We start from the raw sequence: 54,083 nt of genomic DNA, 5'->3' as shown, positions 1-54,083 counted from the left end.
AGTGTCGGTACCGCCGGATGCACGCTGTCTGTCTCCTGCCTCCGAACCGACCGGACACACCTCAGTCCGGAACCCTCTTTTGCCAGACGCCCGGAGTACGGCTATGGAGTGGAAACTGTTCGCACACCTCCGGGACGCAGCCGACGGCCAGTCGGTCAGCGTCGATATCGAGGCGGACGCCACGGTCGGCACAGCGCTCGATGCGCTGCTCGCGGCCCGACCGGCGCTCGCCGAGGAGGTGCTCGACGAAAACGAGGAGCTGGCCGACCACATCCGGGTGCTCGTCGACGGCGAAGACCCCTTCGCTACCGGCGATGGGCTGGCGACGGCAGTCGACGAGGAGACGGAACTTGCGTTGTTTCCGCCGGTCAGTGGCGGCTGATACGGATCGGCAGCGGGCTCAGTTTTCCAGCGGCCCCGGCGCCGTCACGTTCGAGATGACGACGCGAACGCCGTCCTGATACTCAGTGTCGAGTGTCACGTCCCACCCGTGGGTCCGGGCAAGCATCCGCAAGTTCGGGAGTGTCATCCCGGCTGCGGCGTCCGGTATCGCGCCGCCGTACTCGAAAAAGGCGTCCGACGCTGTCTCGCCAGCCGGGGTCCCGTCGTCGGTGATGACGATCTCGTCGGCCTCCCGGGAAACGGTGACCGTGGACGCGTCGTTGTGTGCCGCGAACGTGAACCCGCTCTCGAAGAGGTCTCGCAGGCGTGTCGGGTCGGCGATGACCTGTCCCTCTACGTCGGCCGCCATCGTGAGGCCGTTGGTGTCAGCACGTTCCCAAGCCCCGTCGACGATTGGCCTGAGGTCGACAGCCGTCGTCTCGTCGATTGTCTGTCCATGTCGAGCCAGCGTCGCGAGTCCGTTGACGATTTCGGACATCCGTTCGGCCGTCTCGGATGTCGACCGGAGGGAGTCTCTTGCCAGGTCCACCTCGCCGCGGTCCAGAGCGTTGCCGGCGACGGAGACACGACCGGTGATTATCTGGAGCGTGTTCAGAAGCTCGTGTCTGATTGCAGTGGCGAACCCCTCCAGTTGTTCGTTCTGTCTGTCAAGCTCGCGGCGACGCCGTTCGCTTTCGGTCACGTCGGTGAACACGAGCATCCGACCGATATTGACCTGTCCCAGCGAAAACGAGGTGTCGCTGACGAGGTAGTACTCTGCTCCGCCACCACGGTTTCGTTCGAGAATCTGCTCGTCCGTTTGCAGTATTTCGGTGACGGCCGGCAGCACCGTCTCAAGGTTCTGTCCGCGGCTCCCGGACAGGGCCGGAAAAAGCCGCTGTGCCTTGCCGTTTGCTTCCTTGATATAGCCGTCATCATCAAGATACACGACCGCTTCGTCGACGCCATCGGTCAACTGGACGGCGAGAAACGCCTCGTCGTACACGTAGAGGACACCGAGCGCGAACAGTGCCACACCGAGCGGTTCGTGGTTGATATCGAGGAGGAGGTCGCTGACGTACCCGACGATATCGAGGATGACCGGCAGCGCTGTAATCCCGACAAGAACCCCGAGCGGACGGGTGTCGTAGTCCGCTTCGAGGAACAGTTCGAACAGCATGAAGAAGCCGACAGTGACGAGCGCGTAGGAGAGCCCTGTCACCACCCAGTGAAACACGCCGTGTGTAATTGCCAGGTGCGGGAACGGGTCGGAAGCGAACTGCGTGGCGAAATAGAGCCCGTGAAACGGATTGGTTAGCTTTACCGCAACGACAGCGAGATACACGCTGACAGCGACCGCACGGTACAGTCGATTCCGGTGGAATGCCCGCCCGGTGTACGCCGAGCAAAAGTATAGCCACGCGCCGACCGTCGCGAGCCCGACGACGAGGCTGCCGAGGTAGAACGCGTATCCGAGCGTCCCGGGCGTGATCAGGAAGCCGAGTTGCAGCGCCGCCCAGCCGCCGCTACAGAGGAGGAGTCCGACCATCCCGCGGCGAGTATCCGGGTCTTCCATGCGAGCTGCTCTGTAGAGCCCGACACCGCATCCGGCTGCCGCGAGGGCGTATGCCGCGACGTACGCGAGAAATGCCGGAGAGCTCCCGATCAGATTCATCTACCTATGGTATGGAGAGTCTTTCAATGAGTGTTGTGTCCGCGTTATCGCCTATGATAACTCTCAGAGGTCGCGGATTTCGAACACGTAGTCCGGACACTCGCTGATGTCTCCGCCGGCGTACGCAGCCTGGGCCACGTGTCGCGGTGTCTCGGGGATGAGGACTCGTGTCCCGTCGACGCCGAGCCTCGCTGCATCGGCAGCGATCGCATCGAATAGGGCCCGTGCAGCGTCGACGTTGCTCCATACCCCGACTGCGTACTCTGCGAGCCGTTCGCCGTCAGCGTCGGTCGTCCGGGCGCGACACGCCATCCCCTGTGGCTTCTCGCCGACGGTCAGGACCGCCCGTTCAGTCGCTAGCCGGTCGAGCGTCTCCCGCGTCAGCGTCGAGAGCGCCCAGCTCTCTCCACTGTCGAGCGCGAGCCCTGACAGGATATCCCGACCGTCGCTCCCCTGCCAGTAGCGCCACGCTGTCGTGGGGTCGTTCCCGACAGACATCTCGGGCGTCACGTCGGCCGGCTCGGGGTGTGCCCAGCGGAACGACGTGACCGCTTCGAAGCCAGCAGCCAGCGATTGGCCGAGTCCAGCCTCGTTCCAAGAAAACACCATGCTTCGACCGACTGACGCGCCGGCAGCGGCCGCCCATTCGAGGAGGTGGTCGGTCAGCAGCGACCCGAACCCCTTCCCCCGGTGATCCGAGTCGATGCGCATGCCCTGAAACCACGCCTCAGTCTCGGTGAGTCTGACGGCCTGCGCGATGCCAACGGCGTGGCCGTCAACGTCGACGACGAGGGTTTTCCGGTCCGGGCCGTCGTCGTCGACCCAGTCGTGGAACACGTCCGGGATGTAATCAGCCATCGCGCGGTCGGCCCAGACATCGCTGGTCAGGTCGACAATAGCCTCGTAGTCGTCGTGACAAGCCGTCCGAACAGTCGGCGACATACCGTTGGACTCGCCCGCGACGATAAAAAAGAGACGCTCCGCGGAGCCACACCGTGACTACTGCGCCGGTCCCAGCGCTACAACCAGGGTGTCGAGCGCTGCTGAATCTCGCCGGCAAGGGGCTCTTGCATCGTATCGGCCACGTCGTCGCTGTTGGCCAGCGCCCACATGAGCTTGACCTTCGCTGTACCGGGGAGCATATCTTCGCCCTCAGTGACGCCGGCGTCAAGCAGGTCCCGTCCGGTATCGTAGACGCGGTCACAGACCCGGCCTTCGAGGCACTGGCTGGTCATGACGACCGGGATGTCCAGTTCCTCGATGGTCCCGATCCAGTCGGTGTTGACGTGGCCAAGCCCCGTGCCCTCGATGACAACACCCTCACTGTCCTCTGCGGCGGCTTCGAGCAGCGACGGGTCCATCCCCGGCGAGAACTTCAGGAGTTCCACGTCGGTCTCGATGTCGTCGTGCAGCGCCAGGTCGGCGGCGTCCCGTTCGGTGTACTCACGGTGGAACGTAACCGTGCTCTCGCCGTCGATGTCGTAGTCGACCTCGCCAAGCGGCTTCGCGCCGACTGTCTCGAAGGCGTCCCGGCGCGAGGTGTGGTTCTTCCGGACGCGGGTGCCGCGGTGGAGCGCACAGCGGTCGTCGGACTCGTCTGCGTGCATACAGACCAGCACCTCCGCACAGTCGCTCGTCGCAGCCTCGACCGCCGAAACAGCGTTCATCACGTTGTCCGAGGACGGGCGGTCCGCCGACCGCTGGCTGCCAGTAAACACGATTGGAACCGACGTGTCGAGCATGAACGACAGCGCCGACGCGGAGTACTGCATCGTGTCGGTGCCGTGCATGACGACGATGCCGTCTGCGCCGGCCTCGATTTCCTCGTGGACCGCCTGCGCGAGGTCCTGCCAGACGGCCGGGGTCATGTTCTCCGAGAGAATATTCGCGACGACGCGGCCGCGGTAGTTCGCCATCCCGGCGAGGTCCGGGACCGCTCGCAGTACGTCCTCTGCGTCGAACTGGGCCGTCACTGCACCGGTACGGTAGTCGACGGTCGAGGCGATGGTCCCGCCGGTGGAGATGAGCGACACCGTCGGGAGGTCGTCGTCGAATTCGATTGCCGACTGACTCTGTTCGTCCTGCGCGCTTTCGACGTCGTACACGTCCGACTCCAGCACGTCGACGGATGCGCCCTCGCGGTCGATACCGACGTTGTACCCGCCGTCGAGTTTGACGACGAGGTGCTCGGGCGTACTCGATGGAAGCAACACGCCCTCGTATGTCTGGGCCGCGCGCTCGACGCGGACCCGGTCGCCTGCGTTCATGCGCGGCACTTTCCGCCGGTGGGACTTGAACCCACTCGTTTCGCCGAGCCTTTTCAGCTATACGCCGGACCTGACGACGACCCGCGGCTCCGGTGTGTGGGGCAGTTCGCAGTCGGACTCTCAACACACACGATACCAAACCACAATGTTATCTCACTCGACATGCTCCTAACACGTATGGCAGACAACAAGAACGGGCGCGAAGCGCAGGCTCGAAACGAGGAGCGCCGCCAGCGCGAGCGCGCTATCGCCGAGGAGCTCGAGCGCGCGGACGAGCCCGAGCCGCCAGTCGACTCGACGGAACTCGCGTCCTTCGAGACTGAACTCGACACGCTCGAATTCCCGGCATCAGCGGCTACGGTGGTCGATGCGGTTGGCGATTACGAGATCAAGTCGGCCGAGGGAACGCACACCGTTGCGGATCTCTTGCCCGATGCAGCGGTCGAGTCGTTCGACTCGCCGGCCGAGGTCCGGACCCGAGTCCAGCGGCCGACCGTAGCGGGGGCGATGAAACGGATTGTAAAGGCTGCCGACAGGTATCAAAGCGCGTCGTTCGGTGCCTCACAGCGCGACGGGTACGAGCGGACGTTCCGGGCGCTGCAAGCTATCGATGCGGATGACGACGACGAAGGCATTCGCGCTATCGCCGACTGGATTATTGAGCACATTCACGAGAACGAGACGCTACCGGGGTCCCGCGACGTGCGCCGACGGGCGTCGGAGTTCTGCCGGTCGAACGGTTACTCGGTTCGCAACGACGACTGGCTCGGTATCTGAGCGACACACCGCCGTCTCCCTGACTGCCGACAGGCCCCAAAAGGACCATACTACTCGCCGTCCCATACTCAGTATGGCCGAACGAACCGAGGAGCGGACCCGCGACGCGGACGCGCAGTCGGACGGTGACCTCGGCGTCGATGTCGGCACGACGGAATCAGTAGAGACGGACGTCGCTGTCGGGGAATCACGCGACACGACGTCGTCTATCACCGAAACGTCCACCACAGACAGCGGCAGCTACTTCTCACTGCGGGCGCTGCTGTTCGCCTTCGGCGCGGTCGGCGGCGGGATGGTGCTTGGCGGACTGATACCGCTCGTGCCGTTCACCGAACTGCTCGGCATCGTACTCGGCGGATTCGTCTACGGACTGCTCGCTAGCGAGCGCCGATACGCCGAACTGGGGCTGGCGGGCGGTGTCAGCGGCGGCGCAACGGCCGTTCTGTCCCTCCTCCCACAGCTTGCTGCGGGACTGAACGGTACCAGACTGTTCGCCATCGCCGGTGGGGTCGGTCTCGTCCTCGCGCTCGTCGGACACTACTTCGGCCGGGACCTTCGCAGTGGGCTGACGAGAGACCTGTAGCTTTTCAGGCGACTGTGCCGGTCAGTATCGCGACCGTGCTTGCTGCATTTGCTGCAGTGCATTCCACGGTCCCGTCGCTCGGACTGCAATAGAGGTATCAGACAAACGCTGTTGAAATCTTCTGCCCGTCTTTCGTTTGTGACGGCTCGCTACGATTTCGGCGTGAACGGACGTTTTCGGTGCGACCGATTGTCTCCGTCTCGTCGAACACATCTATAACTTGTTCAATAGTCCAAAAAATAAATAATAATATGATTATACGTTGTTTTCTATGGCCACCTAACCACAATATCTTGAGTTGACAACTCTTATAACTCTCGTATGTAAATCCCGGACCAGAACGTATGGCACCAGAGACATACGGGCTTATCAGCCTGTTCCCGGCGATGCTCGCGATTGTACTGACGCTGTTCACTCGCCAAGTACTCCTCTCGCTGTTTGCAGGCATCTGGATCGGCGCGACGGTGCTCGTCGGCTGGAATCCAGCCGCCGGAGCCGCCCGGAGCCTCCAGTTCGTCGTGGATAACGTGACTGAGCCGTTCAACGTCAAGCTGCTCCTGTTCACGTTCCTCATCGGGGCAATGCTGGGGATGATCTTCCTCTCCGGCGGGATGAATGCGCTGGCGTCACAGATGGTCAAGCGTATTCGGACTCGTCGTCAGGCGGCGCTTGGCACGTCGCTACTGGGAATGACGATCTTCGTCGACTCGTACGCCTCGACGATGATCACCGGGTCTGTCATGCGCCCGATCACTGATAAATTCGACATCAGCCGCGAGAAGCTGGCGTACATCCTTGACTCCACCACTGCACCGACCGCGTCGATATCGGTCGTCTCGACATGGCTCGGGTTCGAGGTCGGGCTCATCGCCGAGCAACTCACCACGATTGGGGTGGAGCGAAGCGCGTTCCTGCTGTTCCTCGAGTCGATACCCTATCGGTTCTACAGCCTGCTCGCACTTGCGATGGTTTTCATCGTCGTCATCGCGGACTTGGACTTCGGGCCGATGGCGAAGGCTGAACGCAGAGCAAAGGAAGAGGGCAAAGTCCTCGGTGACAACGCGGACCCACTCATGGAAACGCAGGAGGACGATATCGTCACGCCCGACCACGTAGAGCCACGGTGGTGGTACTTCGCAGCACCAATTGCCGCACTCGTGGGGGTGACCGGGTTCTCGCTGTATTACTCTGGTGGCGGGTTCGCTGGCCGGAGTCTCACCGATGCACTGTCGAACGCGGCCACCGCTGACGCAATCGTCTGGGCCTCGTTCTCGGCCTGTCTGGTCATTCTGACAATTCTGGTCGGACACGCACGGATTGCGGTCGATAAAGTGAGCGATGCCATCTTCGAGGGATTCAAAATGGTGATGTTCCCCGTTGCGGTGCTCTCGCTCGCGTGGTCCATCGGTGCTGTGAGTCAGGCACTCGGTGTCGGTCCCTACGTCGTCGCTATCAGCGAGGGAATTATCACAGCCGGGATGCTGCCCGCCATCATCTTCCTCAGCGCGGTCATTATCAGCTTCAGCATCGGCACGTCTTGGGGGACGATGGGTATCCTGTTCCCTGTCGCGATACCGCTCGGACACGCTCTCGGCGCGCCGCTTGCCCCAGCTATCGCAGCGATCCTGACCGGCGCGCTGTTTGGCGACCACTGCTCGCCCATCTCCGACACGACAGTGATGTCGAGCATGTTCGCCGCGAGTGACCACGTCGACCACGTGAACACCCAGATTCCCTATGCAGTACTGGCCGGCATCGTCGCAACCGGGCTGTTCCTGCTGGCCGGCTACGGCGTTTCGGCGTACATTGCGCTCCCCGCCGGACTGGTCGCTGTCGGGTCTGTGACGTACCTGCTCTCAGAACAGCTCTCGGTCGAAGTCCCCAGTTCGTACGGTTCGAACGCGGACTGAGACGGTCCGCTCTCCGAAACACCGTTTGGCTCAGACGATTTCCCAGCCGTCGTCGGTCCGTTCGACCACGTCGTCCTCCGCCAGCCGCGTGAGCGCTTCCTCGACGATTTCGGGCGGGGCCTCAATCTCTCGGGCCAGCGCTGGAACGGTATCGATACCGTTTGCGAGCCCGCTGACCAGTTCTGCGTACAGTCGTCCGTCGCCGTTCTCGAAGCCGGAGTCGATGCGGTCCCGTACGTCGGTCATGCGGGCTTGCACCCATCGCTGAGCCAGCGACAGTTCGTTCTCTAGCTGCTGGAGATGCTCCAGTTCGCGCGCCAGGTCGTGAAAGTCCCCGTCAGATGTGGCCCCAACGTCTATCGAGAGGTGGCGACAGGAGGGCATCTCGAACTCGGGGTTTGCCGGATAGGCGCTTTTGGTACCAAACTCGTACGGAGAGACGCGGACCTCCAGACGGAGGTTCCGGGCGATAGAGAAGTACTTTCGGCGTTGGTCGTCCGTCCGGGAGTCGACGAGGCCGGCGTCTTCGAGCTTCTGCAGGTGGTCGATGACCGCTTTCGGACTGACACCGATGTACTCGCTGATTTCGGTGACGTAGCAGGGTTTGTGTGCGAGTAGTTTGAGAATCCGCCGGCGATTGGCGTTTCCAAGGAGATTGAGTAGCTCGGCGGAGTCCATCGATACGTAGGTAGCGGGTCACGGTTCAAAAGTATGACTCTCGTCGGGCGGTTTGCTGGTGTGTCCCCCGCTCAGCGACCGGGTAGGCCCGCGACCCCTATGCGCCGCCGTTCCCGTTGCCCTGATTGCCGCCGTTTCCTCGGTCATTGTCCTGGCCGTTGCCGCCGTCGTTTCCTTGGTCACTACCCTGGCCGCTTCCTTGGTCACCGCCGTCGTAGCCCCCGTCGCCTCCGTTATTTCCCTGGTCCCCGGCCTGGTCGTTTCCGCTATCGTTTCCCTGCCCCTCCCCGCTGTCGTTCCCCTGGTCGCCTTCGTTACCGTTCTGGCTGGTATCGCCGTCGTTGCTCTGGTCGTTTCCGTTATTTCCCCGGTCTCCTTCGTCACCGTTTCCCTGGTCCCCGGCCTGGTCGTTGCCCTGCTCACCCCCGTCGCTGCCTTGGTCGCTCCCGTTACCGTTTCCCTCGTCGTTGCCCCCCTCGCCCGCATCACCGTCGGAATCCGTCTCGGACGAGCCGTCGGCCCCGTCGTTTCCGGATTCGTCGGCGTCAGAACCGTTCTCTCCGCCAGCGCCGTTTCTGGCATCGTTGCCGCTGTCGTCGCTGTCCTCGGTGCCGGACGTTCCACGCTCCCCGTTTTCGTTCCCGTTGCCCCGTTCCGCCCCCCTGTCAGACTCGTTTCCCTCGTTCCCGGCCGCGCCGTCTGCCCCCTCGCTATCGCCGTCGGTACCCCTGTCAGCGGGTGGGTCTCCCTCGGTCTCGTTTTCCTGCTGTCCGGGGGCATCGTCAGGTGGGCCTCGCTCGCTACTGTTTCCCTGCTGTCCGGGAGCCTCGCCGGGCGGGCCTCGGTTGCTCTCGTTGGCACCCCGGTCGGGCGTCTCGGCTGGCGGCCCCCGGTCGCTATCGTTGACTCCGGCGCCGTCGGGCGGTCCTGCTTCGCTCCGGTTGACGCCAGCGTCGTCGGGCGGTCCTGCTTCGCTCCGGTTGACGCCAGCGTCGTCGGGCGGTCCCTGTTCATCCGGGCCAGCGGTCCCCGGCGGTCCGGCGATACCCCGAGCAATCGATGCGACCTGCTGACCGGAAAGCTTGCTTGCGTTTTGTTTCAACCGTTCCAGTGCAGTGTCGTTTACACCGGTCTGTTCGGCCGCTGCATCGGTATCGTTAATCGCGGTCTGCAGGCCCGCAATCTCTGCGGTGAGTCGGCTCTGCTGTGCCACGTAGGCCTGCTCACTGATGCTTCCGTTCTCGTATCGCTGTTCGAGCGTGGCGTTTCGCTCCTGTAGCCGTTCGAGCCGGCGTTCGAGCGAGCCCGCCCGCTTCGTGACCAGCTCGGCTCGTTCAGTGCCGTTCGATTGGTTGTATGTCGACCGCCACATCCCGTTCTCGACCGTGTCGTTCGCGGCGGCAGCGTTCGACTGGAGGAACGCCGTGAGTTGCGTTCCCATTCCGCTGGCAGACTCGTTCTGCGTGGCCACTGTCTCCGTTGCGGTCTCCTGCGCTGTCACGGCTGGGAGGCCGACAGCGACAGTCCCGACGAAGACCAGCACTGTGAGGAGCGTGGCCTGGCGTGGGCTCATTCCTATTCCTACTTCGACCCTCCCACATCAAAAAGAAACGCCTTCGTTCGTGTCGTTCATCAGCCCCTGAAACAACCGCAGATAGTCCAAGAGTGTTTACGAACGTATTTAACGCGGCTTCCCCGACGGGAGCAGTCGCCAGGCGAGTCCCACCGACAGCACGGACAGCGCGACGGTGGCGACCGGCAGCGCGAGGCCGGGCTCGTAGCGCAACGGCGGATGATATCCGAAGGCGTAATCGAGCACGTCGTTGCACAGGGCCAGCACCAGCGCGGTCACGAGCGCGCCCCTCGTCGTTCGGGCGTAGTGGGGAACTAACAGCCCTTCGGCGATGAAGCCGAGGTGGGTGATGATGATGCCGAAATACGCCCACGGCGCGGGGAAGTACGCGTCGAAGCCGATATTTAACGCCACGACAGTCCACAGCCCCATCTTGACCAGCCAGACCAGCGCAATCGTGTGGAGGTACGCAAGCGGGACCGTCAGCGGAACCTCGTCGAGCGACTTGCCGAGAAAGGGCAGAAGGGTAGCGACCGACAGCGTCATCAGGAACAGTGCGGCCGGCGAGTCGGCGTACAGCGGCCAGAGGAACGTCGACACCTCGGGCATCGTCTCGACGTAGTACCGGATGCCGACGAGCATCGCCACGGCGTTGACGACCAGCAGCCACACGAGGCTCGGCGTCTGTTCGAGGTAGTACCGCGCGTACCGACGGGGCAACGGCCCCCGCTGCTCGCTCATGGGTCGACTCGGGACCGCTCGCGGCAAAGCCCTGTCGGACGGGAGTCGCTATCGAGCCACCGACTGTGCGTTGCCGCTGTTTGCACGGCGGCAAAAGGCTGCCGGCGAAGACTTATGTATGTGAATGGCACACATACACCTGCACCGATGTTCGAACAGTTTTCGCGTGGATACTACCTCGGCCGCCTCTACGTCGAACCGAGAGATGACGCGGCGGCCGCGATGTGTCGCGAGCAGCACGAACGAGTGAACGAACAGTTGTACGCCTCCGGCGAAGGGGTCGAACGCACAGACTATCCGCTGGTAATGAAACTCGGCTCCCAGCACTTTGCCGTCCACGGAGATGCACAGGTCCCGGCGGACACACTCGTTGTTCCCGAACCGATGCTCGAAGACGCCAACGTCCGGAACCCGCCCAGCCTCGAAGAAGTATTTCTGGCGAAAGCGGACCACGCCGCACAACTGCTCTCTCTCTCAGAGGGCGCGACGATACTCCCTGACACTGCTGTTTGAGCGGGTGAAACTCCGCTTCACTGCGTTCTCATTGGCTACCGGACGGACCGGAATTTTGAAACGTGGGATAAGTAGGTTATACGCTTAAGCTACAGAGCAATGCGGTTCGGGGGCCTCTCTTCACATGTATGTCACAGCGAAACCACGCTGAGGAGCAGGATAGCGCTACTGACTCCAAATTCTACCTCCCCGCCGGCGTATCTCCATCGCATGGTGCCGGCTGGCCCGAACGTCTCTGGGCGCTGCTGTTCAGCCGTCGCGTCTGAACCGGTGACACCGCCGTACGGGAACCCGCCGGCTCAGCGGGCACGTATCCCGCTCGGACCGGCCGGACGAGACACGGAAATCGGGCCGACTCGGCCCTCACGGCCAACCGACTCAGTTAAATTAGCGCACGACTACCCTCAGCTAGTACCAAGAGTTTGGGACGGATTTCCGCCGACGTGTCCACCACGTAATTGCACGCGCTGGCACACACCACTCTACAGACACATGACCGATATCAAGGCGGTCGTCCGAGCCGAACATCCCGACATCGTCCTCACACAGACCGTTTCCCACGACCGGAGCTCGAAAGTCAGGTCCGTGTCTGAGGCGGGCACGGACCCGACGTCGGGCAAGTTCTTTTACCACATTGAATCGTCCGACTTCCAGCAGTTCGAGGACGGATTACGGAACGACAGCACTGTCGGGGACTTCGAACGCGTCATCGAAACCAGAGACGACGAGGCCATCTACAGCTTCGAGTACACGGACGAAGCAAAGATCCTCTCCCCCGTCATCTCGGCCGCGAACGGGGTTATCCTCGACATGGAAAACGACGGGAGCGCGTGGATACTGACGATATGGCTGCCCGAACGGACGGCTCTCGCTCAGCTGTGGGACTACGCTCAAGAGAACGACATCGACATCGATCTGCTGCGCGTGAACGAGTACGCCAGTCTGGGAAACACGGACGCAGGGCTGACTGACAGCCAGCGGGAGGCGCTCCTCGTCGCACTCGAAATGGGGTATTTCGAAGAGCCGCGGAACGCGACTCTCAGCGATGTCGCCGCCGATCTGGATATCTCTCAACCCGCGGCCGGCGGTCGCCTTCGGCGCGGCATCAGGCGGCTCATCATCTCCTCGCTGAGAGACGACGACGAACCGCCGGACTGAGTGGTAACGCTTCGATGCAGTTGCGGTCCGGGAAGTCACTTTTAAGCCTGTCCCCGTCTGCCATCCAGTCGATGCTTGACCGGTTGCTGGGACGAGCGTCGCTGAAAGAGCGGGTCGCCGAACTCGAGGAGGAGAACCACCACCTCGAACGACAGCTCGACGCCGAGAAGGAGCGCCGTGCCGACGCAGCGACCGAGCGCCAGCGGGCCGAGGCCGAGGTCAATCGGCTGGAAGACCGGGTGGCTGAACTCGAAGACCGCGTCGAGCGCCTGCAGGACGAGGAGGGCGAATCGACGTTCCGGGCCGAGGAGACGCTCAGTCGGGCCCGTCTAAGTGAAGTACTCACTCGGCTGGAATCCTTCGAGACAGAGCCGGAAGGCGTCTTTACTGCCTATATCGACGCGGAGCGTTCCCTGCCCGGGCCAGTTCGGGACGCCTTCGGCGACCGCGCATCGCTGGTCGCCAGCGCCGCGCCGTGTCTAGCTGTGACGGATGACGCCGGCCTCCTGTCGGCGTGCCTGTCGGTCCCTTCGCCGCCGTCGCCGTTCACCGGGTGGGGCGACACCGTTCGGCTGGAGCGGTCGTGGTTCGAACCGACCGGTGAGCACGTCGTCGCGCTGGTCCGCTCGGACCTGTTCGCCATGGGCGAGTACGACGGCCGCGAGCGGACGGCGTTCCACGGCTTCGACTCGGAGCTGAAAAGCCAGCACTCCAAAGGCGGCTTCTCACAGAGCCGGTTCGAGCGGCTTCGGGACCAGCAGATCGACTCCCATCTCGACCGCTGTCGGGCCGCTATCGAGGAGGTGTCCCCCGACCGGCTGTACGTCGTCGGCGAAGGGTCAGTCATCCACGAGTTCGAGGACCTCGCGACGGCGACGAAGCCGGTCGACGCGACCGGGGAGCCTGCCGAGGCACTGGACGACGCCGTTCGGTCACTGTGGACTGTTCGGTTGCGCGTTCCGTAGCTCAGGACCTGTTCAGCCCGGCCCCGTCGGCACCGGTTCCGTAGCTTTTTCGCGGGGCGGCGACTCTGTCCGGCTATGGCCGTAGCCATTTTAACACACGACGCCTTTCCCGACCGGGCCAAGACAGCGGTCGGGTTGTTGCGGTACGGTGACCGAGCAGTACACGCTCTCGTCGACCGCGAGCGGGCCGGACAGCGCGTCAACGACACGCTCCCGGACGTGCAGGACGCCCCTATCGTCGCGTCGATGGCCGACGCGCCCGAGGTGGACGCGCTCGTCATTGGCATCTCTCCAATCGGCGGTGAGTTCGACGAGTCCTGGCGCGAAGACGTTCGCACAGCGCTCGAACGCGGCTGTGACGTGTACGCTGGGCTGCACGACTTCCTGGCCGACGACGAGGAGTTCGCCCGCCTCGCCGAGGAACACGACGCCGAACTCCACGACCTCCGCAAGCCACCAGAGGACCTGACTGTGGCGGCGGGCACCGCCGGCGATGTGGATGCGACAGTCGTCACAACTGTCGGCACCGACTGCTCGACGGGGAAGATGACTGCGTCGTTCGAGATCCGCGATGCGGCCCGGGAGCGCGGCCTCGACGCCGCCGTCGTTCCGACGGGTCAGACCGGCATCGCCATCACTGGCTGGGGCATCGTCATCGACCGTGTCATCGCCGACTACGCCGCCGGCGCGGTCGAGCGGCTGGTCGAAGAAGCGCAGACGGCGGACCTCCTCGTCGTCGAAGGGCAGGGTGCGCTGGCCCATCCAGCCTATTCGGGCGTGACGACGAGCATCCTCCACGGGTCGGTCCCGGATGCGCTCGTTATGTGCCACGAAGCTGGCCGCGAGGCCATCCACGGCTACGAGTCGTTCGATATTCCGCCGCTCTCCGAGTACGTCGACATCTACGAGCGCCTGGCCGCGCCCATCTCGGATGCGTCCGTCGTCGCGGGCATGCTGAACACCCGCCACCTCGACGACGGTGCGGCCGCGGATGCTGTCGCAGGGTACAGTGACGCTCTGGACGCACCGGCGACTGACCCGGTCCGCCACGGCGTTCCGGACGAGGTACTGGACGCCATCCTATGAACTGGCGCGTCGACCGCCTCGAACTGCCGCTGTCGAACCCGTTTGGTATCTCGCGAGAGACCAGCGAGACCAGCGAGACCGTCGTGGTCGAACTTACCCACGAAGGAACTACAGGTACCGGGGCCGTCACGCCGTCAGCGTACTACGACGAGAGTGCCCAGTCAGTGGCCGAAACGCTCCCCGAACTCTGTGAGACCGTCGACCGCATCGGCGACCCACACGCGCAGCAACGCATCGAGCGGGACCTCGACGAGCAAGCGCCGGGTCAGCCTGCCGCACGGATGGCACTCTCTATCGCTGTCCACGACCTCGCCGCTCGGCAGCTGGACCTGCCGCTGTACCGGCAGTGGGGCCTCGACCCCGATGCGGTCCCGCCGACCACCTACACAGTCGGCATCGACTCGCCCGAGCGGATGGCCGAGAAAGCATGGGAGGCGGCCAACAGCGGCTTCGGTCACCTGAAGGTCAAACTCGGGACCGACGACGACCGGGCGCGACTGGACGCGGTTCGGGATGCCGTCCCCGACGCCGAGATACGGGTTGACGCCAACGCCGCCTGGACCGTTCACGAGGCTATCAACAAGGCGGACTGGCTCGCCGACGCTGGTGTGACGATGCTGGAACAGCCGGTCGAGGCCGACGACATCGACGGCCTCCGCCGCGTGACCGACGCGACTGAGATTCCCGTCGCCGCCGACGAATCCTGTGTGACAGCGTCAGACGTACCGCGGGTCGCTGACGCCTGTGACATTGTCAACGCCAAACTGGTCAAATGCGGCGGCCTCAGGCCCGCAACACGGCTGCTCAACGCCGCTGCGGCCCACAATCTCGACCTGATGCTCGGGTGTATGGTCGAGTCCAACGCCAGCATCGCCGCGGCGGTCCATCTCACACCGCTTGTCGACTATGTCGACCTCGACGGGGCGCTCTTGCTGGCATCAGACCCCTACGACGGCGTGCCGCTCGACGGTGCCGTGTTCGACCTCACTTCGGTGTCGGCCGGCACCGGTGCTCGGCGGGCGCGAGACGCGTAGCTGCGAGACAGTACCGATAAAAATCCGGTTCGGAGTGTGATGTGGCCCGCTTATGCCGATTCGACTGCATTTAGCAGCTCATCGTAGTCCGGCTCGTTGGTCGGGTCGTCGGCGACCCAGCTGTAGGTGACTTCGCCGTCGTCGTCGACGACGAACACGGCGCGGTTGGCGACGCCGAGCAGCCCGAGGTCCTCAATGTCGATTTCGAGGCCGTAGTCCTGAATCGCCGACCGGCCCATGTCACTGAGCAGGTCGAACTCCAGCCCGTGCTCGTCGCGGAAGGAGTTCAGCGAGAACGCCGAGTCGGCGCTGACGCCGAGGACCGTCGCGCCGGCGTCGTGGAAGTCCCCGAGGTGTTCCTGCAGGGCCACCATCTCGTTGGAACACGGCGGCGTAAACGCGCCCGGGAAAAACGCGAGCACGACCGGCCCGTCGCCCAGGTGGTCGCTCAGTTCGAAGTCCTCTACCTCACCGTTCGCGATTGTCGCCGAGATGTCCGGCGCGGTGTCGCCTGTGGAAACCATCACCCGAATATAACGGCGTCGTCCGAATAAATACCCGCCATCCGGCAGGGCGACCTCGACTCCCTGCCGCCGCTGGCCGCCTACAGCCACTCTTCGAAGGCGTGGTGTTCACGGGTCGCATTGATGTAGTCCCGCTGCATCGACGTGATGGCTGCCGAGAGGTCGTCGCCGTCGTCGAGAGACTCGCGAACGCGGGCGATCTTCCAGTCGCTCGGGGTCGTCCCGGCGTCGTATCGGGCTTCGATAGGCCCGAGGTACTCGTCAATGCGGGCCTCCGGGACGCCTTGCTCTGCCAGTCCCAGACGGGCGTACTCGAAGACCTCGTCGTAGATGGCCGCGCGGTCGGCCGTCCGCTCGCCCTCGGCGGTCACCCACGACAGGTCGGCCTCGAAGCCGTCCTGTGCGGCGTTGTAGAAGCTCCGCTTGGCTTCCTGCCACGGTAGTTCCGCGGCGGGGTGGTCGGCGGCGACCAGCCCGCGGATGAGGCCGACCGTCAGCGCCTGCAGCCCGATCATATCCTTGGCGTGGGGCTGGGTCGGGAGGGGACGGTACTCGATGCGGAGCGACTTTTCAGTGCTTGCTCCCTCGACCGGCGTTCCGCCGGCGACACAGCGGAGCCAGCGCCAGTAGGTCCCGCGCTTGTGGTCGAACTCCCAGAACTCGTCTTCGAACGCCGCCCGGTCGTCGTCGTGCAGGAACTCGCGGAGGAACGGCGCGAACAGGTCGTCGTCGACGACGCGGCCGACAACGTCCGTCGTATCGTCGAGGTCCCGTGGGACCCGGACCTTCGGGTTCTCACTGGTGTTGACAGACTGCTCGAAAGCCGCGATGCGGAGTTCGTGGTGGGTGTTCGCACAGAGCCACTCGCCGTCGGTGTCGCCGTACATATCTGCCGGGAGGAACGGCGAGTTCACCGATAGCGCAAGCAGCGGTCCGAGCGTCCGAATCGCGGCGTTGTAGTACTCGGGGAACGCCTCGGCGTCCGGAACCTGAAGGTGGGGCTGGATCGAGGTGGCCAGGGACTCGAACAGAATCGTTGGGAACGACCCGCTGTACCCCGGCACGTCGAACTCAATGGTGCCGCCGGCGTGGTCCAGCGCCTCGTTGTCCAGTGCCACGTATCTGGGGGCCTGCCGCATGTTGTCCGCGAGGACAACCCCGTCCCTCGTCTCGTGTGCCGAGAGGTACGCCTCGCTGCCCCCCTCGGGCGGGACGGTCCACATCGCATCAAGGACGAGTTCGCAGTTGTGTTTGCTCGCCTGCTGGCGGGCCTGTTTCGTCTGCATCTCTACCGCCGTCGTCTGGACCTCCATCCCGGTCTGGTCGAAGCTGTTTGGCTCGGTGTTGACCTCGGCGTTGTGCACGCCCAGTTCCTTGTTGGCCTCGCCCTCGAACACCACGTCGGGCAGGCGGGTCAGCCGTCCCTCCCAGTCCTCGGGGTCCATGTACGGCTCGTCGTCGTCCTCCTCGACGGACGACTCGACGGCCGGCTCGGCCTCCTCCTCTGGCGTCTCCGGTTCGTCCTCGGCCAGCGGACTGTCCGGGTCGATGTCGAGCGACGGCCCCTCTCCGGGGCCGAATGAATCCTCGGGCTCGTCAGCGGTTTCGGCAGCGTTCTGGTCCGATGGTTCGTTTCCAGCGGGTTCGAGAGAATCGCCCTCGTCTGGCGCAAGGGGCCCTCCGTCACCGTTTGGTTCCAGCGATGCGCCGCCGCCACCTTCTGGCTCTGCCGGCGCGTCGAGCGACCCGCTCCAGGCCGCTTCGCCCGATTCGCTCAGGTCGTCGTTCAGACCTGCTTCGGCGGTTTCCTCGCTATCCTCCGCATCGTCCGGTTCGGGCGGGTCCGGCTCCGCGTTGATGGCGTACAGTTCGATTTCCAGACCGACGGAGAACGCCTCGTTGTCGAACTCCCCGGCCTCGATGGCCCTCCGGAGCTGCATCGCCTGTTCGTCGACCCGTTCAGTGAACGCCGCGGCAGTCTCGTCAGCGAGCGACCGGGTCACTAGGTCGACGATATCGTCCATGCTCGGTACTGTGTGGGTTCTTCCACTATAAGTGACCCGTCGTTGTCCGACGGGGCGTTACTCGAAGAGGTCCTCGTGGCGGGCGGCGAGGTTGGCGTAATCGCCGGAGCTGAACGCCTCGAACACTTCGTTGGGGTCGATGGTGGTCTCGGACAGCGGTGTCACTGTGGCCGGGCTCCCGCGAACAAAGGACTCTGCTGGAACCTCGTAGCCCGGCGGAACGACCGTTCCCATCGCGACGATAGAGCCCTTCCCGATGGTGGCGTCGCTAACCGTCGAATTGAATCCGACGAGCGCCCCGTCCTTGACCGCTGCATCGTTGAGAACGGCCCCGTGGCCGACCATCACCTTCTCCCCGACGGTCGAGGCGTGGACAATGGCTCCGTCACCGATGGCCGATTCGCGGCCCACTTCGACGGGGGCCACGTCGCCGCGCAACACGACGCCGGGCCAGACGTTCGCGTTCGGGCCGACGGTGACATCTCCCACCAGCGTCGCCTCGCGGCTGACGTGGGCGTATCCGTGGATATCTGGCGTGGCTCCTTCGAAGGCGTACTCTCGGCTGTCCATACTGCTACCATCGTGTCGGCCACTCGAAAAGATACCGGTCAGAACGGGGCGCACCGGTCGTATAGCCGCTGTCGAGCGCGTCCGTACCGCAACCGCCAGCCGCACCTGAGCTATTCGATGTGGACGACGAGGACGGGGACGGGCGCGCTCTCGACGACGCGCTCGGTAACGCTCCCGAGATTGGCGACCCGGTCTCGCCCGGTTCGACCGTGGGTCCCCATTACGATGAGGTCGATGTCCTCCTCTTCGGCGTAGTTGGTGATTGTCTTGTGAGGAATCCCTTCCGCCATGGTCGTGACGACCTCGACGCCGGCCTCCTCGCCGCCGACCACGATGTCGTCGAGCGCGACCTCGCCCTCTTCCTCCAGCGACTGACGCACCTCGTCCTGATTGGCCTTGTCGGCCGCGACGTACAGCCGTCTGTCCACGACGTACAGCCCATGGAGGGTCGCGTCGTTGTCGCGCGCGATGGAGGTGGCGTGTGCGAGCGTTTCAGCCGTTCCCGAACTCCCGTCTGTGGCTACGAGCACCGAATCGTACATATCCGGCTTCTCATGCGAACTGTGCCCACATAGTACTCCCTATCACACTGATACGAGCCGTGACTGTCCAACCGACGGTGAAACCGTTTGATTCAGCTTCCGTCGTTCAGTGTATAACCGTTCTAACCATTATTTGTCAACAGGAATACTTTTGCCGGTTGCTGTCCATTCATTTCTATACGATGCAGGGGAGCACGCAGCCAGACGGTACACGGGCAGAACTGTACGTTCGTTCACTACTGCCCGACGGGCACACGCAGCAACAGGCTGCGGTAATTGACCGGCTCCAGGGGCTGTCGGACGACGGTGTTCTGTCAGATATCACTGTTCAGGTCATTGGACGGCAGATACCGTCCACGCCAGCGGAGGCGCGGACCGAACTCGGGCTGTTCGCACTCAACCGAGTTAGCGTCTTTCAGGAGTGGGCAAAACGCAACGAATGTTCACTCGAACCCGCGTTTCAGGTGCGCTCGGTAGACGCTGAAATATCGGGGGAGCAGTACCGGGCGCTCGTGTTTCCAGTCCAACTATTAGCCGAGTACGTCGGATCGAAACTCAGGTGCGTAACGCCGCACACGGCCGACGGGGAGACCGTCACTGTAACGGACCGGCTCACAATGCTCGAAGGCGAGGAAGAACTGACGCTCTCACCGCTCGAACGGGCAAGCGCGGCACGGCCACCAGCCCAGTCTGAGCTGCCAGCGGCCGACACTGCCGACGAGGATTCGGACCCGCCGTTACCAGAGTAACGCCAGCATCGCCCGCGTCTCAATACACTTATCCCCGGCCGCCGTCGTATCCTCGGATATGAGTACGGTCACGGTCACGCTGCCCGACGGGACTCCCTTAGAGGTCGAGCGCGGCAGCACGGTCGAGGATGTCGCCTACGAAATCGGGCCAGGGCTAGGTGACGACACGGTCGCCGGCGTCGTCGATGGCGACCTTGTCGACAAACACGCGCCGCTGACAGACGATGTCAGGCTCGAAATCGTCACCGAGAGCAGTGACGAGTACCTCGACGTGCTTCGTCACTCGGCCGCTCACGTCTTCGCGCAGGCCCTGCAGCGCCTCCACCCTGACGCGAAGCTCACAATCGGGCCGTGGACCGACAACGGGTTCTACTACGACATCACCGGCGTCGACATCGACGAAGACGATCTTGAAGCCATCGAGGCCGAAGCCGAGGAGATCATCGAGGAGGACCTCGACATCGAGCGCGAACTCGTCGACCGCGACGAGGCCTTCGAACGCTACGAGGACAACCCGTTCAAGCAGGACATCCTCGAAACCGAGGCCGCGGACGACGAGGAAGTCTCGTTCTACACGCAGGGCGAGTTCGAAGACCTCTGTCAGGGCCCCCACGTCGAATCGACCGGTGAAATCGGCGGTTTCGCCCTGCTGGAAATCTCGGCGGCCTTCTGGCGCGGCGAGGAGGACAACGAGACGCTGACCCGCGTGTACGGAACCGCCTTCCCGACAGAGGACGCGCTCGACGAGTTCCTCGAACAACGCCGCAAGGCCGAGGAACGGGATCACCGCAAGATCGGCCAGGAGATGGACCTGTTCTCCATCGACGAGACGACCGGGCCGGGCCTGCCGCTGTACGAGCCAAACGGCAAGAAAATCCTCAACGAACTCTCCGAGTACGTCGCCGGGCTGAACCGCGACGCGGGCTACGACGAGGTCGAGACGCCCCACGTCTTCCGCACCGAGCTGTGGAAGAAGTCGGGCCACTACGAGAACTACGTCGACGACATGTTCCTGCTCGACGTCAACGACGAGGAGTACGGCCTGAAGCCGATGAACTGCCCGGGCCACGCCACCATCTTCGAGCAGAACTCCTGGAGCTACCGCGACCTGCCGGTGCGGTACTTCGAGGACGGGAAGGTGTACCGCAAGGAGCAACGCGGCGAACTCTCCGGGCTCTCCCGGACGTGGGCGTTCACCATCGACGACGGCCACCTGTTCGTCCGCCCGGACCAGATCGAGGAGGAGGTGCTGGCGACGGTCGACATCATCCTCGACACGCTTGACACGTTCAACCTCGACTACACCGTCCAGTTCGCCACCCGGCCGGAGAAGTCCGTCGGCGGCGACGAAATCTGGGAGAAAGCCGAGTCCCAGCTGGAGTCGGTCCTCGACGAGCAGGACATCGACTACGTCGTCGAAGAAGGCGACGGCGCGTTCTACGGCCCGAAGATCGACTTCGCCTTCGAGGACGCGCTCGGACGGCACTGGGACGGCCCGACCGTCCAGCTGGATTTCAACATGCCCGAGCGGTTCGACCTCTCCTACACCGGCGAGGACAACGAGGAGCACCGCCCGGTGATGATCCACCGCGCGCTGTATGGCTCCTACGAGCGGTTCTTCATGGTGCTGACCGAACACTACAACGGGAAGTTCCCGCCGTGGCTCGCCCCCGAGCAGATCCGCCTGTTGCCGGTCAGTGACGACAACATCGCCTACTGCGAGGAGATTCAGGACGAACTTGAGGACTTCCGTGTCACCATCGAGGACCGCTCCTGGACCGTCGGCAAGAAGATACAGCAGGCCCACGACGACCGCGTCCCGTATATGTGCGTCATCGGCGACAACGAGGAGGAAGCCGGGACCATCTCGGTCAGGGACCGCAAGGAACGCGAAGAGAAAGACATCGACATCGCCGCGTTCCGCGACCACCTCGAAACCGAAGTCGAGCAACAGCGGACCGCCGTGACGTTCCTCGCCGGCCGATAGCTGCTGTTTGTTCGGCCGATTCTCGCTGCCGCTGTATTGGCACTCCGGAATGCGCCGGGCGCGCCCTTTTATCCCCAGCGGGCGAGCCGACCTGTATGACCACCGACAGCGGGGAGTCGAGCGACACCATGCGGGAGCGCGCCGCGGGCGACACCCGACTCCTCTGGCTCCTCCTCGATGCGGACCGCTGGCTCGTCACCGCCCTCCTCTCGGGCGTTCTGTTCTGTGGCATTCTCGCGGTCGGCCTCCTCCACCCCACGCCGGCCCTGGCGCTGCTGACCCGCGGCGACCCGGTGGAAACGCTGTTCCAGGCGCTGATTACGGGGACGATAACCGCAGTTACGCTGGTCCTGACGCTGAGCCAGCTCGTCCTGTCACAGGAACTCGGCGCGGCCGGCGACCAGCGCGAGCGGATGGACGGGGCGATGCAGTTCCGCGCGGACGTGGCCGACGCCGTCGACGCTCAGGTCAGTCCCGCGGAGCCCTCGGCGTTCCTCCGGTCGCTGGTCCGCGGGACCGCCGAGCGGGCCGAAACAGCCCGGGACGCCGTCGACGACACCGCGCTCGACGACGACCTGACGGCGCTGCTGTCGACGTATCTGGAGGACGTGACGAGCAACGCCGACAGGGTCACCGACCAGCTCGAAGGCGGGACCTTCGGGGAGTTCGACGTCATCAAGGCCGCCCTGAACTACAACTACTCCTGGAAACTGTACGTCGGCCGGCGCATCAGGGAGACCTACGCCGAGGAACTCACCGACGACATCGACGACTCGCTGGCGGAACTCGTCGAGACGCTCGAACTGTTCGGCCCGGCCCGGGAGCACTTCAAGACGCTGTACTTCCAGTGGGAGCTGTCGAACCTCTCCCGGACGCTGCTGTACGTCGCGGTTCCGGCGCTCACCGTCGCGGTCACGTCGCTGCTGTTCCTCGATACGCAGGACTTCGTCGGCCTCACGGCCGGCGTGCCCGACGTGCTGTGGCTCGTCGCCGTGGCGACGACGGCGGCGGTCCTGCCCTTCACCGTCCTGCTGTCGTACATCCTCCGCATCGTCACGATAACCAAGCGGACCCTCGCTATCGGCCCGTTCATCCTCCGGGAGACTGACCGGAGCGCCGACGTCGACTGGGACTGACGGCGACACATCACCACGGTATAAGTGCCGCTCCGGACTCGGTAGTAGTATGCAGATTGGCTCGCGCCGGTGTATCCTCAACCCCGTCAGCGGCGACGGCGAGCACGCCGACTACGTTCCGCGGCTGCTGGAAGCACGCGGGTTCGAGGTGTACGAGACGGCGGCTCCGGGCGACGCCGTCGCGTTCGGCCGCGAGGCGGGCCGGGCCGAGGCTTCCGAGGTCGCCGTCTGTGGCGGCGACGGGACGGTAAACGAGGTCGTCCGCGGCCTCGACGACGCCGGCCACCTCTCGGACGTGACGCTGAGCGTCGTCCCGGCCGGGACCGCGAACCTTCTGGCCGGGAACGTCGGCATCAGGGACATCGAACACGGCGTCGAAATCGCCGACACCGGAACGAAGCGGACCGTGGACGTGGGCGTCGCTGGCGGCGAGCCGTTCCTCGTCTCCTGTATCGCGGGCCTCCCAGCCGACGCCAGCGTTTCGACCCCGGGCGACCTCAAAGAACGGTTCGGCACGCTGGCGTTTCTGCTCACCGGCGCACAGGAGGCGCTGCGTTTCGACGGGCTCGACATCACTATCGCGGCTGTCGGCAAAGACGGGCCGTTCACCTGGTCCGGCGAGGCCACGTGCCTGCTGGTGGGCAACGCCCGCAAGTTCGTCGCCGAAGGCGGGCAGGCGAACATGGAAGACGGCCTGCTCGACGTGGCTATCGTCGAACAGATGCCGACGGGGAATCTCGTCGCGGAGGCTATCGGCCAGCGACTACTGGCACTTGATACCGACGGTGTAACCCACGTCCGAGCGGACGAGATCACCGTCGACGGACACGGTGAGACACTCACCTTCAGCCGCGACGGCGAACTCAGCACCCACGAGACGCTGTCGCTGTCGGTGCGCACGCAGTCGCTCACGCTCCGCGTAGGACCGGGATACGAGCCGAACCCGGAGTGACGGCTTGGACCGACGGTCAGCGGTTCCGCGCCCGAAACCCCGGCGGCGTCCCGGACGCCTTTGTCACCGTCCGTCGAGAGAGGTGGTATGGCCCCGCTCTCGACGGGCGCGCTCGTGGTATTCGCGCTCGTCGCCGCCGCGCTGGCGCTGTTCGTCACCGAATGGCTCCCGCCGGACATGACCGCCGTCGCCGTCCTCGTCGCCCTGGTCGTGCTGGAACCGTACACCGGCGTCCCGGCACGGACAGCCATCGACGGGTTCGCCAGCCCGGCGGTGGTCACTATCGTCGCGATGTACATCCTCAGCGCCGGCGTCGAATCGGCTGGCGTCGTCGACTGGCTGGCCGGGCGACTCGCGGCGCTGGACCTGCTTCCCATCTACATCGCCGCGCTGGGCGGCGTCGTCGCCACGGTGGCGACGGGCACGCTGAGCGCGTCGCGGGCCTACGACGCGGTGAGCTGGAACGTCGTGTTCCTGCTTGCCGGCCTGCTCCCGCTGGGGCAGGCGATGCAGGCCACAGGCGGGGCCGCGTTCGTCGGCGCGCTCCTCGTCGACGCCGCCGGGGTCCTTCCGCCGCTTGCGCTGCTGGCGCTGGTGTACCTCCTCACGGCCGTCCTCGCCAGCGTTATTACTCCGCCCGCAACCGTCGTGCTGATGATTCCGATTGCCGTCGCCACCGCCGCCGAGATCGGCGTTTCCGGGTTCCCGTTTCTCGTTGTCGTCACGTTCGCGGTCGCGACGGCCTTCCTGACTCCCATTGGATACCAGACGAACCTGATGGTCTATGGTCCCGGCGGCTACCGCTTCACCGACTTCGCACGCGTCGGCGGACCGCTCCAGCTGCTTCTGTGTGCCGTGACGACGCTCTCGGTGTCGGTTGTCTGGCCGCTGTAAAGTTCCGGGCCGCCGCGTTACTGCTCGTCCTCTTTCAGCTCGTCAAGCTCCGACTCGACCTCGCTCTCGTCGACGTCGACCTGCGTACTCTCGTCGGCGAGTTCCTGCTCCAGTTCGGCCTCGGAGACGTCCGCGTCGGTCGACCCGCTATCGCCGTCCTCGGCTTTCCCCATCTCGGCTTTCAGCGTGTCGAGTTCGGCGTCGACTGAGCCTTTCTGTCGGACTTCCTCAAGCTCCCGCTCCAGCGAACTCTCATCCGATATCTGACTTTCGAGGACGCCGTCCTCGCGGAGTTCGTCCATCGCCTGCGAGCGGGCTTCCATGTCCTCGGTGCGTTCCTCCGCACGCTCGATAGCCTGATTGATGTCCTGCATCTCGTCGCCCGCGCCGGTCATTGCCTCGTTGACGCGCGCCGACGCCTTGGCGGCCTCGTGGCGGGCCTTCATCGTCTCCTTCTTTGTGCGGAACTGCTCGATCTGTTTCTGGAGCTCGTCTTTCTGCTCGACCAGCTGGTCCTGTTGGTTCTGCAAGTCCTGTATCTGGCCTTCCAGATCCTCTATCTGGCTCATTTTCTGCTTTTTCTTTTCCAGCGCCTGACGAGCGAGGTCTTCACGGTCCTGCTCGACGGCTTGACGCGCCTGCTCGTTGTGCTTCTCGACGTTTTCTTCGAGGCGGCGCTTCTGGATCTCCAGTCGCTTCTTCTGGGTCGTCAGGTCCGCGATGCCCTGTTTGACATCCTGCAGTTCGTCACGCAACTGCTCGTAGCTGTAATCGAGGGTCTCTGTCGGGTCCTCCGCTCGGTTCAGGACGGCGTTGAGTTTCGAGCGGATGACGTACGACGCGCGCGAGAGGATTCCCATGTATGCGCATTGGTCTCTCCAACCTTAAATTTCTTACAGAGGGCTGGCGAGTGAACACGTATGACTACCGTCGGGATTCCGGGCGGGCGAGACGTCACCGCGACGCTCGACCGACCCGGGTCGGACGCTATCGTCGTTGCGTGCCCGCCCCATCCACAGTACGGCGGTAAGCGGTCGGACACGCGCCTGAACGCGGTCAGCGACGCACTGGCCCCCGATGTCGGCTGTCTCCGCTTCGACTACGGCGCGTGGGACGAGGGCCGCGGCGAACGGGTCGACGCCGAGAACGCCCTTGCATGGGCCGGCGAACGAGCAGACGCCGTCGGCCTGTTTGGCTACAGTTTCGGCGCGGCCGTGGCGCTCTGTGCGGCCGCTGAACACGACACTGCGGCCGACCCCGTGGCCCTATCAGTGCTTGCGCCGCCGGCCGGGGTGACCGACTATCTCGATGCCACCGCCGCGCTCGACGCCATCGACTGCCCGGTCCAGGTCGTGGTCGGCGAGCGCGACGACACTGTGGACTGGGAGCCGGTCGTCGACCGGGCCACCGAACTGGGACAGGCCGTCGAGCGTCTGCCGGCCGATCATCACTTCGTCGGCCAGAGCGGCCGTGTCGGTGAGACTGTTGGGCCGTTTCTCCGTGGCCATCTGTAGCCGGTGTCGAATCCGACTGCCGGGACCCGAGACTACCGGACAGTATCGAAAGACAGAGGCACTGTGGGTCCGAGTCCCGACCATGAACCGCCCGCTCGCGTTCGCTGCCGTGTCGTTTGTTGCCACGCTGGTGACGCTGTTAGTACTGATGCAGACGGCACTCGTCGCAGGCGGCCCGCTCCGGGCGCTCGTGCTCGCCTCGGCTGGTGCCATCGGGACCTACGTCGCTATCAGGTCCGGCGTGCTCAAGTCCTGACTCTCGGCCGAAGGTACATTTATACTATATACTGATAAATAGTGATGTATGTCAACGCGAACCAGGGAAGCGGCGTCTCACTCGACACGGCACGGCATCGTCTCGCTTCTGGGTGGGTTCGTCGCTGGCTATCTGTTGTTTATCGCCATCGGCTCAAGTCCCAGTGATGCGGTGTTTTCGGCGCTGTCACTCGCCGCGCTCGTGGCCGCGTGGCGTGTTCTCACGCTGCCCTCACTGTAGCCGCGTTGACACTGCGACGGGGTGGCGAACAGTGCGCGCTCCGAAACCGTTTAGACTACGCGGGGTTCACCGTCGGTATGCCGACCGAACCCGAAACGGACTACGACCCGGAACTGGGTCGGAAGTTCATCTTTGTCACCGGTGGCGTGATGTCTGGCCTGGGGAAAGGCATCACCGCCGCCAGCACAGGCCGATTACTCAAAAACGCCGGGTTCGACGTTACAGCGGTCAAAATTGACCCGTATCTGAACGTCGACGCCGGTACGATGAACCCGTTCCAGCACGGCGAGGTGTACGTGCTGAAAGACGGCGGGGAGGTCGACCTCGATCTGGGGAACTACGAGCGGTTCCTCGACATCGACATGACCTTCGACCACAACGTCACGACGGGCAAGACCTACCAGCACGTCATCGAGAAAGAGCGCGCCGGCGACTACCTCGGTCGCACGGTCCAGATTATCCCGCACATCACCGACGACATCAAACGCCGCATCCGCGAGGCCGCCGAGGGCAACGACGTCTGTATCATCGAGGTCGGTGGCACTGTCGGCGACATCGAGGGGATGCCCTATCTCGAAGCACTCCGGCAGTTCGCCCACGAAGAGGACGAGGACGACATTCTCTTTACCCACGTCACGCTCGTCCCCTACTCGAAGAACGGCGAACAGAAGACCAAGCCGACCCAGCACTCTGTGAAGGAACTGCGCTCTATCGGCCTTCAGCCGGACATCCTCGTCGGTCGCTGTTCGGACAAACTCGACATCGACACGAAAGAGAAAATCGCACTGTTCTGTGACGTGCCGACCGAGGCGGTGTTCTCGAACCCGGATGTCGACGACATCTATCACGTCCCGCTGATGGTCGAAGAAGAAGGTCTCGACCAGTACGTGATGGAGGAACTCGACATCGCGTCGGAGGCCCTGCCCGAGGACGAGCGGGAGAACCGCTGGCGCGACCTCGTCACGCAGCAGACCGAAGGCGAGGTCGAGGTCGCCCTCGTCGGCAAGTACGACCTCGAAGACGCCTACATGTCCGTCCACGAGGCGCTGAAACACGCTGGGTTGGAGAAGAACGTCGACGTGAACGTCCGGTGGGTCAACTCCGAGAAGATGAGCGACCACCACGCGGACCGGATGCGCGAGGCCGACGCCATCGTCGTCCCCGGTGGGTTCGGCGCGCGCGGGACCGAGGGGAAGATCGAGGCGATCCGCTACGCCCGCGAGAACGACGTTCCCTTCCTCGGGCTGTGTCTCGGCTTCCAGATGGCTGTCGTCGAGTATGCCCGCAACGTCCTCGACCTGGCGGGCGCTCACTCCGCTGAACTCGACGAGGACACGCCACACCCCGTCATCGACATCCTGCCCGAACAGTACGAGATCGAGGACATGGGCGGGACGATGCGGCTGGGTGCTCACGAAACCGAAATCGACGCGAATACGCTCGCCGCGACGCTGTACGGCGGCGAGTCCTGTACCGAACGGCACCGCCACCGCTACGAGGTCAACCCCGAGTACATCGACGACCTCGAAGCCGCCGGGCTGAAGTTCTCCGGCCGCGCCGGGAACCGTATGGAGATACTCGAACTCGGACCGGAAGACCACCCGTACTTCATCGGGACGCAGTTCCATCCGGAGTTCCGCTCCCGGCCGACGCGTGCTAGCCCGCCCTTCGTCGGACTGCTCGAAGCCGTGCTCGGTGAGGACCCACACGCTGCGACGACCGAGGAGGTGAGCCACTGATGGTGAACGTTGACGAGTTCATCGAAGAGGCCAAAGCCGAAATCGCCGAGGAAATCGGCGACAAACACGCCGTCATCGGACTCTCCGGTGGCGTCGACTCCTCGACCGCCGCCGCGCTGGCCTACGAGGCCATCGGCGACCAGCTCACCGCCGTCTACGTCGACACCGGGCTGATGCGGAAAGGCGAGACCGACGAGATCCGCGAGACGTTCGACTACATGGACTCGCTGCGGGTCGTCGAGGCCCAGGACCGCTTCCTCGAGGAACTCGAAGGCGAGACCGACCCCGAGGAGAAACGCCACATCATCGGCGAGCAGTTCATCCGGGAGTTCGAGACGGTCGCCCGCGAGGTCGACGCCGACTACCTCGTCCAGGGGACCATCTACCCCGACCGCATCGAGAGCGAGGGCACGATAAAGAGCCACCACAACGTCGGCGGCCTGCCCGAGCGCATCGACTTCGAGGGCATCGTCGAGCCGATGCGGGACCTCTACAAGGACGAGGTGCGGGAAGTGGCCCGCGCGCTCGACCTCGAAGAGATAATCTCCGAGCGGATGCCGTTCCCCGGTCCCGGACTCGCGGTGCGTATCATCGGCGAGGTCACCGAGGAAAAACTGGAGGTGGCCCGCGAGGCTAACCACGTCGTCGAGGAGGAACTGGAGGAGTACGAGCCCTGGCAGGCCCTGGCCGCCGTCATCGGCAAGGCCACCGGCGTCAAGGGCGACAACCGCGTCCACGGCTGGGTCGTCGCTGTCCGCTCGGTCGAGAGCCGTGACGGCATGACCGCCCGGGCGCAGGAACTCGACTGGGACACGCTCCAGCGCATCCAGTCGCGCATCACGGGGGCCCACGAGAACGTCGCCCGCGTCGTCTACGACGTGACCCACAAACCGCCGGCGACCATCGAGTACGAATGAAGGTCGTCCTCGTCGGGACGGACCCCAACGGCATCACGGACGCCCTCGACGCCGAGGGCCACACCGTGACGGTCGCCGACGTCGGCAACCGGCCGGGCCTGGAGGAGGCCGGCGTCCACGAGGCGGACGTGTACCTGCTGACGGAGATGTCCCAGGCCACCTCCATCGCCGTCGCCAAGGACCTCAACCCCGACCTGCGGGTCGTCGTCTACGCCGAGGGCTCCTTGCCGGACTTCGCCAGCCGCCAGACCGACCTCGTCGTCGACCCGGACCTGCTCGGTCCCGACGCGGTCGCCGAGGAACTGGACTGATTACAGCGTCACCGCCAGCCGGTCGAGCCGCTCCGAGCCGCTTTTTTTGAAGGGAACTCCGTGGCCCGCGACCGCGACCTCGAAGGCGGGCGACCGGTCCGCGAAGTCGCTGATACTCCGGGCGACGGCGTCGGTGTCGTAGCTCACCAGCCACGGCGAGGGTTCGAAGCGGCCGCCGTCCTCCCGGACGAGGTCACCCAGCAGTCCCAGCGACAGCGACTCACTGACGTAGCAGACGTGGCCCGGCGTGTGGCCGGGCGTCTCGTAGACGGTGAAACTGCCGACGGTGTCGCCGTCGGCGAGGGGGACCACGTCGTTGGCCGGCGCGTCCAGAAACGGCGAGACGAGCCGCTGGAACGCGCCCTTGTGATTGCCCAGCGGCGGGGATTGCTCGCCGGTGACCAGCGGGGCATCCCGTTCGCCGACGTAGATGGTCGCGTCGATGCCGTCGAAGGCCGCCAGTCCGCCGACGTGGTCGAAATCGAAGTGGGTCAGGAGAATGCGGTCCAGATCCCGGAGCTCGTAGCCGGCGTCGCTCAGGCCAGCGATGAGTTCGTTTCCGTGCCAGGGCAGCCCCGTATCCACGAGCGTGAGCGTTCCGCCGTCGTCAACGAGCGTCGCGTTGACGCCCGTGAGATCGTACCACCAGCTATCGTCGGCGAGCGCCGTTACCATACCGCGGCGTTGGTGTGGCGGTTCCTAAACTGTCCCGTCTCAGTCGAGTGCGACCGGCGCGGCCTGTCGGACGTCGTCCTGGAGCCGGTCGGCGTGTTCCAGGCGAATCTCGCGGGCCTCGCCTTCCGTGACCGGTTCCGCCCTGTCGAAGGTCGGCGAGACTGGGTCGTAAGCGTCCACGTCGAAGCCCATCCGGTCGAGGTACGCCGCCACGTCGGCGCTGACCCCGTCCCGGATAGCGTCGTTGGCGTAGTCGAGGACGGCGTCGAACTCCGGAAGCACGATTTCTTCGTCGGTCACCCCGCCCGTCGCCCCGCCTATTCGCACCTTGGTGCCCCTGAGGTGGTCCATCAGGGACGCCACGTCGTCGGCCAGCCGCAGGACCCGGCTCGGGAGCGCGGCGTCCGGCGACCGCCACTCGACGGTGCCGAACTCGTCCCGGAGCTGGACCGGCGTCCAGATGGCACTCTCGGGGTCGAAGTTGGCCGCGACGGTCCGACGGTCGATACCGGCGTCGATGGCCGCGGTCACGAAGTCGTCGTAGCGCCGTTCGAGCCGGCGGTCCCACTCCTCGGCGTCTTCGAGGTACGACCACAGCCACCCCTGGTGTGGCACCGAGTTGTACGCCATCCAGCGGTACAGTTTCGAGCGGGCGCTGTCGGCCAGCCGCCGGCCGCGGAAGTACGGCGACGACGAGACGAGCGCCAGCGCGGGGTCGACGGCGATGAGCGCGTTCAGCTGGTCGATGGCCCGCCCCGGCTGCTGTTCGACGTGGATGTGCGTGCCGGCACAGTGGCGCACGTACTCGAAGTCGTCGCCGACGACGCGGTTCTGAATCCGGGTCCGGTCGCTCGGTAGCTCCGATATCTCGTCGGCGTTGACCGGGGTCGAGAGCGGGACGAGGCGCTTCCCGAGGTCGTCGGCCCGCCGCAACACGTCCCCGAGCCGGTCGAGGAGTTCCTCGTGCAGTTCTGTGGCTGTCTCACACGGCGTCGTCTTGACTTCAAGCAGCGGCTCGACGAACTCCCGCTCTGCCCCCGGAGTTGCGTCGACGAGCGCGCCCGGCTTGACCAGCCGGCCCGCCTCGTCGACGACCCAGTACTCCACTTCGACGCTCCGTCGTATCGGTTCGGATTCGTGTACTGACACAGTGACCTCGCTGTGGGTTCGGCGGTGTGTTCCCCCGCTGTAGTTCAGTGGTAACACACCACACGAAAACTGCGGCCAGACGGGTTATGATAGTTACGCGATTAGTAATATTTGCCCCCACGAGCGGCAACGATTATCCGAATAGCTGCCGGCAAACCGAACAGACATATCACAATCGGGCGAACACCCGTCATTACTGGTTCGGCATGGCGCTCAGAGCGGCAACTGCGACCGGACGAACTGCATACCGGTCTTGACCTTCGACGGGTCCCGAATCCGCTCTCTCTCCGCGTCGGTGAGTTCGAAATCGAACACCGCGAGGTTCGCTTCGAGATGGTCGCGGCTGGATGCCTTTGGAATTGCGGCCACGCCGTCCTGCTGGAGGAGCCACCGGAGCGCGACCTGTGCCGGGGACTTGCCGTAGCGGTTCCCTATCTGAACGAGCGCGGGGTCGTCGAGGACGCCGCCGCGGGCCAGCGGGCTGTAGGCGGTCAGGAGCACGTCGTGGATGCGGCAGTAGTCGAGCAGCTTGCGCTGGTCCCAGTAGGGGTGGTACTGCACCTGGTCGGTCAGGATGGGGGCCGTGGAGATGTCTCGGGCCTCGTCAAGCAGCGACGGCGAGAAGTTGCTGACGCCGATGTGGCGGACCAGCCCCTCCTCGACGAGGTCGTTCATCGCGCCGAGCGTCTCCGACAGCGGGGCCATCCACGGGGTGTTCGGCCAGTGGATGAGCAGGAGATCGAGGTAGTCTGTCCCGAGTTTGTTCAGGCTCTCCCGCGTCGACCGGCGGACGCTTCGCTCGTCGCGGTTGGACCCGTCGAGCTTCGTCGTCAGAAACACGTCTTCGCGGTCGACCGCGGCGGCCTCTATCCCCAGTCCGACCTGCCGCTCGTTGCCATACGCCTGTGCGGTGTCGATGTGGCGATAGCCCATCTCCAAAGCCGTTTCGACGGTTTCACGGCAGGACTGGCCGGTGAGCTGCCACGTCCCGAGGCCGAGTGCGGGGACCGACGTTCCCTGGACCTGAATGTTGTCCATGCACGGTGTTGGAGGGGACCGGTGAAAAGTCAGTGGCTCCGGCGCACCGCGGTCTCGAACCGGCCTGCGCTACTGTACCGTCGCTATTGCTCTAGGATAGTCCCGCCCGAACCGACCGCAATGTCGGTGCCGCCGCGGACGACGGCCTTCAGGTTCTCGCCGGCGGGGGTCTCCTCCTGGGTCCAGTCACCGCCGCCGAAACCGTACACCTTGCCGCCGCCGCCGACGGTGTAGCCGGCGCTGTCGTCGTCGGTGACCTCGATGTCGCGCAGGCCGGCGTCGCCCGTGTCGGTCGGCGTCCACTCGGAGCCGTTCCAGTGGAATATCATGCCGCCGCCGCCGGATATCCACACGTCGTCCGGGCCGTCGGAGTCGACGCCGTAGAAGTTGACGTTGGCGTCGGCCAGCCCTATCTTGTCCCACGTCGAGCCGTCGTCGGTGACGAAGACGCTCTTGTTGCCGTCGACGATGTGGCCCGAGCGGACGCCGTGGAAGTCAACGGCGTTGATGGCCGACCCGGAGCCGGGCGTGGTGTAGTCCCACGTCTCGCTCGCGCCGTTCTCGAAGCTGAAGTACATCTTGCCGGAATCGCCGGCGACGTAGACGTTCGCCTCGCCGGCCGCCCCGGTCACGGACACGTCGTTGAAGTTGTTGGTGACGTCCATCGGGGCGCTGTGGTCGGTGAGCACGCCCGACTCCACGTCGTACTCGCCGATAGCGCCCGAGGCCCCGACGAACCAGAGGGCCTTCCCGTCGTCGGTCACGTCGGCCCCGTAGAGGCTATTTCCGTTGCCAGTCGGGCCGCCGCCGATGACCTTCTGCCAGCCCTTGCTGGTCCGTTCGAGGACGATGCCGCCACCCGCCACCGCGTACGCACCGGCCGCGGTGTATTCGACGTCGTGGAGGGTGTTCCCGGTCGGGGACTCGACGGACTCCCAGGGGCCGGCCGCCGCAACCGTCCCGGAGAGGGCCGCCCCGCCGAGTGCGGCTGCAGCTGTCGTGCCGATACCCTTGAGTACGCCGCGTCGTGTCGCGTTGCGATCGGACATGACACCCGGTCCTGTGGACTGTCTCCACTTCAATGGGGGGCGCAGTTAACGACCTTTCACAGCGATTTAAACGTTTAAACGGCCGATATTCGAGGGAATAGCCCGTCGGACATAGAAAATTGGCGGCCCGAACCGAACCGATAAAATATCAGGTTAAGTCGCGTAAACGGACACAAGACTGATACCGCGAATCCATCCCGTCGCCTCAGGACAGGTCGGCGACGAGAGACGGGGCTTCCGCCGCGATGATCTCGTCGATGGCGACACGGGCCGCCGCCGGGTCCGCGGGCAGACAAAACACCGGCGTTTCGTCAGCGATACCTGCCGTCGCACGGATGGAGATGACACCGGCCCCCTGTTGCTCGAAGAGCAGTGCTCGGTACACCTCTTCAAATCCCGGGAGGGCCTTCTCGAACAGCGGGTGGACTGCTTCGAGGGTCTGCTCCGACCGCGCGACGCCGAGACCGCCCGCCGTGACGACGACCTCCACGTCGTCGCGGCCGACCAGCCTGTCGATGGTCCCCTGGATACCGTCATAGTTCCCTCGCAGTCGCTCACGGGCTGTAACCGTCTGTCCGGTGGATTCGAGGGCCGCTTCCACCGCCTCGCCCGTCGGGTCGCCTTCTTCGGTCGCCGTCCCGACCGTGACGACAGCGGTGGTCACCGACTGTTCCTGTGACGTGTCGTCTTGGCTTCCTGTCTGTGCTGTCGGCGTATCCGTTGTCTGAACCGCCGCTTCCTCTGGTGTATCTGCCGATTGGGTCGCTGCCTGTGCCTCGCCGTGGCGTTCCCTCTGTGCGTCCTCGTCAGGGCTCTGTGTCGTTGCAGCAGTCACTTCACCGTCCTGCGTTTCGGCCGCTGACTGGTTGTCCGAACTTTGGGCTGTCGCCTCGTCGATTTGTTCCGCCACAGGACTGTCGGCTTCGGCCGCCGTGGTGGGTTCGTCGCGGTTCTCAGCGGTATCATCCACTGCAGCAGTCGCTGTGCTGTCGGATTCTCCTGTCGCTATGTCATCGTTTCCCGACTCTGTGTCGGCCGCTTCGGTGGGTTCCGAAGCGGTGGCCTCGGTGTCAGTATCGACGGCCGCGGATTCCTCGTCGTCCCCTGTCTCACCCTCTGCTGTCTCGTCGTCCCCGTCAGTCGGACCGCGGCGTGTGTCACGGGACTGGAAATCCACCATACTCGTTCAACGGTCGGGGTGAATAAATACCCTGACGACCGTTTGTGTGCTTACTATTGATATAATATTTGAAACCGATAGCCTTAAAATATAGTAAGAAGGACAAAAATGTATGGCTGGGAGATACCACGTCGTCTGCCATGAGTGTGCGTTCGAGGGACTGTACGAAGAGTCGTCGGTCGCGGAGGGGCAGCGGGACGCACACGCTTCTGCCAGCGGGCACCGGATGAGTCTGGGTGACATCTCGAGCCGGGAAACGCCCGGGCTGTCACAGTAGCGGGACCGTTAGCGTTTTGCGCACGCTTGCCTGATTCTGACCTATGCAGCGACGTTGTTCCGTCGGTATTACTGGAGGGTGTCCATCGTGACGCACCGTTCGAGCGGGCGCGACGGGGTGGATGTCGATGGCTGACGACGAGTCCGGCTACGTCCACCGTCCCGACACGGAGCCACAGTCCACAGACCGCTCTCGCACAGACGGTGAGACAGGCACGGACCCCACCGACGGTCCCGAGTTCGGGACGAGCGGCTGGATTCTCGTCGGGATGATCGGCGTGGCGTTCCTCCTCGTTCCCGGCGCGATTTTGCTTTTGCCGTCCGCACAGGGCGTCATCAGTAGCTTCGGCCTCACACTCAGAGACGCCTATCTCACGCTCCCGCTCGTGCCGGCGTTCGTCCTCGGTGCGCTCGCGGTGTGGTCCGCAGTTCGCTCGCAGTCTGAGTGACCGAGAATAATTATATCAGGGACGCCTTTGCTAAGCTACTGAATGGTCCTGTCGCCGCTTACTGTCGTTTTATTGTCGGGTGTCGTCGGCATGGGCGTCGCCTTTCTCGTGTGGCTCCACCGGGACCGGCCGGGTGCAGGACCGCTGGCAGTGTTCGTCGTTGCGGCGAGCCTCTGGGCCGTTACGTACGGTATCGAGCTTGCTGTGCCGGGGCTGGCAACCATGGAGCGACTCGTCCAGGTGCAGCTGACGCTCTCGGTAATCATCCCCGTCGCGTGGCTCGTGACGGTTATCGAGTACACGGGGCATCCACACTGGCTCACCCAGCGCCGAACAGCGCTGTTGCTTATCGAACCGGCGGTGTTTGTCACGCTCGTGTGGTCGAATCACGCACACGAACTCATCTGGTCCGGTCGCGGGACGCAGTACGTCTCGGCGTCGTCGGTGACGCTCGTGCCCGCGTACGAAGTCGTGTACTGGGGCCACATGTCCTACATACTGCTGTTGATCCTCGCCGGCGGTGTCCTCCTGTTACGAATGCTGTTCCGGTCGAATCAGGTATTCCAGGGCCAGGGGCTCGCACTGCTGCTCGCCATCGCCGTCCCGACGGTCGTCCAGACGCTGTTTGTGCTCGGTGTGCTGCCGACCGCCTTCGACCCGACGAGTCTCGGGTACGTTGCATCGGGAGCCGTCCTCTCGGTCGCTATCCTCCGCGGGCAACTGCTCGACGTGGCACCGGTGACCCGAGAACTGGGGCGAGAAGCTATCTTCACCGAAATGGACGATATGGTCATCATTGTCGACGACGAGCGCCGCATCGTCGACATCAACGCGGCCGCCACGGCGTTGCTTGACGGTGACCAGACCGCGGTTCTGGGCCGCTCGCTCTCTCAGACATCACCGACACTCGCCGAGACGGTCCCCGGCCCTGGCGAGCAAACACAGACCGAGATGGCTCTCGACCGTGGCGGGAGTGTGCGGTACTACGACGTGCGCGTGATACCGCTGTACCGCGCGTACGGCGTTGTTTCGGGCCATCTCATCAGCCTCCGGGATATCACAGACCGCCGACAGCGCGAACAGCGGCTGGACGTGCTCAACCGCCTGCTCCGACACGACATCCGAAACGAGATGAACGTCGTCAAGGGGAACGCGGACCTGCTCAGGGATACAGCCGACACCGACGAGCGCGAGCGACTCGACCGCATTATCAGCACAGTTGACGACATCGTCGACCGAAGCAACAAAATCGGGCGAGTCACCGAGGCGTTAGAGACCGAACAGCACAGCCCGACAGCGCTTCGCCAACTACTGGAATCGGTCGTCAGCGATGCCCGGGACCGCCACCCTGACGTGGCGATCACGCTCACCTGCGAGGATGATATCTGGATTCGGGGTGGTCCGTCGGTCCTCATCGCGCTGGAGGAGCTAGTCGAGAACGCTGTCGAACATCAAGCAGCCGATGCGGACCGAGTTACGGTCGAGATTACGGCGACGCGGGCCGGTGGAACGCCGGGCGCGCGTGTGGCCGTTCACGACAACGGTCCCGGTATCACCGACCACGAGCGCGAGGTCATCCGTTCGGGGACCGAAACGCCGCTCAAGCACGGCTCCGGCGTCGGGCTGTGGCTCGTCAACTGGATTGTCCGGAACCTTGGCGGTCGGATGTCGTTCCCCGATACGGACGAATCGGGAACGACCGTAGAGCTGCAACTGCCAACGGCTGAGCCCGCCCACGCGACGGACGACCCAGTGGCGGCCCACAGCGAGAACGCTGACTGACCGTAGCTGCTACCACTCGATTTCGGCCTTGTCGCGCCAGAAGCGTCCGCTTGGTGCGTCGGGTCGGAAGCGGGCGAGCCAGACCGGCGTCTCGGCCCCCTTCTCCGGCGTCCGCGGGGCGCTACCCTCGGTCATGTCCGTCTGGACGTAGCCCGGACACACCGAGTTGGCGACCAGCCCGTCGGCCGCGTACTCGCCGTCGAGGTACTTTGTCAGTCCGTTGACGCCCGTCTTCGAGATTCGGTAGGCCGGCGTGCCACCCGACTGGCTCTCGGTAATGGCTCCCAGCCCGGACGACATGGTGACGACGCGGCCGCCCTCCTCGGCCAGCAACAGCGGAAGGGCGTATTTCGTCATGAGGACTGCCCCCCGGAGGTTCGTATCGAGGGTGTGGTCGATGATGTCGGTCGGCATCTCGTCCAGCGGGTCACGTGAGTCCATCACGCCGGCGTTGTTGACCAGCACGTCGAGGTGACCCTGTTCGCGCTCGATGCGGTCGACGGCGGCGACCATCCCCTCGTCGTCGGTCACGTCGAGTTCGACGGCGTGGCGGTCCGTGGCCTCGATGTCGTCAGTATCGCGTGCGCCGGCGTACACAGTCGCGCCGAGGTCGACCAGCCCGTCAGCGATTGCCTTTCCGATGCCCCGCGTCGCTCCGGTAACGAGGGCGACCTGCCCGTCGAGGGAGTCATAGAGCGGAACGTCCATACCCGAGGTTGGGCGGCCGAGCCGAAAAGAAGGGGGGTCGTGGCGAGGCCGCCGCGGCGTCGGGGCCGACCTACCGTTCCTCGTCCCGGCGCATCGCAATCTCGAACCAGGGACAGAGGCGCAGTTGCCGGTAGTACTCGGGGTGCTCGCGTAGTCGCTCGTAGGGAACCCACATGAGACCGTCGACCTCCTCGGGGTTCGGTTCCAGCGACGTGTCGTGGAGTGTGGCCTGTAGGACCGCACAGACCTCCCATTCGAGGCCGGCGTTCTCATAGTAGCGCTTGTACTCGAACCGGTCGGTCACGCGGAGGTCTCCGTACTGCGAGGGGTCGATACCCAGTTCCTCTTCAAGCCGCTCCTCGGTGGCTTCGACCTGCGTCTGGCCCTGGACGGGGTGAGAGGCGACGGTGCCGTCCCAGTGGGTGTCCCAGAGGCGTTTGTTGGCGGCGCGCTGTGCGAGCAGGATTCGGTCGTCCTCGTCGAACAGCAGGGCGGTGAACGCGCGGTGGCGAACCCCGTCGCCGGTGTGGGCGTCGAGCCGATTGACCAGCCCCTCCTCGTTGTCGTCGGCGTCCACCGCGACGACCTCTTGTCGAGCGTTTTCGTGCGTCTCGTCGACCGCGTCGGAACTCATATGTCGTACCTCTCACAGAGGCGCGTATTACGCCCTTCGACTTCCCGTCACCGCGCCGGGTGGTCCGACACGAACTGCTTGAGTATCTGCTCTTCCGCTCGATGGAGCGTTTCACTGCAGGTCGACTTCGCGATACCGACTCGGTCCGCAAGCTCTGTTAGCGAGCACTCCCGCGGCGTGTCGTAGTAGCCCGCCTCGATGGCCTCCTCGACCAGTTCGAACTGGCTCTCGGTGAGCACCTGTTCGGTTTCGAGGTGTTGCCGGATGCGGTCGACGCTGAAGGAGATACCGAACTCCTCCAGCTGCTCGCCGAGTTCGGAGAGCCGCTCCTGTGGCGCGGAGATGTCCCAGACGGCCTCCCCATCCGAGAGCGTAAACGGCATCTCCAGCGGGACGCCCGACCCCTGGACCGGGAACAGCAGGAGCGGCATCGACGTCTCGAACTGCACCAATGCGCTGTCGTCGCGGTGGGAGAGGATTTCGAGCGTGGTGACCGACTCCTGGCCCTCGATGTCGCGGAGCACCGCCGGGAGGTCGTCGGCTGTGATCTCCGCCAGTCCGACGCCGGAGTCCTCGCCGGGGAGCGCCGAGAGGATTCGGAACGTCGCATCGTTGTACGTGCGCGACACGTCGCCGATCCAGATTTCGTCCGGAATCGTGAGTGTGAGTTCAGCGTGTGGCATTGGTGTATCCGAATATATTCGCCCAACCTCTGCGGCCGTAATCCCGAACATGTTCGTCTACCCATGGCTCGGACAAGAACCTTGGGGGACCTGTCGTGTGCTCTCGGCGCGAGCGTCGGGCATGCAAGACCGACGGGCCGAACATCTACGGGTATGGCGAACGCTTATTTCGCCGGCCACTGGCCGTCTGGTATGGAGCGCGTCTCGCTGACTCGGACAATCCCGGCCGATCCGGAAACAGTCACTGATCTGATAACCGACGTGGAGCCGTTCATGATCGCGGCAGGATTCGACGAGGTGACGCTGGACGGGGACGACCTCGGCATCACGAACCGCGTCGGTCTCTTCGAAATCGAACTGGACCTCGAAATCGTCGAGACTGACGCAGTGCTGCGGTACGAGCAGCGTCAGGGCATCTTCGAGTCGATGATGACGGAGTACACGGTCGAAACCGTCGATGAGGGGACCGAGGTGACGGCGATGACGGAGTACAGCGCCCTCGACCTCCCCGTGCTCGGCGAGATGCTCGACTCGACCGTCATCTCCCGACAGCGCACGAAGGAACTCAACAGGCAGTTCGACTGGCTCGTCGAACAAGTATCATCGCGGTAAACACGAGTGTGACTGTTCGAGTGACCGCCTATCTGTTCTCTATTAATATCCCGAACATATTCGGGAAAGGACCGAGGGACACCCGCCGGTAACGGGTACCTATGAGCCACTCCCACGAGGACCTGCCGCCGGTTACGACCGAGGTCCACGACAACTCTTGGTCGGCGAACCTAGAGACGCCCGCACACGCCGATGACCTCGACGCCGTCGTCGAGCAGGCCGTCGACGCCGTCGAGATGACGACGGCTGGGAACCACGTCAATCTGGTGAGCCACGCCGATCACGGCCATCCCGAGACGTACCTATTCGACGCGCTTGAGGCGGCCTTCGGCGACAGCGTCTCAGTGGAGTACGTCCAGCAGTGTGGCTGTGGGGGCCACGTCACCCGCGTCCACCGGGAGGCATAGATGCACGGGAACCTCGACCTCGACCAGCAGCCGCTGGTGCTGATCTGGGAGGTGACGCAGGCCTGCGAACTGGCGTGCAAGCACTGTCGGGCCGATGCCCAGCCGCGCCGCCACCCCGACGAACTCTCGACGGCGGAGGGGAAGGCGCTGCTTGACCAGGCCCGCGAGTTCGGCGAGGGCCAGCTGGTCGTCCTCTCGGGCGGGGACCCGCTGACCCGCGAGGACCTCCCGGAACTCGTCGCCTACGGGACCGAGCAGGGCCTCCGGATGACGATGACCCCGAGCGGGACGACCTCGCTGACGCGGGACCGGCTGGCCGAACTTGACGACGCCGGGCTCCGGCGGCTGGCGCTGTCTATCGACGGCGGCGACAGCGACGCCCACGACGCCTTCCGGGGCGAGTCCGGGAGCTTCGAGGCGACGATGGAGGCCGCCGAGGCGGCCCGTGACCTCGACATACCGCTGCAGATAAACACCACCGTCTGCGCGGAGACGGTCGAGCAACTGCCGGCGATACGGGACCTCGTCGCGGACCTCGACGCGGTGCTGTGGTCGGTGTTCTTCCTCGTCCCGGTCGGCCGCGGGCGGGTACTGACGCCGATTCCCCCCGAGCGAGCCGAGCGCGTGCTGGAGTGGCTCCGCGAGGTCAGCGACGAGGCGTCGTTCGGCCTCAAGACGACCGAAGCGCCCCACTACCGCCGCGTCTCGATACAGCACCGGGACGAGGGTGCCGGCGGCCTCAAACGGCGGATGGGCATCCGCGCCGGCAAGGGGTTCGCCTTCGTGAGCCACACCGGCGAGGCGTACCCCTCCGGGTTCCTGCCGGAGTCGGCGGGCAACGTCCGGGAGGAGAGCGTCGTCGACATCTACCGGGAGTCGTCGCTGTTCCAGCGACTCAGGGACGACGACGCGCTGACGGGCAAGTGCGGGGCCTGCCGGTACCGGTCGGTCTGTGGCGGCAGCCGGTCGCGGGCCTACGCGACGACGGGGGACCCGCTGGCGGCGGACCCGCTGTGTGACTACCAGCCCGAGGGGTTCGACGGGACGGTTCCCGACCAGCACCCGGCAGATTGAGGGGATTTTTCACTCCGTGGGAACGCGCCTCGCCCGTTTTGTAACACGGTGTCACAGTATTCGGTATGAGCGACTCCGGCATCAGAGTGGAGCTATCGGTCGATGCCCCGGGGGCCTGTCCGGTGGCGAGCGTCTCGGACGAGGCGGGCGCGGCCGTGACCGATGTTGCCCGAAGCAGCCCAGATGCAGACGGGCAGGTCATCGAAGAGTTCACCGCGACGGGCACTGACGGAGGGGAAATCGAGACACGGGAAGACATGGACAAGGTGTTCTCGACGGGCACCGGCGCCCGCTACCAGTTCTCTCGGTCCCGAACCGAGTGCGTCTGTGAAGCGGTCGAAACGTATGACTGTCCGGTGGCAGATATCCGCGCCGAGGGCGGACAGCTCCACCTGACATTTCACGCTCCCGATGTCGATCGGGTGCGCGCCATCGTGACGCGGCTGAAAGAACTGTACGACGGCGTCTCGCTCCGGTCGATGCGTCGAAACGGTGACGTGGACCCGGCGGACTCGATACTGGTCGACCGGAGCAAGCTCACCGACCGGCAACAGGAAGTGCTCGAAACGGCCGTCGAGATGGGGTACTTCGAATACCCCAAAGGGGCCAACGCCGGCGACGTGGCGACGGAACTGGATATCTCCGTTTCGACGTTCGCGGAACACCTCGCCGCCGCCCAGACGAAACTGCTTGACAGCATCATCACGGAATAGGTCTCTGGTGGGTCGCCACTACTGCCAGCGGCGAGCGAACGCTGCTACCAGGAGATACGTATAGAGGAGCGCGCCGAGACCGCCAGCCGCTGTGCCGACTGGTCTCATCCAGCCGATACGGCCGACAAGACCGAGTAGCTGTATGCCGAGTCCGCTCCCAAGCAGTGCAATCGACAGCAGTGCCGTCCGGTCATCTGCACAGGGCCAGACGCCGACTGCCGGCGGGTAGAACTGGAACGCTGCCCCGACCACAGTGAGTCCGAGAAAGCCCGCCAGCATCGCCCGATAGTGCGCGGTGACCAGCGCCGGGCTCCGACCGGTTACGGCGACAGTCAACCCGAGTCCGATACCGACGACTCCGGCCACGACCGCCAACAGGACCGCGTAGAACCCCACGCGGCGGCGCTCCGACCGCAGAAAGAGGGCCAGATACGACAGCGCGAACCCAGCGACTGCGACGGCCTCGACGACGCCACCAATGAGGAGGAGCGTGCGGTCGAACAGCCCGAACCCGAGCAGCGCGGGACCGACGGCACCGGCCGCGACGACGACGGCGACGACCGGGCGCGGCACTGCCGTGACCAGAAACCGGGGGAACAGCCGGAAGCCGACGCCGAAGACGAACAGCGCGGCCGTCCCCGCGGCCAGCAGGTGCGACAGTTGCTGGGGGTGGACCGACCCGAAGCCGGCGGTCGTGGCGAGCGCGCTCCCCGCGGCGAGCGCGAGGTAGCCGAGCGCAATCGGGACCGCGACGTTGGCGGTTCGGTCGACCGGCTCCCGGTGGGCGTTCGCGCCGCCGGTCCCCGTCGCGGTGCCGGTGACGTTTCCGGCAATCGTCCACCCAAGCGTTCCGAGAAAGACCCCGACGCCGCCGACCCAGAGAAGGGTTCCCACTGGTCGGAGCCACGACGGGCCAAGCGGCGCGAGCGCCAGCCCTGTTGTGCCGAGGACGGACAGCGGGAACTGGACGGCTGGCCCCAGTTCCCACGCGAGGTCCCGTTCGAAGTACGGCGGCACGAGCGCGTAGGCCTTCCCGAACAGGACGTGCAGGACGAACCCGTAGAGACCGAGCGTGACGACGACTCGCCGGGGGGCGGCGACCGCCATCGCGGCGTGAAAGCCGACGAAAAACAGCGCGCTGGTGGCGACGAACCACCGCGAGGCGCGCTCGGTCCGCATCTCAGTCCGGCCGTATCGTGATGTGCCACTTCTCGTCGGCGACCTGCTCCGCGTCGTACTGATACCCCTTCTTCGTGAGAACGTCGTACAGCGGCACCGGCTCGAAGCTGTTCACCAGCCGGAGCGCCTCGTCCTCGCTGACCGAGTCGAGCGCGTCCATGATGTGCTCGAACGGTTCCCCGTCGATGTCTCGAACGTCGAGTTCGCGGACCGCGTCCTGCTGATCTGTGCTCATACGTCCGATGATGGTCCACGCCAGTCAGGCGTTTGTCCCGAACCTGTTCGGGCGACAGCACAGTGTCACTCACGGACAGTCCGGAAACGGGCCGTCGCTGCCACCCGCGGTTACCGAAGCGTCGTGTAGCTCAGTCCGGCGATGGCGATAAACTGCAGCGAGCGCAGGACCAGGACGGCTTGCTGGACGTGTGGGTCGCCGGCGTAGAAGCTCTGCATCGAGAAAAAGAAGTAGACGGCGATGGCGTTCTCGGCGAGCATGGCGACGGCGAAGGCGATGAGGCCGGCGACGAGCCCCGTCCGGAACGTCGCGTAGTTGCGGACCCAGACGCCCAGCAGCGGAAGTAGTAACAGGACGTTGAGTCCCGCGAGCGCCGCCGCGGCGGTGATGAGCGGTCCCATCGCCATCAGCGCCGCCCCTCCCGTCGGCCGGTCGCGGCCCGGGTGATTTGTTCCCTCATTCGTCCATTTTCTCCACGATCTCCTCGAAGGTGTCGCGGTAGTTGTCGAACCGGTCGGTCAGGAAGTAGAGTTTGGCGTACTCCTCGTCGCCGGATTCGACCACGCCGTGTTCTTCTAGCTGTTCCATATGATGTCTGATCGTCTTGTAGCCCACGTCGAGTTCGTCGGCGAGTTCGTTTGCGTTCATCGGTCGGTCCGAGAGAGCGTCGATGATACGCGCCCGGTTGGCGCCGCCACGCGTCGCCGTCAACAGGTACCAGAGCGCTTTCTCCATCCCACTGTCCTCCCGGGACCTGCGTCTGCCGGTCGTATAGTCCTGTCTCTCCCCGCCGACGGGCGCGCTGGACTCGGATGCATGTGCCACGATGGGATACCGGAGTCCAGACGGCCGACCGATAAAGGGTTTCTTCGCACTCTCCCGCGAGACTGTTCCAATTTCGGGGCGACTGGTCCGGTCCGACGACACCTGCGAGCGTCCGCGTCGGCCGCGCTGACCCCCGCTCAGCGGAGCGCCGCCGTCGCGTCGGCCATGACATCGATGGCCTCTTTCAGCGTCTCCGTGTCCGTCGCGTAGGAGATGCGAGCGTAGCCCGCGCCGTGTTCGCCGAAGGCATCGCCGGGGACGACCACGACCCCGCGATCGATGACCTCGTCGACCCACCCGTCGGGGACCTTCGGCATCGCGTAGAACGCGCCCTTGGGCGTCGGGCAGTCCAGTCCCATCTCCTCGAGGCCGTCCAGCAGCACGTCGCGGCGCTCCTGAAAGGCCTCGCGCATCTCCGCGACCGGCTCTTGAGGGCCGGTCAGTGCCGCCTCGGCGGCGTACTGGGCCGGGGCCGACGCACAGGCCTGGGCGTACTGGTGGACGCGCAACATTCGCTCGATGCGGTCCGTCGCGCCGGTGACCCAGCCGAGCCGCCAGCCCGTCATCGAGTAGGCCTTCGAGCAGGCGTTGACCACGACGACGTTGCCCGAGTCGCTGAACTCCGCTGGTGACCGGTGCTCGCCCTCGAAGACCTGGTGTTCGTACACCTCGTCGGAGATACACAGCACGTCGTGCTCGTCGGCGATACGGGCGAACGCCCGCATGTCCTCGGGGGTCTGAACCGCGCCGGTCGGGTTGGCAGGCGAGTTCACGACGAACGCCGCCGTGTCGTCGGTAATTGCTTCCTCGACCGTCTCGGGGGCCATCGTGAGGTCCTCACGCAGCGGCACCGGTCGCGGCGTCCCACCGGCTAAATGGGTCAGCGCGTCGTAGGAGACGAACCCCGGGTCCGGAAAAATAACCTCCTGTCCTGCATCAACGTGGGCCTCCAAGGCGATGTGCAGCGCCTCGCTCCCGCCCGACGTGGCAATGATGTCTCCGGGGTCGACGTCGAGGTTGTTATCCCGCTCGTGCTTGGCGGCGATGGCGTCTCGGAGTTCCTCGGTCCCTTTGTTCGACGTGTAGGCGTCGACTTCCCCCGTTTGAATTGCCTCGACGGCCGCTTCGCGTGCGTGCTCCGGCGTCGGAAAATCCGGTTGGCCGAGGCCGAGGTTAATCGCGTCTTCGCCGGCCGCCTCGAACACTTCACGGATGCCCGAAATCGATACCTGCTCTACTCGTTTAGAGAATTCGGTCATACTCTGTTTCGGGGCGGCTGGCCCGATAATTCTTCCTTGTGCTTCGGTAGCATTGGAATCGTCCGTCTGTTCTGCTGGACTCACTGACTAAAGAAACTAATAGCAAGTTTATTTCTATCCCATTATATATCAGATATCAGAATAAGCACGTATTAATAATGCAGTTTATGTTATTCGGTTTATTGAATAACGGGCTGCATGAGGAATTATATATTAGTTTTATAACTCACCCATATTTAATGGGAGTCGGATGTCTCGACATACTCTGCCGAAACCGTCCAGAAGATCAGTCATCAAGATGCTCGGTTCCGCTGTAACGGTCGCAGCCTTTGGTGGAGAAGCCAGTGCATCACAAAATTCTGATACAAAAGAATATCTGATCGGTGTTTCAAATGATAAAAACGCATCAGATGTTCATAGCAAAATAAAGGAGCGATCCGACCTCGAGCAGCTCGATATTATCGACGTGAACGAGTCGCTTTCGTACCTTCGCTCAGCAGTCCCACAGAAATTCACGGAAGAACTTCTTCCGACGGTCGAAGCAATTGAGGGAGTCAAGTACACGGAATTCAACCACGTTCGCGAGCCGATCGCCACGGTTCCGAACGATCCGAAGTTCGACAGCCAGTACGCGCCACAACTTGTCAATGCCCCGAAGGCCTGGGATGTTACCTTCGGCAGCAAGGATGTCACCATCGCTGTCATAGACACCGGTACGGATTACACTCATCCCGACCTTGACGGACAGTTCGGGAACCAGAAAGGACGGGACTTCGTCGACAACGACAGCGACCCCGCACCACAATCCGCTCAGCATGGGACACACGTTTCCGGCATCGCTGCCGGCGAAACGAATGACGAAACCGGTATCGCAGGTGTCAGTAACTCACGGCTTCTGAGTTGTCGTGCACTCGGCCCAAACGGGGGCCGAACCGCCGATATCGCTAACGCTGTCGAGTGGGCGACTGATCAGGGGGCGGACATTATCAACATGTCCCTCGGTGGTGGCGGCTACAACCAGACGATGAAAAACGCCGTCTCGTACGCATGGAATCAGGGTGTCCTCCTCATCTGTGCAGCCGGTAACCACAAGGACGGTGACCCGCCAAGTCAGCAGGACGTGTCGTACCCAGCAGCCTACGAAGAATGTGTCGCCGTCGGTGCCGTCGATCAGAACAAGAGTCCCACCGAGTTCTCGAACTACGGTGAGAAAGTCGATATCGCAGCTCCGGGCAATGATGTCCTCTCATCCGTTCCGGGAGGAGACTACGCGCAGTTCCCCGGAACGTCAATGGCGTCCCCTGCCGTCGCCGGCGTTGCGGCGCTCGGACTCGACAGACACGAATGGCCCGTCAGTCAGACCCGACAGAACCTTCTGGACACTGCCCAGCCACTGAGTGAGGACAGCCAGTTCGTCGGTGTCGGTCTCGCGGATGCATACAACTTCGTCACTGCCGGCGGCGGCTCGAAAAACGAACCGCCAATCGTGACGCTCAACGACGACTCGCGAACTGTCACTGTCAACAGAGAGATTATCTTCGATGCCAGCGGCTCCCGTGACCCCGACGGCTCGATAACGAACTACCGCTGGGAGTTCGGCGACGGCTCTGACCCTGTTGAGGGGTCGGACGCAGCAGAGGTCAGCCATACGTACACCGACACTGGCGATTACACTGTTACCGTCACTGTGACCGATAATGACGGTGCCGAGGCAACCACGTCAGTCAACGTCTCTGTCTCTTCTGAAGCAAAAGACCGCATCACCACTGATTCGTCCGGCTCGCTCAGCGGGATGCTTGACTATGATACGTACACGTACTCCCTGAAGACGGACTCGCCGCTGCAACTGATCCTCAGCCTCAATGGGCCGTCTGATGCTGACTTCGACCTCTATGTTTCCTTCGACGGTCGCATACCTACGCCGAACGACTACGACCGCGCGTCCTACACGCAGGACAGCAACGAACAGATAATCATCGACGACTTCTCACAGGTCAGCGAGATCGGTATCCTCGTGTATGTCTACAGCGGACGCGGAGACTACACACTCTCACTGGAGGAAATCGGAAAAACAAGCTCGTAATCTAACTGTTATCCTCTCCTTTCGGCTGATTTCGTGCGGCGTGCCCGCTTGCCCTTCCGCTTTCAGTTCGTGGCGTTTCGCGCCGCCACCGCCGACGCTCACTCGCCTCGTCGCTGGCGAGTCCTTACCGAACCACAGACATCGCGATTGCGCCGCCACCGCCGACGCTCATCCCCACGATGCCGCGGTGATGGTCTTCTCGTTCCATCGCGTACAGCATCGTGGTCGTGAGGATGCCGCCGCTGGCCCCGATAGGGTGGCCGAGCGCCACCGCGCCGCCGAGCGGGTTGTGTTTCTCGGCGGGGATGTCGAGTTCGTCAGCGACGTACACCATCTGCGCGGCGAACGCCTCGTTGAGTTCGAAGTGGTCCACGTCGGCGACGGCGAGGTCGTTGCGCTCAAGTAGTTTTTCGACGACGTCGCGGACGGCGATAGAGAATTCCGACGGGTCACGGTAGGCAACCGCGTAATCTTCGACGTGGGCCATCGGTCCAAGCCCTTCGCGCTCGACCGTCTCGGCGTCGGCCAGCACCACTGCACCCGCTCCGTCCGAGAGCTTTGAGGCGTTGCCGGCGGTGATGGTGCCGCCCTCGACGAAGGCCGGCGGCAGCGTCGCCAACTGCTCGACGGTCGTGTCCGGCCGCGGCCCCTCGTCCCCGGTCACGAGCCCGTCGGCCGTCTCGACGGGGACCAACTCCTCGGTGAACTTCCCCGACTCGATGGCGTCGCCGGCCCGGTGGTTGCTCCGCCGAGCGTACTCGTCCTGGGCAGCGCGGCTGATATCGTGCCCGGCGGCGAGTTCCTCCGTCAACGTCCCCATGTGGGCGTCGCAGTGTTTGTCCCACAGCGAGTCCCATATCATAGCGTCGACGAGTTCGCTGTTCCCGTGTCGGCGACCGCCGCGCATATCCCGAACGAGATACGGCGCGTTCGACATCGACTCCATACCGCCGGCGAAACACACCGACGCCCGACCGGCCTCGATACGGTCGGCGGCGGTCGTGATCGCCCGCAACCCGGACCCCGATGCCTCGTTGACCGTCGTGGCGGCGACATCGTCAGGGAGCGGCGACTCGACGACGACTTGTCTGGCCGGAACCTGGCCGACGCCCGCCTGTACCGCGTTTCCGAGACCGACCCAGTCGACACTGTGTTTATCAATTGCGGTTCGGTCAAGCAGTCCCTCGACGGCTGCCGTACCCAGCTCTATCGCGCTTCGTTCTGCGAGGCCACCCAGCAGTTCACCGTGTGCAGTGCGTGCGCCGTCTACCAGAACCACATCCGTCATACGGACTACATGAATCTGAGACTACAATACTGTTCGCCCGACGATGGACGGCGTCCTACTCCTCGGCCGCCGCCCGCAGTTCCTCGATAGCCGTTTCCAGCCGGCGGAGCGTCGCATCAGCGTCGGTGTACCCTTGCTCGTACTCGCCGTAGGCGTCGTCGGCTTCGTTCAGGAACGCCTCGACAGCATCATGGATATCGTGGTCGCTCATGGGTGTCCTGACGGCAGCCGAGCGGAAAAGTCCCGCTACTCGCGGGTCACTGCGTCACGTCGTAGTCGACGCTCGCGTCGCGAAGCGCGTCGGTCACACGGCCGACAGTGTCCTGTGTCGCGACGACGACGGCATTGAGTCCCCGTGATGCGGCGGCGGCAGCTACCTCGCCAGCCGCGAAATGTGTCGTCGGTTCGATGTCGGCATCGCGGAGCGCGACGACGGACTCGACGCCCGCTGCGGTGACGATGGGGACATCTGCACAGGCTGTGGCGATCTCGTCAATGTTCTCGACTGGCCCCGACCGGACTGGCGGGACCTGGATGACGCTGACGTGGCCGGGGTCGAGGTCGATGACGCCTTCGAAGCCGGTGACGCCGACGACATCGCCCGCCGCGGCGCTCGTCGTCGTCACGCCCGTCGCGTCGCCGCCGCCGGGATGGGGTGCAACAGCCCGTCCGACAGTGAGAGTGTCACCGTCTCTCCTTCTTCCAGATCCGCCGTGGCGATGGCGGCGTCCTCTTGCACGCTCCCGAGTACGTCGTCGGTGACGTGGTCGGCGAACCGCCGAACGTCGGTCGCAGACTGGAACACCCAGTCGACGCCCTCCTTGGTGACCCGGTAGCGGGACCGGCCTTCCTTCTCAACGAGTCCGTCGTCGACGAGTTCGCGGATGTACTCGCTGACGGCCTGGCTCGTCACGCCGACGGCATCGGCTATTTCGCCCTGACTCACTGCGGGCTGGCGCTCGGCGATCTCCACGAGGACCCGAAACCGCGTCGCGGCCCGCTTGTTCTCCAGGACGTCGACCATACAGGAGTCACGGGAGTCGCAGGTAAAAATACCACCGACACTGTCAGGCCCGGATACACGGGCGGCTCTGCACCGACCATCCGCGTGACCGACAATATAAGCGTCACCAGCGCCGACCTCACGGCGATGACAGCCAGCTACGACGACCGGTCGCTCCTGCTCGACGGCACGCTCGTCGTCGCAGACCTCCACGTCGGCCGGGGCACCGGCGGGACCCTCGAACTCCCGGTCGGCTCCGGTTCGGACATGGTCCAGCGGTTCCAGTCGCTCGTCGAGCGCCACGACCCCGACGAGGTCGTCGTCGCGGGCGACCTGCTGCACTCGTTTCGGACCGTCCCCCGGTCGGTCGAGAGCACCGTCGCCGGCCTCAGGGAGGCCTGCCGGACGGCCGGTGCACGGCTGCTCGTGACGCCGGGCAACCACGACACGATGCTCGACAGCGTGTGGGACGGGCCGACCGAGACGGCCTACCGGGTCGGCGACACCGTCGTCTGCCACGGCCACGAGGCCCCCGAGGCCGACGCCGACCGCTACGTCGTCGGGCACGACCACCCCACCATTGCCATCGAGGGCCAGCGCCGGCCCTGCTACCTTGTCGGGTCCGGCCAGTACCGTGGCAGTGACGTGGTGATGCTCCCGTCGTTCAACAGGCTGAACGCCGGTGTCGAGGTCAACGAGATGCGAGCCAGCGACTTCCAGTCCCCGCTGGTCACCGACGCCGACCGACTTGAGCCAGTGGTCTGGGACGAGAGCGGGCGCGAGACGCTGTCGTTCCCGCCGCTGGGGGAGTTCCGTCGCATGCTATAACGGTAAGTATTTGAGCCGCGACGGTGGACGCTGGAATATGGTTCAGACAGAAATCGCGCTGGGTCTCATCGCGATTACGCTGCTCTCGCTACTGCTGCTGTACTTCGCGACAATAAAGTACGTCTCTGAAGTCCTCGAAGGGGAGGGGCCAGACCACGAGGGAAACACGAATAGCGGCGGTCCAGCCGCATAGACCGCCGTCTCTTCGGAGCTGTCTCAGCAGTTCTACTATCGTAACAGATCAGCGGCGACCTTGCCGCTTTCCAGCGCACCCTGTATCGACGACCAGCGGGTGTAATCGCCGGCCAGCACCGCGTTTCCGTCCGGCGCTGTCGGGTCCGGGAGCGACTCTCGGTACTCCGGCGGCTGAGCGAACTGTGAGAACGGGACCCGGTCGGTCCGGAGGTGTTCGAGCGCCTCGAAGCTCGCGTTCGGGTACCACGACCGGAGCGCGTCCCGGACCTCGGCGGCCAGGTCCGCGTCGCTCGCGTCGGGCGTCCCGAGGAACGTGGCGCTGTACAGCTCCATGCCGGCGGGCGCGTACTCGCTGGCGACCGCCGACAGCGGCGCGACGGTGTTGGGCCGGTCGTCGGCCGCGTTGAGGATGATGCGCTGGCCGGTCGTCGGCGCGCGGTTCGTCGGGAGCGCGAAGTACTGCGTGACACAGCCGACCGGCGCAGTCGGAATCGCATCAATATCCGTCAGCTCTGCCGCTGTCTCCGGGTCCGTCGCGACGACGCAACTCTCGGCCGTCACCGTCTCCGTGCCCACCTCGACAGTGACCTCGCCGTCGTGGGTATCTATGTCAGTTACGGCCGCGTCGGTCTCGATGGTCGCGCCGGCCGAGCGAGCGCGGTCGGCGAGCTGTCGCGGCATCGCCTGCATCCCGTCGGCCGGGACGAATATCTCGCCCTCGCTCAGCATTTTGTAGGTGTACTCGAAGATGCTGCTGTCGGTCCCCAGCGAGCGGTCGAGCGTGATGCCGCCGTAAAAGGGTGCGGCGAACCGCTCGACGAACCGCCGCGAGAACCCGTAGTCGGCGAGGTACTCCCGGATGGTCCGCCCGCCGCGGGAGAGCAGTTCGACCGGCTCGACGCCGGCCAGCTCGCGCTGGAGCCGGAACAGCCTGAGCTTGTCGGCCGTGCGCACGTCGGTGTTGAGCAGCGTCTGTGGCGCGGCCGTGGGGTTGCGAAGCGGGTCCGACAGCACCGAACGGTGGTTCGGACTAGCGATAGTGGCCCCCGGCGTGAATGTCCGGGGCGAGAGCGCCTCGATGTCGAGTTCACGCTTGGCCGCGGGGTACGCAGTGAACATCACCTGGAACCCGCGGTCGAACGTGTAACCGTCCTCGTGGACCGTCCGGACGCGACCCCCGACCTCTGAGGCCTGTTCGAAGACGGTCACGTCTCGGCCCGACTCCGCCAAGTGCCGGGCGGCGACCAGCCCGGCGAGTCCGCCTCCGGCGACGACGACATCTGTCATACCCTCAGGTTCGACCGCCCCGGACAAGAGCGTGCTGAAGCGGGACCGGACCACACTTGGTCGTCCCGTCCACAGGGGGAGACATGGAGACGACTGCGGCGTTTCGCGGCCTCATCTGCACGGCGTGTGGCGCAGAAACCGACAGCACGGCCGACCGCTGTCCCGACTGCGGCGGGGTCCTCGTCGGCGACTACGACGTTCCGGAGCTGACGCCCGCGGCGCTGCCCGACGCGACGGGGCCGGGCCGGTACGAGCCGCTGCGGCCGTTCCCGCGGGACGCGACGGTGACGCTGGGCGAGGGGGCGACGCCGCTGGTCCCGGTCCCGGACCTGGCCGCGGAACTCGGCGTCGACTCGGTGTACGTCAAAGACGAGGGGCGCAATCCGACGGCCTCGCTGGGCGACCGGAAGCTCTCGCTCTCGGTCACCGCCGCCACCCAGCGCGGGGCCGAGCGCGTCGTGACGCCCTCGACGGGCAACGGCGCACAGGCCAGCGCCGCCTACGCGGCCCGCGCCGGCGTCGACTCGAAGGGCTTCGTCCCCTCGCGGTGTCCGTTCCTGAACAAGGCGATGGTGAACGTCCATGGCGGCGACATGCGCGTCGTCGAGGGCCGGTACGACGACGCCGTCTCAGCCTTTGAGGAGGAACTGGCCGAGGCCGCTGAGGGCTGGGTTCCGGTCGCGCCCGGACACCCCTTCCGCGTCGAGGGGGCCAAGTCCGTCGCCTTCGAGACCGCCGACGACCTCGGCTGGGCGGCCCCCGACGCGGTGGTCCACCCAACCGGCCACGGTGAGACAGTTGTCGGCCTCGAACGCGGATTCCAGGCGGCGGTCGACAGCGGCCTCGCGAACGCGGTCCCGCGAATCTACGCCGCACAGCCCGACTCGGCGGCCGCCATCGCCGACGCCGCACGCGAGGGCGACGACGAGCCGGCGACGGTCGAACACCCCGACACCATCGTCGGCCCGCTCGAAGTCCCCGACCCCGCCGCCGGCGCTGCGGCGCTCGACTCGCTGGAGCGCTCGGGCGGGGGCGGCGTCGCCGTCCCGGACACGGACATCCTGGCCGGTGCCGTCGACGGCTGCGAGATGGGGCCGGAGACGGGCGCGACCGGCGGGACGGCCGTCGCCGGCGCGCGGGCGCTGGCTGACGACGGTGCCTTCGACAGCGACGACGTGGTCGTCCTCGTGAACCCCGTCGCCGGCAGCAAGGAGGCGGACCTGCTGCGCAGTCACCTCATGAGCCAGGGCATCTGAGGCCGCCGTCGGCCGGAGTGGGGGACGCCGTGACACAGCACCGCACACTTCGGTGTCGTTTAGCCCGTCGTGGCACAACACTGGCCTGATGCGCGCCGCAGCGTTCAGCGAACTCACTGGCCCGGACGGCGTCTCGATTGTCAACCGACCGACCCCCGAACCCGGACGCGGCGAGGCGGTGGTCTCCGTCGAGGCGTGCGCAATTAACCGCCACGACCTCTGGATTCTCGAAGGCGATTCCGCGATGGTCGACGCGGACGACCTGCCCTTTGTCACCGGTCTCGATGTCGCTGGGACCGTCGACGCCGTGGGCGAGGGCGTCACCGCCGTCGAACCCGGAGACCGGGTGGTACTCTGCCCGAACGAGACCTGCGGGACCTGCCACTACTGTCGGGAGGGGCCGGAGAACCTCTGTGCGAACTTCTCGCTGTACCACGGCGGCCTCGCCGAGGCGGCCCGCGTGCAGGCCGACCGCCTCGTCGCGCTCCCCGACGGCGTGGACACGGTCGAGGCGGCCGCG

General features: G+C 64.8%; 59 protein-coding genes and 1 pseudogene (1 of these 60 running past the window's edge). 32 read left to right on the top strand and 28 right to left on the bottom strand.

Annotation, left to right across the window (positions count from 1 at the left end):
• Positions 1–103 precede the first annotated feature (103 nt).
• Positions 104–382: a ubiquitin-like small modifier protein 1 gene (locus DVK00_RS10245; RefSeq protein WP_101349376.1), complete on the top strand. Its 279-nt coding sequence runs from the start codon at positions 104–106 to the stop codon at positions 380–382.
• Positions 383–400: 18 nt separating this feature from the next.
• On the opposite strand, the gene DVK00_RS10240 is transcribed toward DVK00_RS10245, so the two are convergent.
• The 3 genes from DVK00_RS10240 to gatD all read right to left on the bottom strand — a co-directional run bounded on the left by DVK00_RS10240 (position 401) and on the right by gatD (position 4,323).
• Positions 401–2,056: a histidine kinase N-terminal 7TM domain-containing protein gene (locus DVK00_RS10240; RefSeq protein ID WP_121577676.1), complete on the bottom strand. Its 1,656-nt coding sequence runs from the start codon at positions 2,054–2,056 to the stop codon at positions 401–403.
• Positions 2,057–2,119: 63 nt separating this feature from the next.
• The gene (locus tag DVK00_RS10235; protein WP_121577675.1) at positions 2,120–2,998 is read right to left on the bottom strand and encodes a GNAT family N-acetyltransferase; all 879 of its coding nucleotides are present in this window, start codon (positions 2,996–2,998) and stop codon (positions 2,120–2,122) included.
• A 77-nt stretch (positions 2,999–3,075) separates the two neighbouring features.
• Complete coding sequence (gene gatD / locus DVK00_RS10230) at positions 3,076–4,323, bottom strand: Glu-tRNA(Gln) amidotransferase subunit GatD (protein ID WP_121577674.1); 1,248 nt, start codon at positions 4,321–4,323, stop codon at positions 3,076–3,078.
• A 177-nt stretch (positions 4,324–4,500) separates the two neighbouring features.
• Here gatD and DVK00_RS10225 point away from each other — a divergent pair, with 177 nt between their 5' ends.
• From DVK00_RS10225 to DVK00_RS10215, 3 genes are all read left to right on the top strand, one after another.
• Positions 4,501–5,100 carry a hypothetical protein gene (locus DVK00_RS10225; protein ID WP_121577673.1) on the top strand — a complete coding sequence of 200 codons (600 nt, stop codon included), beginning with the start codon at positions 4,501–4,503 and terminating at the stop codon, positions 5,098–5,100.
• A 73-nt stretch (positions 5,101–5,173) separates the two neighbouring features.
• Positions 5,174–5,683 carry a hypothetical protein gene (locus tag DVK00_RS10220; protein ID WP_101349381.1) on the top strand — a complete coding sequence of 170 codons (510 nt, stop codon included), beginning with the start codon at positions 5,174–5,176 and terminating at the stop codon, positions 5,681–5,683.
• Between the two features lie 344 nt (positions 5,684–6,027).
• On the top strand, positions 6,028–7,593 hold the full coding sequence (locus tag DVK00_RS10215; protein WP_101349382.1) for a Na+/H+ antiporter NhaC family protein: 1,566 nt from the start codon (positions 6,028–6,030) through the stop codon (positions 7,591–7,593).
• Positions 7,594–7,623: 30 nt separating this feature from the next.
• Here DVK00_RS10215 and DVK00_RS10210 read toward each other — a convergent pair whose 3' ends face one another.
• From DVK00_RS10210 to DVK00_RS10200, 3 genes are all read right to left on the bottom strand, one after another.
• Positions 7,624–8,271 (bottom strand): metalloregulator ArsR/SmtB family transcription factor, encoded by a 648-nt coding sequence (locus DVK00_RS10210; RefSeq protein WP_101349383.1) that lies wholly within the window; start codon positions 8,269–8,271, stop codon positions 7,624–7,626.
• Positions 8,272–8,368: 97 nt separating this feature from the next.
• Positions 8,369–9,844 carry a hypothetical protein gene (locus tag DVK00_RS10205; protein WP_121577672.1) on the bottom strand — a complete coding sequence of 492 codons (1,476 nt, stop codon included), beginning with the start codon at positions 9,842–9,844 and terminating at the stop codon, positions 8,369–8,371.
• 108 nt (positions 9,845–9,952) lie between these two features.
• Entirely contained in the window at positions 9,953–10,585 is a 633-nt protein-coding gene (locus DVK00_RS10200) for a DUF1405 domain-containing protein (RefSeq protein WP_101349385.1), read from the bottom strand.
• A 147-nt stretch (positions 10,586–10,732) separates the two neighbouring features.
• On the opposite strand from DVK00_RS10200, the gene DVK00_RS10195 reads away from it, so the two are divergent.
• The 5 genes from DVK00_RS10195 (at position 10,733) to DVK00_RS10175 (ending at position 15,341) form a co-directional block, all read left to right on the top strand.
• Positions 10,733–11,098 carry a DUF5802 family protein gene (locus DVK00_RS10195; protein ID WP_101349386.1) on the top strand — a complete coding sequence of 122 codons (366 nt, stop codon included), beginning with the start codon at positions 10,733–10,735 and terminating at the stop codon, positions 11,096–11,098.
• A gap of 492 nt (positions 11,099–11,590) precedes the next feature.
• Positions 11,591–12,256: a helix-turn-helix domain-containing protein gene (locus tag DVK00_RS10190; protein WP_101349387.1), complete on the top strand. Its 666-nt coding sequence runs from the start codon at positions 11,591–11,593 to the stop codon at positions 12,254–12,256.
• A 71-nt stretch (positions 12,257–12,327) separates the two neighbouring features.
• Positions 12,328–13,221 (top strand): Vms1/Ankzf1 family peptidyl-tRNA hydrolase, encoded by an 894-nt coding sequence (locus tag DVK00_RS10185; RefSeq protein WP_101349388.1) that lies wholly within the window; start codon positions 12,328–12,330, stop codon positions 13,219–13,221.
• Between the two features lie 75 nt (positions 13,222–13,296).
• Positions 13,297–14,307 (top strand): DUF1611 domain-containing protein, encoded by a 1,011-nt coding sequence (locus DVK00_RS10180; protein WP_101349389.1) that lies wholly within the window; start codon positions 13,297–13,299, stop codon positions 14,305–14,307.
• Positions 14,304–15,341 (top strand): dipeptide epimerase, encoded by a 1,038-nt coding sequence (locus DVK00_RS10175; RefSeq protein WP_101349390.1) that lies wholly within the window; start codon positions 14,304–14,306, stop codon positions 15,339–15,341. Before DVK00_RS10180 ends, DVK00_RS10175 begins: the two co-directional genes overlap by 4 nt.
• Before the next feature lie 50 nt (positions 15,342–15,391).
• Here DVK00_RS10175 and DVK00_RS10170 read toward each other — a convergent pair whose 3' ends face one another.
• The 4 genes from DVK00_RS10170 to DVK00_RS10155 form a co-directional block, all read right to left on the bottom strand.
• Complete coding sequence (locus DVK00_RS10170; protein ID WP_101349391.1) at positions 15,392–15,865, bottom strand: peroxiredoxin; 474 nt, start codon at positions 15,863–15,865, stop codon at positions 15,392–15,394.
• Positions 15,866–15,945: 80 nt separating this feature from the next.
• The gene (locus tag DVK00_RS10165; protein WP_121577671.1) at positions 15,946–17,889 is read right to left on the bottom strand and encodes a hypothetical protein; all 1,944 of its coding nucleotides are present in this window, start codon (positions 17,887–17,889) and stop codon (positions 15,946–15,948) included.
• Between the two features lie 57 nt (positions 17,890–17,946).
• Complete coding sequence (locus DVK00_RS10160; RefSeq protein ID WP_121536447.1) at positions 17,947–18,459, bottom strand: gamma carbonic anhydrase family protein; 513 nt, start codon at positions 18,457–18,459, stop codon at positions 17,947–17,949.
• A 110-nt stretch (positions 18,460–18,569) separates the two neighbouring features.
• A complete protein-coding gene (locus tag DVK00_RS10155) occupies positions 18,570–19,001 on the bottom strand; it encodes a universal stress protein (protein ID WP_101349393.1) in 432 nt (143 codons plus the stop codon).
• A 182-nt stretch (positions 19,002–19,183) separates the two neighbouring features.
• Between DVK00_RS10155 and DVK00_RS10150 the strand changes: the two genes are divergently transcribed.
• The 5 genes from DVK00_RS10150 (at position 19,184) to DVK00_RS10130 (ending at position 24,719) form a co-directional block, all read left to right on the top strand.
• Entirely contained in the window at positions 19,184–19,750 is a 567-nt protein-coding gene (locus DVK00_RS10150; protein ID WP_101349394.1) for an HTH domain-containing protein, read from the top strand.
• A gap of 58 nt (positions 19,751–19,808) precedes the next feature.
• Positions 19,809–21,737 (top strand): threonine--tRNA ligase, encoded by a 1,929-nt coding sequence (thrS, locus tag DVK00_RS10145; RefSeq protein ID WP_101349395.1) that lies wholly within the window; start codon positions 19,809–19,811, stop codon positions 21,735–21,737.
• A 95-nt stretch (positions 21,738–21,832) separates the two neighbouring features.
• Positions 21,833–22,873, top strand: a complete 1,041-nt coding sequence (locus DVK00_RS10140; protein WP_101349396.1) for a hypothetical protein — start codon at positions 21,833–21,835, stop codon at positions 22,871–22,873.
• 49 nt (positions 22,874–22,922) lie between these two features.
• Positions 22,923–23,825 carry a diacylglycerol kinase family protein gene (locus DVK00_RS10135; RefSeq protein WP_101349397.1) on the top strand — a complete coding sequence of 301 codons (903 nt, stop codon included), beginning with the start codon at positions 22,923–22,925 and terminating at the stop codon, positions 23,823–23,825.
• Positions 23,826–23,912: 87 nt separating this feature from the next.
• On the top strand, positions 23,913–24,719 hold the full coding sequence (locus tag DVK00_RS10130) for an SLC13 family permease (RefSeq protein WP_121511109.1): 807 nt from the start codon (positions 23,913–23,915) through the stop codon (positions 24,717–24,719).
• A gap of 17 nt (positions 24,720–24,736) precedes the next feature.
• Here DVK00_RS10130 and DVK00_RS10125 read toward each other — a convergent pair whose 3' ends face one another.
• The gene (locus tag DVK00_RS10125) at positions 24,737–25,579 is read right to left on the bottom strand and encodes a PspA/IM30 family protein (RefSeq protein WP_101349399.1); all 843 of its coding nucleotides are present in this window, start codon (positions 25,577–25,579) and stop codon (positions 24,737–24,739) included.
• Between the two features lie 60 nt (positions 25,580–25,639).
• Here DVK00_RS10125 and DVK00_RS10120 point away from each other — a divergent pair, with 60 nt between their 5' ends.
• The 6 genes from DVK00_RS10120 (at position 25,640) to DVK00_RS10095 (ending at position 29,696) form a co-directional block, all read left to right on the top strand.
• Complete coding sequence (locus DVK00_RS10120; protein WP_121577670.1) at positions 25,640–26,233, top strand: alpha/beta hydrolase; 594 nt, start codon at positions 25,640–25,642, stop codon at positions 26,231–26,233.
• 82 nt (positions 26,234–26,315) lie between these two features.
• Positions 26,316–26,489, top strand: coding sequence for a hypothetical protein (locus DVK00_RS21715; protein WP_198560216.1), 174 nt, complete (start codon positions 26,316–26,318; stop codon positions 26,487–26,489).
• A 48-nt stretch (positions 26,490–26,537) separates the two neighbouring features.
• The gene (locus DVK00_RS10110) at positions 26,538–26,729 is read left to right on the top strand and encodes a hypothetical protein (RefSeq protein WP_101349402.1); all 192 of its coding nucleotides are present in this window, start codon (positions 26,538–26,540) and stop codon (positions 26,727–26,729) included.
• Positions 26,730–26,806: 77 nt separating this feature from the next.
• Positions 26,807–28,468 (top strand): CTP synthase, encoded by a 1,662-nt coding sequence (locus DVK00_RS10105; RefSeq protein ID WP_121577669.1) that lies wholly within the window; start codon positions 26,807–26,809, stop codon positions 28,466–28,468.
• Complete coding sequence (guaA, locus tag DVK00_RS10100) at positions 28,468–29,385, top strand: glutamine-hydrolyzing GMP synthase (RefSeq protein WP_101349404.1); 918 nt, start codon at positions 28,468–28,470, stop codon at positions 29,383–29,385. The genes DVK00_RS10105 and guaA overlap by 1 nt, the downstream gene beginning before the upstream one ends.
• The gene (locus DVK00_RS10095; protein ID WP_101349405.1) at positions 29,382–29,696 is read left to right on the top strand and encodes an NAD-binding protein; all 315 of its coding nucleotides are present in this window, start codon (positions 29,382–29,384) and stop codon (positions 29,694–29,696) included. Before guaA ends, DVK00_RS10095 begins: the two co-directional genes overlap by 4 nt.
• Here DVK00_RS10095 and DVK00_RS10090 read toward each other — a convergent pair whose 3' ends face one another.
• The 5 genes from DVK00_RS10090 to DVK00_RS10070 all read right to left on the bottom strand — a co-directional run bounded on the left by DVK00_RS10090 (position 29,697) and on the right by DVK00_RS10070 (position 34,787).
• Positions 29,697–30,371 carry an MBL fold metallo-hydrolase gene (locus tag DVK00_RS10090; protein ID WP_121577668.1) on the bottom strand — a complete coding sequence of 225 codons (675 nt, stop codon included), beginning with the start codon at positions 30,369–30,371 and terminating at the stop codon, positions 29,697–29,699. It abuts the gene before it with no gap.
• A 39-nt stretch (positions 30,372–30,410) separates the two neighbouring features.
• A complete protein-coding gene (locus DVK00_RS10085; RefSeq protein WP_233560782.1) occupies positions 30,411–31,520 on the bottom strand; it encodes a glutamate-cysteine ligase family protein in 1,110 nt (369 codons plus the stop codon).
• Between the two features lie 213 nt (positions 31,521–31,733).
• On the bottom strand, positions 31,734–32,558 hold the full coding sequence (locus tag DVK00_RS10080) for an aldo/keto reductase (protein ID WP_101349407.1): 825 nt from the start codon (positions 32,556–32,558) through the stop codon (positions 31,734–31,736).
• Positions 32,559–32,641: 83 nt separating this feature from the next.
• Positions 32,642–33,607 carry a hypothetical protein gene (locus DVK00_RS10075; RefSeq protein ID WP_101349408.1) on the bottom strand — a complete coding sequence of 322 codons (966 nt, stop codon included), beginning with the start codon at positions 33,605–33,607 and terminating at the stop codon, positions 32,642–32,644.
• Positions 33,608–33,812: 205 nt separating this feature from the next.
• The gene (locus DVK00_RS10070; protein ID WP_121511102.1) at positions 33,813–34,787 is read right to left on the bottom strand and encodes a molybdopterin-binding protein; all 975 of its coding nucleotides are present in this window, start codon (positions 34,785–34,787) and stop codon (positions 33,813–33,815) included.
• Positions 34,788–34,899: 112 nt separating this feature from the next.
• Between DVK00_RS10070 and DVK00_RS21710 the strand changes: the two genes are divergently transcribed.
• From DVK00_RS21710 to DVK00_RS10060, 3 genes are all read left to right on the top strand, one after another.
• The gene (locus DVK00_RS21710) at positions 34,900–35,064 is read left to right on the top strand and encodes a hypothetical protein (RefSeq protein WP_198560217.1); all 165 of its coding nucleotides are present in this window, start codon (positions 34,900–34,902) and stop codon (positions 35,062–35,064) included.
• A 127-nt stretch (positions 35,065–35,191) separates the two neighbouring features.
• Entirely contained in the window at positions 35,192–35,512 is a 321-nt protein-coding gene (locus DVK00_RS10065) for a hypothetical protein (RefSeq protein ID WP_101349410.1), read from the top strand.
• A 42-nt stretch (positions 35,513–35,554) separates the two neighbouring features.
• Positions 35,555–37,294, top strand: a complete 1,740-nt coding sequence (locus tag DVK00_RS10060) for a histidine kinase N-terminal 7TM domain-containing protein (RefSeq protein ID WP_101349411.1) — start codon at positions 35,555–35,557, stop codon at positions 37,292–37,294.
• Between the two features lie 9 nt (positions 37,295–37,303).
• Here the strand turns inward: DVK00_RS10060 and DVK00_RS10055 are convergent, their stop codons facing one another.
• The 3 genes from DVK00_RS10055 to DVK00_RS10045 form a co-directional block, all read right to left on the bottom strand.
• Entirely contained in the window at positions 37,304–38,002 is a 699-nt protein-coding gene (locus tag DVK00_RS10055; RefSeq protein ID WP_101349412.1) for an SDR family NAD(P)-dependent oxidoreductase, read from the bottom strand.
• Between the two features lie 70 nt (positions 38,003–38,072).
• Complete coding sequence (locus tag DVK00_RS10050) at positions 38,073–38,636, bottom strand: NUDIX domain-containing protein (protein ID WP_053966195.1); 564 nt, start codon at positions 38,634–38,636, stop codon at positions 38,073–38,075.
• Between the two features lie 47 nt (positions 38,637–38,683).
• The gene (locus DVK00_RS10045; RefSeq protein ID WP_121536839.1) at positions 38,684–39,319 is read right to left on the bottom strand and encodes a helix-turn-helix domain-containing protein; all 636 of its coding nucleotides are present in this window, start codon (positions 39,317–39,319) and stop codon (positions 38,684–38,686) included.
• 192 nt (positions 39,320–39,511) lie between these two features.
• Here DVK00_RS10045 and DVK00_RS10040 point away from each other — a divergent pair, with 192 nt between their 5' ends.
• From DVK00_RS10040 to DVK00_RS10025, 4 genes are all read left to right on the top strand, one after another.
• Positions 39,512–39,931 carry an SRPBCC family protein gene (locus DVK00_RS10040; protein ID WP_232794520.1) on the top strand — a complete coding sequence of 140 codons (420 nt, stop codon included), beginning with the start codon at positions 39,512–39,514 and terminating at the stop codon, positions 39,929–39,931.
• A gap of 101 nt (positions 39,932–40,032) precedes the next feature.
• Positions 40,033–40,338: a CGCGG family rSAM-modified RiPP protein gene (locus DVK00_RS10035; protein WP_101349415.1), complete on the top strand. Its 306-nt coding sequence runs from the start codon at positions 40,033–40,035 to the stop codon at positions 40,336–40,338.
• Positions 40,339–41,412, top strand: coding sequence for a radical SAM protein (locus DVK00_RS10030; protein ID WP_121577667.1), 1,074 nt, complete (start codon positions 40,339–40,341; stop codon positions 41,410–41,412). It begins immediately after the preceding gene.
• Positions 41,413–41,477: 65 nt separating this feature from the next.
• Positions 41,478–42,125, top strand: a complete 648-nt coding sequence (locus DVK00_RS10025) for a helix-turn-helix domain-containing protein (protein WP_101349417.1) — start codon at positions 41,478–41,480, stop codon at positions 42,123–42,125.
• 18 nt (positions 42,126–42,143) lie between these two features.
• Here the strand turns inward: DVK00_RS10025 and DVK00_RS10020 are convergent, their stop codons facing one another.
• The 5 genes from DVK00_RS10020 to DVK00_RS10000 form a co-directional block, all read right to left on the bottom strand.
• Positions 42,144–43,304 (bottom strand): hypothetical protein, encoded by a 1,161-nt coding sequence (locus DVK00_RS10020; protein WP_121577666.1) that lies wholly within the window; start codon positions 43,302–43,304, stop codon positions 42,144–42,146.
• Position 43,305: 1 nt separating this feature from the next.
• Positions 43,306–43,539 carry a DUF2249 domain-containing protein gene (locus tag DVK00_RS10015; protein WP_121577665.1) on the bottom strand — a complete coding sequence of 78 codons (234 nt, stop codon included), beginning with the start codon at positions 43,537–43,539 and terminating at the stop codon, positions 43,306–43,308.
• 110 nt (positions 43,540–43,649) lie between these two features.
• A complete protein-coding gene (locus DVK00_RS10010; RefSeq protein WP_053967003.1) occupies positions 43,650–43,946 on the bottom strand; it encodes a hypothetical protein in 297 nt (98 codons plus the stop codon).
• Positions 43,947–43,995: 49 nt separating this feature from the next.
• Entirely contained in the window at positions 43,996–44,274 is a 279-nt protein-coding gene (locus DVK00_RS10005; RefSeq protein WP_101349420.1) for a winged helix-turn-helix domain-containing protein, read from the bottom strand.
• Positions 44,275–44,501: 227 nt separating this feature from the next.
• Positions 44,502–45,623: a pyridoxal phosphate-dependent aminotransferase gene (locus tag DVK00_RS10000; protein ID WP_101349421.1), complete on the bottom strand. Its 1,122-nt coding sequence runs from the start codon at positions 45,621–45,623 to the stop codon at positions 44,502–44,504.
• 466 nt (positions 45,624–46,089) lie between these two features.
• Between DVK00_RS10000 and DVK00_RS09995 the strand changes: the two genes are divergently transcribed.
• Positions 46,090–47,706, top strand: coding sequence for a S8 family serine peptidase (locus tag DVK00_RS09995; protein WP_304999841.1), 1,617 nt, complete (start codon positions 46,090–46,092; stop codon positions 47,704–47,706).
• Positions 47,707–47,830: 124 nt separating this feature from the next.
• On the opposite strand, the gene DVK00_RS09990 is transcribed toward DVK00_RS09995, so the two are convergent.
• The 3 genes and pseudogenes from DVK00_RS09990 to DVK00_RS09985 all read right to left on the bottom strand — a co-directional run bounded on the left by DVK00_RS09990 (position 47,831) and on the right by DVK00_RS09985 (position 50,018).
• The gene (locus DVK00_RS09990; protein ID WP_121577663.1) at positions 47,831–48,994 is read right to left on the bottom strand and encodes a thiolase family protein; all 1,164 of its coding nucleotides are present in this window, start codon (positions 48,992–48,994) and stop codon (positions 47,831–47,833) included.
• 55 nt (positions 48,995–49,049) lie between these two features.
• On the bottom strand, positions 49,050–49,205 hold the full coding sequence (locus DVK00_RS21705; RefSeq protein ID WP_199722454.1) for a hypothetical protein: 156 nt from the start codon (positions 49,203–49,205) through the stop codon (positions 49,050–49,052).
• Between the two features lie 46 nt (positions 49,206–49,251).
• Positions 49,252–50,018, bottom strand: a pseudogene (locus DVK00_RS09985) (MarR family transcriptional regulator).
• Positions 50,019–50,144: 126 nt separating this feature from the next.
• On the opposite strand from DVK00_RS09985, the gene DVK00_RS09980 reads away from it, so the two are divergent.
• Together DVK00_RS09980 and DVK00_RS21700 are read left to right on the top strand one after the other, a co-directional pair.
• Positions 50,145–50,825, top strand: coding sequence for a metallophosphoesterase (locus DVK00_RS09980; protein ID WP_101351402.1), 681 nt, complete (start codon positions 50,145–50,147; stop codon positions 50,823–50,825).
• 37 nt (positions 50,826–50,862) lie between these two features.
• Positions 50,863–51,018, top strand: coding sequence for a hypothetical protein (locus tag DVK00_RS21700; protein WP_004518693.1), 156 nt, complete (start codon positions 50,863–50,865; stop codon positions 51,016–51,018).
• Between the two features lie 35 nt (positions 51,019–51,053).
• Here DVK00_RS21700 and DVK00_RS09975 read toward each other — a convergent pair whose 3' ends face one another.
• Positions 51,054–52,307: an NAD(P)/FAD-dependent oxidoreductase gene (locus DVK00_RS09975; protein ID WP_199722453.1), complete on the bottom strand. Its 1,254-nt coding sequence runs from the start codon at positions 52,305–52,307 to the stop codon at positions 51,054–51,056.
• An 83-nt stretch (positions 52,308–52,390) separates the two neighbouring features.
• On the opposite strand from DVK00_RS09975, the gene DVK00_RS09970 reads away from it, so the two are divergent.
• Both DVK00_RS09970 and DVK00_RS09965 read left to right on the top strand, forming a co-directional pair.
• Positions 52,391–53,563: a pyridoxal-phosphate dependent enzyme gene (locus DVK00_RS09970; RefSeq protein ID WP_101349426.1), complete on the top strand. Its 1,173-nt coding sequence runs from the start codon at positions 52,391–52,393 to the stop codon at positions 53,561–53,563.
• Between the two features lie 88 nt (positions 53,564–53,651).
• Positions 53,652–54,083, top strand: partial view of an alcohol dehydrogenase catalytic domain-containing protein gene (locus DVK00_RS09965; protein WP_121536471.1) — the 5' end (the start) only. It continues 582 nt past the right edge of the window; 432 of the gene's 1,014 nt are visible here — the first part of the coding sequence; it begins with the start codon at positions 53,652–53,654; its stop codon lies beyond the right edge, outside the window.

The organism is Haloarcula sp. Atlit-47R (assembly GCF_003665985.1).
Taxonomy (GTDB): domain Archaea; phylum Halobacteriota; class Halobacteria; order Halobacteriales; family Haloarculaceae; genus Haloarcula; species Haloarcula taiwanensis.
This window is presented reverse-complemented; position numbering and strand designations above follow the sequence as displayed.

Excerpts from the sequence above, each read along its gene's own strand:
- DVK00_RS10245 (WP_101349376.1), top strand. The coding sequence starts at position 104 with ATGGAGTGGAAACTGTTCGCACACCTCCGGGACGCAGCCGACGGCCAG.
- DVK00_RS10240 (WP_121577676.1), bottom strand. The coding sequence starts at position 2,056 with ATGAATCTGATCGGGAGCTCTCCGGCATTTCTCGCGTACGTCGCGGCA.
- DVK00_RS10235 (WP_121577675.1), bottom strand. The coding sequence starts at position 2,998 with ATGTCGCCGACTGTTCGGACGGCTTGTCACGACGACTACGAGGCTATT.
- gatD (WP_121577674.1), bottom strand. The coding sequence starts at position 4,323 with ATGAACGCAGGCGACCGGGTCCGCGTCGAGCGCGCGGCCCAGACATAC.
- DVK00_RS10225 (WP_121577673.1), top strand. The coding sequence starts at position 4,501 with ATGGCAGACAACAAGAACGGGCGCGAAGCGCAGGCTCGAAACGAGGAG.
- DVK00_RS10220 (WP_101349381.1), top strand. The coding sequence starts at position 5,174 with ATGGCCGAACGAACCGAGGAGCGGACCCGCGACGCGGACGCGCAGTCG.
- DVK00_RS10215 (WP_101349382.1), top strand. The coding sequence starts at position 6,028 with ATGGCACCAGAGACATACGGGCTTATCAGCCTGTTCCCGGCGATGCTC.
- DVK00_RS10210 (WP_101349383.1), bottom strand. The coding sequence starts at position 8,271 with ATGGACTCCGCCGAGCTACTCAATCTCCTTGGAAACGCCAATCGCCGG.
- DVK00_RS10205 (WP_121577672.1), bottom strand. The coding sequence starts at position 9,844 with ATGAGCCCACGCCAGGCCACGCTCCTCACAGTGCTGGTCTTCGTCGGG.
- DVK00_RS10200 (WP_101349385.1), bottom strand. The coding sequence starts at position 10,585 with ATGAGCGAGCAGCGGGGGCCGTTGCCCCGTCGGTACGCGCGGTACTAC.
- DVK00_RS10195 (WP_101349386.1), top strand. The coding sequence starts at position 10,733 with ATGTTCGAACAGTTTTCGCGTGGATACTACCTCGGCCGCCTCTACGTC.
- DVK00_RS10190 (WP_101349387.1), top strand. The coding sequence starts at position 11,591 with ATGACCGATATCAAGGCGGTCGTCCGAGCCGAACATCCCGACATCGTC.
- DVK00_RS10185 (WP_101349388.1), top strand. The coding sequence starts at position 12,328 with ATGCTTGACCGGTTGCTGGGACGAGCGTCGCTGAAAGAGCGGGTCGCC.
- DVK00_RS10180 (WP_101349389.1), top strand. The coding sequence starts at position 13,297 with ATGGCCGTAGCCATTTTAACACACGACGCCTTTCCCGACCGGGCCAAG.
- DVK00_RS10175 (WP_101349390.1), top strand. The coding sequence starts at position 14,304 with ATGAACTGGCGCGTCGACCGCCTCGAACTGCCGCTGTCGAACCCGTTT.
- DVK00_RS10170 (WP_101349391.1), bottom strand. The coding sequence starts at position 15,865 with ATGGTTTCCACAGGCGACACCGCGCCGGACATCTCGGCGACAATCGCG.
- DVK00_RS10165 (WP_121577671.1), bottom strand. The coding sequence starts at position 17,889 with ATGGACGATATCGTCGACCTAGTGACCCGGTCGCTCGCTGACGAGACT.
- DVK00_RS10160 (WP_121536447.1), bottom strand. The coding sequence starts at position 18,459 with ATGGACAGCCGAGAGTACGCCTTCGAAGGAGCCACGCCAGATATCCAC.
- DVK00_RS10155 (WP_101349393.1), bottom strand. The coding sequence starts at position 19,001 with ATGTACGATTCGGTGCTCGTAGCCACAGACGGGAGTTCGGGAACGGCT.
- DVK00_RS10150 (WP_101349394.1), top strand. The coding sequence starts at position 19,184 with ATGCAGGGGAGCACGCAGCCAGACGGTACACGGGCAGAACTGTACGTT.
- thrS (WP_101349395.1), top strand. The coding sequence starts at position 19,809 with ATGAGTACGGTCACGGTCACGCTGCCCGACGGGACTCCCTTAGAGGTC.
- DVK00_RS10140 (WP_101349396.1), top strand. The coding sequence starts at position 21,833 with ATGACCACCGACAGCGGGGAGTCGAGCGACACCATGCGGGAGCGCGCC.
- DVK00_RS10135 (WP_101349397.1), top strand. The coding sequence starts at position 22,923 with ATGCAGATTGGCTCGCGCCGGTGTATCCTCAACCCCGTCAGCGGCGAC.
- DVK00_RS10130 (WP_121511109.1), top strand. The coding sequence starts at position 23,913 with ATGGCCCCGCTCTCGACGGGCGCGCTCGTGGTATTCGCGCTCGTCGCC.
- DVK00_RS10125 (WP_101349399.1), bottom strand. The coding sequence starts at position 25,579 with ATGGGAATCCTCTCGCGCGCGTCGTACGTCATCCGCTCGAAACTCAAC.
- DVK00_RS10120 (WP_121577670.1), top strand. The coding sequence starts at position 25,640 with ATGACTACCGTCGGGATTCCGGGCGGGCGAGACGTCACCGCGACGCTC.
- DVK00_RS21715 (WP_198560216.1), top strand. The coding sequence starts at position 26,316 with ATGAACCGCCCGCTCGCGTTCGCTGCCGTGTCGTTTGTTGCCACGCTG.
- DVK00_RS10110 (WP_101349402.1), top strand. The coding sequence starts at position 26,538 with ATGTCAACGCGAACCAGGGAAGCGGCGTCTCACTCGACACGGCACGGC.
- DVK00_RS10105 (WP_121577669.1), top strand. The coding sequence starts at position 26,807 with ATGCCGACCGAACCCGAAACGGACTACGACCCGGAACTGGGTCGGAAG.
- guaA (WP_101349404.1), top strand. The coding sequence starts at position 28,468 with ATGGTGAACGTTGACGAGTTCATCGAAGAGGCCAAAGCCGAAATCGCC.
- DVK00_RS10095 (WP_101349405.1), top strand. The coding sequence starts at position 29,382 with ATGAAGGTCGTCCTCGTCGGGACGGACCCCAACGGCATCACGGACGCC.
- DVK00_RS10090 (WP_121577668.1), bottom strand. The coding sequence starts at position 30,371 with ATGGTAACGGCGCTCGCCGACGATAGCTGGTGGTACGATCTCACGGGC.
- DVK00_RS10080 (WP_101349407.1), bottom strand. The coding sequence starts at position 32,558 with ATGGACAACATTCAGGTCCAGGGAACGTCGGTCCCCGCACTCGGCCTC.
- DVK00_RS10075 (WP_101349408.1), bottom strand. The coding sequence starts at position 33,607 with ATGTCCGATCGCAACGCGACACGACGCGGCGTACTCAAGGGTATCGGC.
- DVK00_RS10070 (WP_121511102.1), bottom strand. The coding sequence starts at position 34,787 with ATGGTGGATTTCCAGTCCCGTGACACACGCCGCGGTCCGACTGACGGG.
- DVK00_RS21710 (WP_198560217.1), top strand. The coding sequence starts at position 34,900 with ATGGCTGGGAGATACCACGTCGTCTGCCATGAGTGTGCGTTCGAGGGA.
- DVK00_RS10065 (WP_101349410.1), top strand. The coding sequence starts at position 35,192 with ATGGCTGACGACGAGTCCGGCTACGTCCACCGTCCCGACACGGAGCCA.
- DVK00_RS10060 (WP_101349411.1), top strand. The coding sequence starts at position 35,555 with ATGGTCCTGTCGCCGCTTACTGTCGTTTTATTGTCGGGTGTCGTCGGC.
- DVK00_RS10055 (WP_101349412.1), bottom strand. The coding sequence starts at position 38,002 with ATGGACGTTCCGCTCTATGACTCCCTCGACGGGCAGGTCGCCCTCGTT.
- DVK00_RS10050 (WP_053966195.1), bottom strand. The coding sequence starts at position 38,636 with ATGAGTTCCGACGCGGTCGACGAGACGCACGAAAACGCTCGACAAGAG.
- DVK00_RS10045 (WP_121536839.1), bottom strand. The coding sequence starts at position 39,319 with ATGCCACACGCTGAACTCACACTCACGATTCCGGACGAAATCTGGATC.
- DVK00_RS10040 (WP_232794520.1), top strand. The coding sequence starts at position 39,512 with ATGGAGCGCGTCTCGCTGACTCGGACAATCCCGGCCGATCCGGAAACA.
- DVK00_RS10035 (WP_101349415.1), top strand. The coding sequence starts at position 40,033 with ATGAGCCACTCCCACGAGGACCTGCCGCCGGTTACGACCGAGGTCCAC.
- DVK00_RS10030 (WP_121577667.1), top strand. The coding sequence starts at position 40,339 with ATGCACGGGAACCTCGACCTCGACCAGCAGCCGCTGGTGCTGATCTGG.
- DVK00_RS10025 (WP_101349417.1), top strand. The coding sequence starts at position 41,478 with ATGAGCGACTCCGGCATCAGAGTGGAGCTATCGGTCGATGCCCCGGGG.
- DVK00_RS10020 (WP_121577666.1), bottom strand. The coding sequence starts at position 43,304 with ATGCGGACCGAGCGCGCCTCGCGGTGGTTCGTCGCCACCAGCGCGCTG.
- DVK00_RS10015 (WP_121577665.1), bottom strand. The coding sequence starts at position 43,539 with ATGAGCACAGATCAGCAGGACGCGGTCCGCGAACTCGACGTTCGAGAC.
- DVK00_RS10010 (WP_053967003.1), bottom strand. The coding sequence starts at position 43,946 with ATGGCGATGGGACCGCTCATCACCGCCGCGGCGGCGCTCGCGGGACTC.
- DVK00_RS10005 (WP_101349420.1), bottom strand. The coding sequence starts at position 44,274 with ATGGAGAAAGCGCTCTGGTACCTGTTGACGGCGACGCGTGGCGGCGCC.
- DVK00_RS10000 (WP_101349421.1), bottom strand. The coding sequence starts at position 45,623 with ATGACCGAATTCTCTAAACGAGTAGAGCAGGTATCGATTTCGGGCATC.
- DVK00_RS09990 (WP_121577663.1), bottom strand. The coding sequence starts at position 48,994 with ATGACGGATGTGGTTCTGGTAGACGGCGCACGCACTGCACACGGTGAA.
- DVK00_RS21705 (WP_199722454.1), bottom strand. The coding sequence starts at position 49,205 with ATGAGCGACCACGATATCCATGATGCTGTCGAGGCGTTCCTGAACGAA.
- DVK00_RS09980 (WP_101351402.1), top strand. The coding sequence starts at position 50,145 with ATGACAGCCAGCTACGACGACCGGTCGCTCCTGCTCGACGGCACGCTC.
- DVK00_RS21700 (WP_004518693.1), top strand. The coding sequence starts at position 50,863 with ATGGTTCAGACAGAAATCGCGCTGGGTCTCATCGCGATTACGCTGCTC.
- DVK00_RS09975 (WP_199722453.1), bottom strand. The coding sequence starts at position 52,307 with ATGACAGATGTCGTCGTCGCCGGAGGCGGACTCGCCGGGCTGGTCGCC.
- DVK00_RS09970 (WP_101349426.1), top strand. The coding sequence starts at position 52,391 with ATGGAGACGACTGCGGCGTTTCGCGGCCTCATCTGCACGGCGTGTGGC.